The 57,671-nt window shown below is 36.7% G+C and carries 50 protein-coding genes and 1 pseudogene (1 of these 51 running past the window's edge); 41 read left to right on the top strand and 10 right to left on the bottom strand.

The genetic code is table 11. The features are described from left to right. Window positions 1-1,067, top strand: the 3' portion of a protein-coding gene (locus ACQKL0_RS02975; RefSeq protein ID WP_427686149.1) for an acetyl-CoA hydrolase/transferase family protein. It extends 226 nt beyond the left edge of the window; only the last 1,067 of its 1,293 coding nucleotides appear in the window; its start codon lies off the left edge, out of view; its stop codon occupies window positions 1,065-1,067. Between the two features lie 55 nt (window positions 1,068-1,122). Continuing rightward, window positions 1,123-1,875 (top strand): SDR family oxidoreductase, encoded by a 753-nt coding sequence (locus ACQKL0_RS02970; protein WP_427686148.1) that lies wholly within the window; start codon window positions 1,123-1,125, stop codon window positions 1,873-1,875. Window positions 1,876-2,420: 545 nt separating this feature from the next. Here the strand turns inward: ACQKL0_RS02970 and ACQKL0_RS02965 are convergent. Further along, the gene (locus ACQKL0_RS02965) at window positions 2,421-2,585 is read right to left on the bottom strand and encodes an anti-repressor SinI family protein (RefSeq protein ID WP_427686146.1); all 165 of its coding nucleotides are present in this window, start codon (window positions 2,583-2,585) and stop codon (window positions 2,421-2,423) included. Window positions 2,586-2,790: 205 nt separating this feature from the next. On the opposite strand from ACQKL0_RS02965, the gene ACQKL0_RS02960 reads away from it, so the two are divergent. Continuing rightward, window positions 2,791-3,000 carry a hypothetical protein gene (locus tag ACQKL0_RS02960; RefSeq protein ID WP_427686144.1) on the top strand — a complete coding sequence of 70 codons (210 nt, stop codon included), beginning with the start codon at window positions 2,791-2,793 and terminating at the stop codon, window positions 2,998-3,000. Window positions 3,001-3,632: 632 nt separating this feature from the next. On the opposite strand, the gene ACQKL0_RS02955 is transcribed toward ACQKL0_RS02960, so the two are convergent. Beyond that, entirely contained in the window at window positions 3,633-5,015 is a 1,383-nt protein-coding gene (locus ACQKL0_RS02955; RefSeq protein WP_427686142.1) for a reverse transcriptase domain-containing protein, read from the bottom strand. A gap of 1,230 nt (window positions 5,016-6,245) precedes the next feature. Beyond that, window positions 6,246-6,395: a hypothetical protein gene (locus ACQKL0_RS02950; protein WP_427686140.1), complete on the bottom strand. Its 150-nt coding sequence runs from the start codon at window positions 6,393-6,395 to the stop codon at window positions 6,246-6,248. Between the two features lie 611 nt (window positions 6,396-7,006). On the opposite strand from ACQKL0_RS02950, the gene ACQKL0_RS02945 reads away from it, so the two are divergent. The 7 genes from ACQKL0_RS02945 to ACQKL0_RS02915 all read left to right on the top strand — a co-directional run bounded on the left by ACQKL0_RS02945 (window position 7,007) and on the right by ACQKL0_RS02915 (window position 18,342). Further along, window positions 7,007-8,932, top strand: coding sequence for a sigma 54-interacting transcriptional regulator (locus tag ACQKL0_RS02945; RefSeq protein ID WP_427686138.1), 1,926 nt, complete (start codon window positions 7,007-7,009; stop codon window positions 8,930-8,932). Window positions 8,933-9,172: 240 nt separating this feature from the next. Continuing rightward, window positions 9,173-10,597, top strand: a complete 1,425-nt coding sequence (locus ACQKL0_RS02940) for an MmgE/PrpD family protein (RefSeq protein ID WP_427686136.1) — start codon at window positions 9,173-9,175, stop codon at window positions 10,595-10,597. A 13-nt stretch (window positions 10,598-10,610) separates the two neighbouring features. Further along, window positions 10,611-12,005 (top strand): MmgE/PrpD family protein, encoded by a 1,395-nt coding sequence (locus ACQKL0_RS02935; protein WP_427686134.1) that lies wholly within the window; start codon window positions 10,611-10,613, stop codon window positions 12,003-12,005. Next, complete coding sequence (locus tag ACQKL0_RS02930) at window positions 12,002-13,903, top strand: TRAP transporter permease (protein WP_427686132.1); 1,902 nt, start codon at window positions 12,002-12,004, stop codon at window positions 13,901-13,903. The genes ACQKL0_RS02935 and ACQKL0_RS02930 overlap by 4 nt, the downstream gene beginning before the upstream one ends. 97 nt (window positions 13,904-14,000) lie before the next feature. After that, a complete protein-coding gene (locus tag ACQKL0_RS02925; protein WP_427686130.1) occupies window positions 14,001-15,014 on the top strand; it encodes a TAXI family TRAP transporter solute-binding subunit in 1,014 nt (337 codons plus the stop codon). Window positions 15,015-15,059: 45 nt separating this feature from the next. Continuing rightward, complete coding sequence (locus ACQKL0_RS02920) at window positions 15,060-16,220, top strand: acyl-CoA dehydrogenase family protein (RefSeq protein WP_427686128.1); 1,161 nt, start codon at window positions 15,060-15,062, stop codon at window positions 16,218-16,220. A gap of 4 nt (window positions 16,221-16,224) precedes the next feature. After that, window positions 16,225-18,342, top strand: a complete 2,118-nt coding sequence (locus ACQKL0_RS02915; RefSeq protein ID WP_427686126.1) for an acetate--CoA ligase family protein — start codon at window positions 16,225-16,227, stop codon at window positions 18,340-18,342. A 592-nt stretch (window positions 18,343-18,934) separates the two neighbouring features. On the opposite strand, the gene ACQKL0_RS02910 is transcribed toward ACQKL0_RS02915, so the two are convergent. Together ACQKL0_RS02910 and ACQKL0_RS02905 are read right to left on the bottom strand one after the other, a co-directional pair. Next, complete coding sequence (locus ACQKL0_RS02910; protein ID WP_427686124.1) at window positions 18,935-19,081, bottom strand: hypothetical protein; 147 nt, start codon at window positions 19,079-19,081, stop codon at window positions 18,935-18,937. A gap of 121 nt (window positions 19,082-19,202) precedes the next feature. After that, window positions 19,203-19,805, bottom strand: coding sequence for a hypothetical protein (locus ACQKL0_RS02905; RefSeq protein WP_427686122.1), 603 nt, complete (start codon window positions 19,803-19,805; stop codon window positions 19,203-19,205). Window positions 19,806-20,093: 288 nt separating this feature from the next. On the opposite strand from ACQKL0_RS02905, the gene ACQKL0_RS02900 reads away from it, so the two are divergent. Next, window positions 20,094-21,029: an MBL fold metallo-hydrolase gene (locus ACQKL0_RS02900; RefSeq protein WP_427686120.1), complete on the top strand. Its 936-nt coding sequence runs from the start codon at window positions 20,094-20,096 to the stop codon at window positions 21,027-21,029. A 51-nt stretch (window positions 21,030-21,080) separates the two neighbouring features. Here ACQKL0_RS02900 and rpoN read toward each other — a convergent pair whose 3' ends face one another. Then, window positions 21,081-22,415, bottom strand: coding sequence for an RNA polymerase factor sigma-54 (rpoN, locus tag ACQKL0_RS02895; RefSeq protein ID WP_427686118.1), 1,335 nt, complete (start codon window positions 22,413-22,415; stop codon window positions 21,081-21,083). A gap of 159 nt (window positions 22,416-22,574) precedes the next feature. Between rpoN and ACQKL0_RS02890 the strand changes: the two genes are divergently transcribed. From ACQKL0_RS02890 to ACQKL0_RS02785, 22 genes and pseudogenes are all read left to right on the top strand, one after another. Beyond that, window positions 22,575-23,300: a riboflavin kinase gene (locus tag ACQKL0_RS02890; protein WP_427686116.1), complete on the top strand. Its 726-nt coding sequence runs from the start codon at window positions 22,575-22,577 to the stop codon at window positions 23,298-23,300. Window positions 23,301-23,359: 59 nt separating this feature from the next. Beyond that, window positions 23,360-24,136, top strand: a complete 777-nt coding sequence (locus ACQKL0_RS02885; RefSeq protein ID WP_427686114.1) for an enoyl-CoA hydratase/isomerase family protein — start codon at window positions 23,360-23,362, stop codon at window positions 24,134-24,136. Window positions 24,137-24,220: 84 nt separating this feature from the next. Continuing rightward, entirely contained in the window at window positions 24,221-25,063 is an 843-nt protein-coding gene (locus ACQKL0_RS02880; protein ID WP_427686112.1) for a 3-hydroxyacyl-CoA dehydrogenase NAD-binding domain-containing protein, read from the top strand. Window positions 25,064-25,073: 10 nt separating this feature from the next. After that, on the top strand, window positions 25,074-26,267 hold the full coding sequence (locus ACQKL0_RS02875; protein ID WP_427686110.1) for a thiolase family protein: 1,194 nt from the start codon (window positions 25,074-25,076) through the stop codon (window positions 26,265-26,267). Between the two features lie 78 nt (window positions 26,268-26,345). Next, complete coding sequence (locus ACQKL0_RS02870) at window positions 26,346-27,770, top strand: NAD-dependent succinate-semialdehyde dehydrogenase (RefSeq protein ID WP_427686108.1); 1,425 nt, start codon at window positions 26,346-26,348, stop codon at window positions 27,768-27,770. Window positions 27,771-28,153: 383 nt separating this feature from the next. Beyond that, entirely contained in the window at window positions 28,154-29,209 is a 1,056-nt protein-coding gene (locus tag ACQKL0_RS02865) for an LLM class flavin-dependent oxidoreductase (RefSeq protein WP_427686106.1), read from the top strand. Window positions 29,210-29,248: 39 nt separating this feature from the next. Beyond that, complete coding sequence (dctP, locus tag ACQKL0_RS02860) at window positions 29,249-30,322, top strand: TRAP transporter substrate-binding protein DctP (RefSeq protein ID WP_427686104.1); 1,074 nt, start codon at window positions 29,249-29,251, stop codon at window positions 30,320-30,322. 73 nt (window positions 30,323-30,395) lie between these two features. Next, entirely contained in the window at window positions 30,396-30,878 is a 483-nt protein-coding gene (locus ACQKL0_RS02855; RefSeq protein ID WP_427686102.1) for a TRAP transporter small permease, read from the top strand. A 12-nt stretch (window positions 30,879-30,890) separates the two neighbouring features. Beyond that, window positions 30,891-32,198, top strand: coding sequence for a TRAP transporter large permease (locus tag ACQKL0_RS02850; protein ID WP_427686100.1), 1,308 nt, complete (start codon window positions 30,891-30,893; stop codon window positions 32,196-32,198). 17 nt (window positions 32,199-32,215) lie between these two features. Further along, window positions 32,216-33,163 carry a phosphotriesterase family protein gene (locus ACQKL0_RS02845; RefSeq protein ID WP_427686098.1) on the top strand — a complete coding sequence of 316 codons (948 nt, stop codon included), beginning with the start codon at window positions 32,216-32,218 and terminating at the stop codon, window positions 33,161-33,163. A 129-nt stretch (window positions 33,164-33,292) separates the two neighbouring features. Continuing rightward, window positions 33,293-35,224: a sigma 54-interacting transcriptional regulator gene (locus tag ACQKL0_RS02840; RefSeq protein ID WP_427686096.1), complete on the top strand. Its 1,932-nt coding sequence runs from the start codon at window positions 33,293-33,295 to the stop codon at window positions 35,222-35,224. Window positions 35,225-35,495: 271 nt separating this feature from the next. After that, entirely contained in the window at window positions 35,496-37,601 is a 2,106-nt protein-coding gene (locus ACQKL0_RS02835) for an acetate--CoA ligase family protein (protein WP_427686094.1), read from the top strand. A gap of 20 nt (window positions 37,602-37,621) precedes the next feature. Continuing rightward, window positions 37,622-38,857 carry an acyl-CoA dehydrogenase family protein gene (locus tag ACQKL0_RS02830; RefSeq protein ID WP_427686092.1) on the top strand — a complete coding sequence of 412 codons (1,236 nt, stop codon included), beginning with the start codon at window positions 37,622-37,624 and terminating at the stop codon, window positions 38,855-38,857. A gap of 21 nt (window positions 38,858-38,878) precedes the next feature. Beyond that, the gene (locus ACQKL0_RS02825) at window positions 38,879-39,688 is read left to right on the top strand and encodes an enoyl-CoA hydratase-related protein (protein WP_427686090.1); all 810 of its coding nucleotides are present in this window, start codon (window positions 38,879-38,881) and stop codon (window positions 39,686-39,688) included. A 33-nt stretch (window positions 39,689-39,721) separates the two neighbouring features. After that, window positions 39,722-40,486: an SDR family NAD(P)-dependent oxidoreductase gene (locus ACQKL0_RS02820; protein ID WP_427686088.1), complete on the top strand. Its 765-nt coding sequence runs from the start codon at window positions 39,722-39,724 to the stop codon at window positions 40,484-40,486. A 15-nt stretch (window positions 40,487-40,501) separates the two neighbouring features. Further along, entirely contained in the window at window positions 40,502-41,056 is a 555-nt protein-coding gene (locus ACQKL0_RS02815) for an NADPH-dependent FMN reductase (protein WP_427686086.1), read from the top strand. Beyond that, window positions 41,053-41,556, top strand: coding sequence for a flavin reductase family protein (locus tag ACQKL0_RS02810; protein WP_427686084.1), 504 nt, complete (start codon window positions 41,053-41,055; stop codon window positions 41,554-41,556). Before ACQKL0_RS02815 ends, ACQKL0_RS02810 begins: the two co-directional genes overlap by 4 nt. A gap of 14 nt (window positions 41,557-41,570) precedes the next feature. Next, the gene (locus ACQKL0_RS02805) at window positions 41,571-42,308 is read left to right on the top strand and encodes a carboxymuconolactone decarboxylase family protein (protein WP_427686082.1); all 738 of its coding nucleotides are present in this window, start codon (window positions 41,571-41,573) and stop codon (window positions 42,306-42,308) included. A 5-nt stretch (window positions 42,309-42,313) separates the two neighbouring features. After that, the gene (locus ACQKL0_RS02800) at window positions 42,314-43,465 is read left to right on the top strand and encodes an acyl-CoA dehydrogenase family protein (protein ID WP_427686080.1); all 1,152 of its coding nucleotides are present in this window, start codon (window positions 42,314-42,316) and stop codon (window positions 43,463-43,465) included. 34 nt (window positions 43,466-43,499) lie between these two features. Beyond that, window positions 43,500-44,684, top strand: a complete 1,185-nt coding sequence (locus ACQKL0_RS02795; RefSeq protein WP_427686078.1) for a CaiB/BaiF CoA transferase family protein — start codon at window positions 43,500-43,502, stop codon at window positions 44,682-44,684. A gap of 90 nt (window positions 44,685-44,774) precedes the next feature. Continuing rightward, window positions 44,775-45,539: an SDR family NAD(P)-dependent oxidoreductase gene (locus tag ACQKL0_RS02790; protein WP_427686077.1), complete on the top strand. Its 765-nt coding sequence runs from the start codon at window positions 44,775-44,777 to the stop codon at window positions 45,537-45,539. Between the two features lie 257 nt (window positions 45,540-45,796). Continuing rightward, window positions 45,797-46,045: pseudogene (locus ACQKL0_RS02785) on the top strand (thiamine pyrophosphate-dependent enzyme); the annotation flags it as partial. A 307-nt stretch (window positions 46,046-46,352) separates the two neighbouring features. Here the strand turns inward: ACQKL0_RS02785 and ACQKL0_RS02780 are convergent. Both ACQKL0_RS02780 and ACQKL0_RS02775 read right to left on the bottom strand, forming a co-directional pair. Continuing rightward, window positions 46,353-47,375 carry a hypothetical protein gene (locus ACQKL0_RS02780; RefSeq protein ID WP_427686075.1) on the bottom strand — a complete coding sequence of 341 codons (1,023 nt, stop codon included), beginning with the start codon at window positions 47,373-47,375 and terminating at the stop codon, window positions 46,353-46,355. Window positions 47,376-47,518: 143 nt separating this feature from the next. Continuing rightward, a complete protein-coding gene (locus ACQKL0_RS02775; RefSeq protein WP_427651649.1) occupies window positions 47,519-48,424 on the bottom strand; it encodes a LysR family transcriptional regulator in 906 nt (301 codons plus the stop codon). 315 nt (window positions 48,425-48,739) lie between these two features. On the opposite strand from ACQKL0_RS02775, the gene ACQKL0_RS02770 reads away from it, so the two are divergent. The 7 genes from ACQKL0_RS02770 (at window position 48,740) to ACQKL0_RS02740 (ending at window position 56,326) form a co-directional block, all read left to right on the top strand. Continuing rightward, complete coding sequence (locus ACQKL0_RS02770; protein WP_427686073.1) at window positions 48,740-49,711, top strand: TAXI family TRAP transporter solute-binding subunit; 972 nt, start codon at window positions 48,740-48,742, stop codon at window positions 49,709-49,711. A gap of 61 nt (window positions 49,712-49,772) precedes the next feature. Further along, complete coding sequence (locus ACQKL0_RS02765; protein ID WP_427686071.1) at window positions 49,773-50,294, top strand: DUF1850 domain-containing protein; 522 nt, start codon at window positions 49,773-49,775, stop codon at window positions 50,292-50,294. Then, window positions 50,287-52,275: a TRAP transporter permease gene (locus ACQKL0_RS02760; RefSeq protein ID WP_427686069.1), complete on the top strand. Its 1,989-nt coding sequence runs from the start codon at window positions 50,287-50,289 to the stop codon at window positions 52,273-52,275. Before ACQKL0_RS02765 ends, ACQKL0_RS02760 begins: the two co-directional genes overlap by 8 nt. A 264-nt stretch (window positions 52,276-52,539) precedes the next feature. Continuing rightward, window positions 52,540-54,612 carry a gamma-glutamyltransferase gene (ggt, locus tag ACQKL0_RS02755; RefSeq protein WP_427686067.1) on the top strand — a complete coding sequence of 691 codons (2,073 nt, stop codon included), beginning with the start codon at window positions 52,540-52,542 and terminating at the stop codon, window positions 54,610-54,612. Window positions 54,613-54,833: 221 nt separating this feature from the next. Further along, on the top strand, window positions 54,834-54,989 hold the full coding sequence (locus ACQKL0_RS02750; protein ID WP_427591864.1) for a hypothetical protein: 156 nt from the start codon (window positions 54,834-54,836) through the stop codon (window positions 54,987-54,989). Between the two features lie 23 nt (window positions 54,990-55,012). Continuing rightward, on the top strand, window positions 55,013-55,681 hold the full coding sequence (locus tag ACQKL0_RS02745) for an SOS response-associated peptidase (protein ID WP_427686065.1): 669 nt from the start codon (window positions 55,013-55,015) through the stop codon (window positions 55,679-55,681). Between the two features lie 513 nt (window positions 55,682-56,194). Beyond that, window positions 56,195-56,326 carry a hypothetical protein gene (locus ACQKL0_RS02740; protein ID WP_427686064.1) on the top strand — a complete coding sequence of 44 codons (132 nt, stop codon included), beginning with the start codon at window positions 56,195-56,197 and terminating at the stop codon, window positions 56,324-56,326. Between the two features lie 126 nt (window positions 56,327-56,452). Here the strand turns inward: ACQKL0_RS02740 and ACQKL0_RS02735 are convergent, their stop codons facing one another. Continuing rightward, a complete protein-coding gene (locus ACQKL0_RS02735) occupies window positions 56,453-56,614 on the bottom strand; it encodes a Spo0E family sporulation regulatory protein-aspartic acid phosphatase (protein ID WP_402989809.1) in 162 nt (53 codons plus the stop codon). Window positions 56,615-56,847: 233 nt separating this feature from the next. Here ACQKL0_RS02735 and ACQKL0_RS02730 point away from each other — a divergent pair, with 233 nt between their 5' ends. After that, window positions 56,848-57,120 (top strand): HU family DNA-binding protein, encoded by a 273-nt coding sequence (locus ACQKL0_RS02730; protein ID WP_402872569.1) that lies wholly within the window; start codon window positions 56,848-56,850, stop codon window positions 57,118-57,120. Window positions 57,121-57,260: 140 nt separating this feature from the next. Here ACQKL0_RS02730 and ACQKL0_RS02725 read toward each other — a convergent pair whose 3' ends face one another. After that, entirely contained in the window at window positions 57,261-57,461 is a 201-nt protein-coding gene (locus ACQKL0_RS02725; RefSeq protein ID WP_402872572.1) for a cold-shock protein, read from the bottom strand. Window positions 57,462-57,671 lie beyond the last annotated feature (210 nt).

Genomic DNA, 57,671 nt, shown 5'->3' with positions numbered 1-57,671 from the left:
CACATTTTAAGATTCGTACATTCTTAGCTTCTCCGTTACTAAAAAACTCATATTCTCATGATGCTTGTGACTATATACCTGTAAATCTTTCCGAAATTCCACGTTGGATAAAAGAGGGGAAAATGGATGTTGCTCTTATACAACTATCTCCGCCTAATGAAAAGGGCTATTGCAACCTTGGATTGTCGGTAGATGTTGTTCCAGCACTTATTCAAAATTCGAAATATGTAATAGCAGAAGTAAATAGCGATATTCCCTTGACAAATGGAGAAACACTAGTGCATGTGTCAGACATTGATTGCTTTGTTCCATCCTCACACTCATTACTTACAGTCCCACGGGTGAAATCAACGGAAGTCGATGAGAGAATTGGAGAATATGTAGCTGAGCTTATACCGGATTATGCTACCATTCAGGTCGGTATTGGTAGTCTTTCCGATTCTATAATTCAGTCACTTCGTATGAAAAAGGGATTGGGTGTTCATTCAGGTTCAATAACCGACCCAATTATGGAATTGATGGAACTAGGTGTAATTACAAATGAAGCAAAAGAAATCAACAGAGGTAAAACAGTTTGTACAGCGATAATCGGTACGGAAAAACTATATCATTATGTGCATCAAAACCCATCCATAGAATTATACCCTGTAGAATATACCCATAACGGATCGGTCCTCTCAAACCTAAATAAGTTCCATTCTATTAACTCGGCATTAGAAGTCGATATATTTGGCCAGATTAATGCTGAACAAGTTGGGAGATATCCTGTAGCAGGCGTTGGCGGACAAATGGATTTTATGAAAGGTTCACGTCTTTCTAATGAAGGAAAGGCCATCATCGCTCTTCCCTCAACAGCAAAACAGGGAACATGTTCTCGCATTAAAAGTTTTGTGCCCTACGTAACATCTTTAAAGTCAGAGGTTGATTATGTCGTAACCGAATATGGAGTTGCTTCATTGTTTGGTAAATCGCTTAGAGAGCGTGCAAAGGAATTGATAGCTATAGCACACCCTAAATTTCGTGATGATCTTTTGTTTGAATTTGAAAATAAATCGGTCGGTGTATAAAGAGGTTGATTGATAATGGTTTCAATTTTGGTTAAGAAAAAGAGGGGGTATTTTAATGAATGTTAAAAATCGTGTTGTATTAGTAACGGGTTCTGGGGGTGGAATTGGGGAAGGCATTGCGTCTAAGCTTGCGGAAAAAGGAGCAAAAGTGATTATCAATGATATTGACCTAGCTAAAGCAGAAAAGGTGGCAAATGAATTAAATGAAAAGGGGTATGATGCTACAGGTTTGCAAGCGGATATCACCGATACTGAACAAGTAAATGAGATGGTAAGCACAATAATCAAGCAATTTGGCAGAATTGATGGTTTGGTGAATAACACAGGAGTTGTACGGGATAACCTGATTTTAAAAATGCCGGAAGAAGATTTTGATTTTGTCTTGAATGTGAACCTGAAAGGAGCATGGATTTGCTCAAAGGCCGTACTAGGACACATGAAAGAACAGGAATATGGTAGGGTTGTAAATATTTCTTCCCGGGCATGGTTAGGGCAGGCTGGTCAATCGAATTATTCGGCATCCAAGGGGGGATTGGTCAGTTTAACAAGAGCTTTAGCCATAGAGTTTGCCAAGTTTAATGTAACAGTAAACTGCATAGCCCCTGGATTAATTGATACCCCACTCATTCGAAACCTTCGTTCAGACGTCCAAGAAAGACTAATTAAAGCTCAACCTACTCCAATTATTGGTCAGCCATATGACATCGGAAATACAGTGTTGTTTTTTGCATCCGAAGAAGCTCGGTATATTACTGGACAAGTGCTGCATGTTGATGGTGGTAAGAGCTTGGGGGCGAGAAATACATAATCACAATAAGAAGGTCAATTTACACACCGCAGATTATATGAACAGAGTCATGCGATGATTGAACCGTATGGGTTTAGAATGACTACCAGAATTGGACTTTCAACCAGCTGACTCTACATCACTGTGAAAGGGTATCGACTCTCTATATAAAACGAAAACGGTAGGAATTTAGAAGTTCTATCGTTTTTGTTTTTTTATTTTTCACGATTGAATGATAAAGTTGCCATGATTTGGAGCATTTTGCTTTATCACGATGAAAACATTCATTGATCACGGGTGAGGCCCCACCTTTTCTTCAGAGCTGTTGTAACGGTAAGCGTAGTTATTCCGGATATCAAGCATATCAACGGCCCCTTTTTAGGTCGAGCAACGGAAGATAAGGTAGAGGTGACATCAGAAGAACAGGAAAATAAAAACCAGAAAAGTTGCTTGGTTTTTTGAAAAAATTCAGGAATTGCATGTCCAGGATCCATGTTATTCCACATCGCTACGTCTCTATCTAAATACCGAATTAAGAGAGTGATGGTTGGTTGATGATTTACGCTTCAGTCAGCTTCATTCAGAGAATCCTCTTCATGATCTTTATCCACACTATTAAAATCTTTTACTGTTGCTCTCAAAAACTCTTGTACTTCCCATATTTGTATGCCCAATGATTTAACTTCCACTATTAGTTCGATCCATTCTACATCAAGGTTTTTTCCTATCACCTATCTATATCCCCCCATATGTAATTCTTGATCCCTGGTTATAGAATAATTTTCATTAATCTGCTAACAAGAAAAATACAATAATTTCCTTTGGAAGGATATCATTAATTTTATTAGGAATAAAGTCCTAATGTTTTTTTTGATTATTTCAAACAATAACATTCTGCAAGTCAGCCAGGATTAATGGAAAATGATTAGATAAGTAATGAAAAAACCTGATGTATCGAGATCTAATTTGGAATTATTACTTGAAAAGGGTATATCAGGTGTCGATCACATTAAGAATACCCCTCTAACCGTTTTAGAACATTTAACCAAAAAAAATGCTGAATTTTACAAGGAATATTTAGAGGAAGAAATTATCAGTGTGGAAAATGCCGTGAAGAAAAAACGTTCTTTAGAATGCCGTGGCTAGGAATATTAATGCGATTAAGTCTCTCTTCAACTACATTACTACGGAATCTGAAGATGAAGAAACGGGTGAATGATACTTCTATCGTAATGTTTTCAGCAAAATTAAAGTACATAAAAAAGATGAAGACTCAACTAACCGACGTGCTGCAATTACTGGAACTTATGTTTTCTGTTCTGCTCACATTATCAATCGATAGCTTAAGTTGTTCTTGGTCTACTTGATATATATTTAAAATCACTTATCAAATCTATAAATTTAATAGCCAGTTTCTCATTACTAGATTATAAATACGCACAAAAAGGTTGATATACTTCGGACACTCTTGATTATTTCTAACCAGAGGACTTAATATATCAACCCTATTCTCAATGTGACGTTCTAGGAGTTTTAGTATTCGCTGGGATGTTGATTTTACTAAGGTTAAAGAATCCTGTGAAATAATACTTGTCTTTATCTCCTATTAATATGAATCTTTAAATAGTGTACTTATAACTATTGAAATATATGTATATCAAACTAGAAAGCAATACAAAAAGTTACGATCATATTTTCATTACTTTTAGTTTTTTTAATATTTTGGAAGAAATGCTTGTTTTCTGCTTAGATTAATTATTGAAAAAGAATAGTATCTATTACTTCAGTCTTTTATGGACCTTATACCAATGCCTTTTAACTTGACTACGAATTAAGCTATGGCTCGGTAATTGACTCATCTTTCTATGGGCTTTGTAAGCATAAGAAACGAAATTACCGTAACCTTGGTAGCGATGCCCTAAATGAGTATATAAATTATAAAGTTCCTTTTTAGGCCCTGGAAGGTTCGTAGCTAATGATATTCGTTTACTTGTTTTTGCTTTTCTATATGCTCTAGAATAATATTTAAATAAGCTTTTTTCTCTAATCCTAGTAATTTTTCCGTTTGTTACAAAACCTAAATAATCAAGTGTAGAAGGTTCTAGTTGCTCATTTAATACCTCACCATTTTTATAAAGACGAATTTCTGTTTTCTCATCTTGGATATTAAGCCCATCTTCTTTATAGTTATTAACTATATCTAATAACTCATCTCTTATTGAATGGAATTTATCTGTATCCTGATTTGATATTGGAATAACTAAAATGAGATCGTCACAATATCTTCTATATAAAGCGTTTTTATATTTGCTTTTTGTCCACTCCACTATTTCTTTATCAAAGTTTATAAGGTGGACATTCGAACATACTGCACTCATTCCAGATCCCTGTGGTATTCCATATTGTTTTTTATTCACATGTAAATGTTCTTTTTTAAACTCTCTAAATTCATGCGGCTCCATAATTTTAGGTAATCGCATTTTTTTCAATTTTTTTACTCCGTATTTACTTTTTAAAAAATCATCTACATCAAATTTATTAACATATGTATATTTGGTTAGGTTTCTATAAACCTTGTGCCAATCATCTGATAAGCTCTCAACATTTAGAACGCGTTTTATATTTTGTTTCAATGTTTTATGTGAGATATTATCAAAGAAGCTTGTAAAATCCATTGAAATGATAACCGCACTCTGTTGTTTCATTAAATGTTCAAATACTTCGAATGCGAAATCCATACTATTTTTACCTTTTTTATTATTTCGATATGCAATACCATTTTCATCTATTCCATTATTCTCAGCATATTTATTATATGCTTCGTTCAATAAATCTCCGTAGTACTTATAAATATAGCTATCTTTATGTGCTGCATAGAAAATTTCACGGACTTTATCTTTCTTCTTTTTCCCTTTGCTTTTCTTCCCTTGACCGTCTATTTCTGTAATAGTCACATATTTTTTGAAAACTATCTCAAAGTGAAGAGACGGCAAAAAAGCATATGAAGAAACCCATGTACTATCTTGGATTTTAGACTTCATATGTTCTATTTTTATACGTTCATCAAAATGTAGATAATTCTTTTGTTTATACTTTGACCAATCAACTTTAGAAGAGCTAGGGAGGCTATGTAATTGTTGTGGCCCCTTACACTGTTTCATAACAGTACAACCTCCTAGCATAATGTTTTGGGATTTATTCAAAATGAATAAATTGCCCGTTGACCACTTTACTTCGCTTTGTTATAAGCGAAAGTCTTTAAAACATTCAATTATAATTACATTATGGAGGTAATTACAACTGTGATAAGTTTGACTGACTTGCCAGATTTGCAACTCTTTGTACAATATCTAGAAATCATTTGGTTGCTTGGGAAGGTTCTTAACGTTAAGAAGCTTGACAAGCGTGAAACTTATCTCTCTCGTAACCATTTTTACGAGACTATTAGATTATATAATTTATACCACATTAAGTCAATTTTTCCTATTATAATCCCATTAAAATTACTAACTTTGTTGTATTAACTCATATTCTATCAATAGAATATTTCTCTTCAGACCCACGTTAAAATTTATGATTACTATCTTTAAACCAAGATACCTACGGTTAACCTATAAATATACAGCATATTGATGATTTACGGGCTATGCTCTGCTAAATATCAAAGATTTTCGCAGTGACCACTTTCTTCTTGAATGATAGCTATTCTTTTTTAGGATTAGAATATATCCTTATCATGAGCGATACACCATAATCCGCTTTGCGTTCTGCGTCACGATTAGTTATAATGCTTTCTAGCATTGTTTTGCGATCCACTTCAGTACGTTCCGCTGCTAATAACGGCGATAAGCAATCCTGCAATATAAATGCCTGAAGCCATGCTTTACCCGTCCTGCTTGTTAAATTCCCCTCCTTTTTACAAACTCTATTTACTATTTTCTTACAGAGTCTAGTTCAAGAATAATACAGTCATAAGGGAATTTCTCCTTTACTAATCGTTCCATTTCCGCTGTTAAGTAAGCAGGAATGGGCATTATGCGATATTTGAATCACTTTATGATTCCAAAATGTTACACTAATACATTGCAACCTTCCCTTAGTCTCAACCCTATATGTCTATGCAATAAAATCGCGTCACGAATGTTATTCGAAAGATAAAGGGGCATATTTATACAAACTAATTTTGTGAAAAGCTACTGTCCTCCTCAAAAGACACCTAATATCAATGAGTCCTGGAGCAGGATTCGTAAAAGACGCCGTATAACGGCATTTTCTTTGACTATATTTCGAACATACAAAAATAATAAAACCCTAAATTCGTCCGAAAATGGTCAGATTTAGGGTTACTTTTAGTACTATAATAGTTCCTCTTTATTGAGAGCGATTCGTACTTACTGATTAAGTTCCATCTCCTTTTTCAACCGGTCCACAAAATGCTCATTGATATAATCCCGTACAAATTTATCATTTTTCTCCAAATCGATGTCTTTCCTGAAAAAGCCTACCCTCTTAAGACGTTGAAGTTTGCATGCAATTTGCATGCGAAAATCATCTTTTTAATTCGTAATTAAATTGGTGTGTTTTGTAGATTAAGTAATTTATTTATTTGTTAATCAGTGTTCGTTTGATTTTAAGTAGAAAGCAGAAATAAGAGTAGATAAAAAGTAAAGATTATTAAGGTTGTTGATAATCTCATATAGGTTATTTATTATAAAACTCTTAGAATGTTGTACTATGGAAATCAGAGATAAGGGGTGGAATCGATTTCTTTTGGCAGACAGTAGCCTGGAAATTTGAGCACTTGAGCAAATAAAGTCTATGGAAAAGTTGGTCAAGGAAGAGTTTCCATTTAAAAAGAAACATCGAAAAACGGTTAAACGTTTGACGGTATAGGATGAATACTCGCGCCATGAAAAAGGGGAATTGGATTTGCTACGGTACGTGGGCTTTACTGATACCAATATAAATGCTCCGGTTGTGTCACCAATATAAACGGCTATGGAATTGAAGAGAAAAATATTACACTCTAAAAAATAAGAACTGATGGACATAGTCGAATTGAGAAAATAGGCCCCAGAAGACCTAATTGACAATTGGTATTTTTTGTAATAGTATAGGGCTAAAAAATATGAATGTTAAGAAGGGGTGTATCATGTCCTCAAAAATTCTAATTACATCACCATACTCTCAGATGACTAAAGTCATAAAAGAACTTTCTGCAGAGTTGGAAATTCCTCTTATTATTGTTGAAGGAACGATGAAAGAGGCCGCATTAAAGGTAAAGCAGATTGTTGAAGGAGATCCATCAATAGAAGTCATCATTAGCCGTGCAGGAACATTTGTGGAGATTAGTAGATTAGAGATCAATCGCCCACTAATTCATTGTGAAAATAGTGATTTTGATATTTTAGAAGCTTTATGGAATGCGAAAAAGATGGGAAGTAATATAGGGTTTTTAGGATTTCAAGACAAGCGTTTTCCATATAATTTATCTATGTTAAGCGAAATAATGGGGGTTCCAATTCAATTGTACCCATATAATAGTTGGCCTGAATTAGTGCGACAGGTTGAAAAAGCTTCTGTTTTTGGTATAGATGTATTAGTTGGTGGGGGAATAGGAGCCATGGAAATTATTAAGAAGAAAAAAATGAAAGGGCTCCATGTGACTACAAATCGTAGGACATTACAAAGAAGTATCTTTCTAGCGAAGGATATTGCAGAATACCGAACTGAAGCAAGGGAGAAAGCAAAGGAACTAAACTCGATTATAAATATATCATGGGAAGCCATTATCGTAATAAATAACTCAGCAAGGATTACATATTTTAATTCTGCTGCTGAAACCATACTTAAAACTCCCTCGATAAATGTAATAGGTATGTTAGTAAAGGATTTATCAATAAATAGTCCTTTATATCAAGTTTTACAGGAAGAATCAAAGGGAATAGTTTCGATTTTTGAACGAAAGTATTTGATTGAGAAGTTAGAAATTGAAAGTGATAACAATGTGATAGGAAAGGTGTATACATTAAAAGAAATAAACAAAATCCAACAATTGGAAAATAATATTAGAGGGGAACTCTATAAAAAAGGTCTTGTTACTAAGCATGGGTTTAAAGATATTTTGTACAAAAACGCCAAAGTAGAAAAACTGATATTAAAGGCTAAAATATATTCACAGACTGATTCAACAATTTTAATTACCGGAGAGAGTGGGACGGGTAAAGAATTATTTGCACAGGGAATTCATGATGGCAGTACACGGAGTAATGACGCGTTTGTGGCTGTGAATTGTGCCTCAATTACTGATTCGCTCCTTGAAAGTGAATTATTTGGGTATTCTGATGGGGCATTTACGGGTGCAAAAAAAGGAGGGAAGCCTGGTTTTTTTGAATTGGCACATGGTGGAACTATCTTTCTTGATGAGATAGGGGAAATTTCCATGAAGATTCAAGCAATGTTACTTCGAGTACTACAAGAAAAAGAAATAATGCGTGTCGGTGGAGATCGGTTAATCCCTATTGACGTGAGGGTTGTTGCTGCAACTAATAAAAATCTGTGGGAAAATGTCCAGAATGGATTATTTAGAGAGGATTTGTTCTTTCGACTTAATGTATTAAGGTTACAGTTACCGCCACTACGTGAAAGAAAAGACGATTTACCATTGTTAATAAATCATCTATTACAGCAAAATAAAGTAGTGGATTTAAAATGGAATAATTTTCCGTTAAGATTAAAAGAGTTTTTCCTTAATTATAGCTGGCCTGGAAATATAAGGCAACTTAAAAATGTAGTAGAACGCCTTTCCTTAAATTTAAATCCTAATTTAACTTTAAATGAACTTATTGAAGAAATTTCATACGAAAACACAATGGTTTCAACAGAAAGAGATGAAAAAGTAATTCTACGTCCGGAATATGATTCGGGTTCTATAGTGGTACCTATAGGAAGCTTAAAAGAAATGGAGAGTGAAATTATAAAAAATTTGATGCAAATGCATGGAAATAACCGTACATTAGTTGCAGAAATGTTAGGAATAAGCCGTACAACATTATGGAAAAAAGTTAAAGAATATTAGTTTGTGAAATGGTTTGTCGGTTCATTAAAAAAATTTGATTTGCAATATAAGAATGAAAAAATATTAAATGTTTAAATAGTGAATGTTTTTTGTTCACTTTTTTAACATCTATTGTTCACTTTTTGGAAATGAATTTTCGGGAAATTCTCAAACTAAAAGTAAAAACGTTAATTGTATTTATTTTTTTATCCCACTAATGCTGAACTTTTGCTTAATTTCCATCATAACTGTGGGAATTCTTTGAGTGTTGGCACAGAACATGCATATATAGTTTTAAACAGATTTAAGAAAGAAGGTGATTCCATTTTAGAGAAATGGATAGAGGAAGTAAGAACGAACGATCAATTCAGCTTTTCCGATAACACCATTCATTCAGCAAAAAGGTGTCTACTTGATACTCTGTCCTTAATCATAAAGGGATCTACTTACCCTAACATGCAACCCTTATCGAAGGTGCTTGTTGGTACACAGAGCAAACAATCATCCGGGTATGGTATTGGATTTGGAAATTTAGAGTCATCAGACGCAGCTTTGTATAATGGAACTGCTGCCCATTCCATTGAGTTGGATGATTTTTATCGGGAAGGTTCGGTACATCCTGGTGTGGTGGTTATACCAACTGCTTTAGCTTGTGGGCAAGAGATGAATACTAGTGGAGATAATCTGCTAAAAAGTATAATTATCGGCTATGAAATTATGTCAAGGGTGGGGATAGCTGCAAAGGGCACGTTATACAATAGAGGCTTTCATCCTACTTCCATATGTGGTGTGTATGGTTCTGCTGCCACTTCCTCATTTTTGTATGCGCTTTCAGAAAGTGAAACTAAAATGGCTCTTGGAATATCAGGAAATTTCTCTTTTGGACTAATGGCTTATAAGTCAAACGGTGCCTGGACGAAACGATTAAATGCAGGATGGGCCGCAAAAAGTGGTATCATGGCTTCAAAATTAGCATCGAATGGTTTTATTGGACCGGATAATATTATTGAAGGTAGGTATGGTTATCAGCAGGCTTTTTGCGAGGAGTTTGATGCTAGTCCTTTTAAAGAGAAACAAATAAAGAACTTTATAATCGATGTAATTAGTTTTAAGCCGTATTCTTCTTGTAGATTTACTCATTCCCCGATTGATGCCACGCTTTCTCTAATTGACCAACACAAGATTGAAATTCATGAGATTGAAAAAATAGAAATATTTACACATAAGACTGCCATAGAGGCAACTATGAGACCAAAGGAAAGAAAATATCGACCGTCAACTACGGTTGACGCCCAGTTCAGCATACCATACTGTTTGGGTTTAGCTATCAAGCATAAAAATGTCTTACCTGAGATGTTTGAGAGTAATAGACTTCAAGATAAAGAGATATTGAATATCGCTAATAAAGTTTTAGCATTCGAAGATAAAAAATATACAGAACTGTTTCCTCAACATAATGCTTGTAAAGTTATCATTCATGCGAAAAAAGAAATATTTGAAGTAGAAGTAACTGATTCAAGGGGAGATCCAGAATTTCCATTATCTGATGATGAAGTAATACGTAAGTTTAGGAGTTTAACAGAGAATATATTAAGTAAGGTAAATCAAGATAAAATCATAGAGTCTGTTTGGTCAATTAATGAAATAAACGACATCAATGAATTTACTAAATACTTAAAATGTTAAGGTGGTTAGGTAAATGAATAATATAGATATTACAGATGAAATGGAAATCACTAACAAAATAACAGACATTATTTTAAACTCTCAGGAAAGGGAATATAGCCCTGATGTCACCCAACAATTTAAGAGAGCTTTTATGGATTATATATGTTCGGCTATTACGGGTTCGAGCGAACCAGCAGCCCAGCAACTTTTTAATTATCTATCGAGTATTGAGAAGGGTGGAGATTGCACAGTCATTGGTCATTCGAGTAAACTATCTCCTCCAAGCGCAGCCTTTATAAATGGGACAAGTGCACACAGTTTAGATTTTGATGATGGTCATACACAAGGCTCGATTCATCTTGGCGGAGTAGTATTCCCAGCGGTTTTAGCGGTCGGGGAGCAATATGGATCTAGTCCAAAAGAGATGATTAAGGCTGTCATTACTGGATATGAAATAGGTGGACGCTTAGCCGCTGCACTTCATCCACATGTGTGGCAGAGAGGATTTCATAATACGCCTGTCATTGGAATATTTGGTGCTGTCGCTTCTGTAAGCACTTTATTAAAAAGCAATAAAACGGAAATATTAAATGCCTTAGGGCAAGCAGGTAGTTTTTCTGGAGGATTATTCGAATTTTTAGGTGAAGGGGCAGATGTTAAAAGACTCCACCCAGGTAAGGCAGCAAGGGATGCCATTATATGTGTAGAGTTAGCCCGAAGAAATATTACAGGACCGCATAAAGTATTTGAAGGAAAAAACGGATTTCTTAAGGCATTCGCTAATAACCAAATCAACATGGAGAGGTTATTCCAAGAAACTGGGTCAGAACCTGAAATCCTTAATATATATTTCAAGCCATATCCATGCTGCAGGCACCTACATGGTCCTATTGATGCTGTGAAAATTATCAAGAAACGCCATAAGATAGATTTAAACCAAATTTCTGAAATTGAAGTGAGTACGTATAAGGTTGCTTCTAAACATAGTCATTATCAAACGAAAACGTTGTTGGATGCGCAAATGAGTATTCCGTGTGCTGTTTCTTTAGCCTTGGTATATGAGGATGTCACAATCGGAACATTTCAAAAAGAAGATGTAAATGCAGCTGATGTTCAATCGATTCTAAAAAAGGTTCGAGTTCGTATTAATGAAAAGTGTGAAGAAATATATCCTAGACATCGTTCTTCCAATTTAACGATTACACTAAAGAATGGTGAAAGGATAACTGAATTTGTAGTAGACCCAATAGGGGAAAGTCATACCCCACTAAGTAATCAGGAATTAGAAAAAAAGTTTAAAAATAACAGTACTCAGTTCATCCCAGAAAAAAGGATTGAGGAAATTATTGCAGCTATTTGGAATTTTGAACATTTAAGCGATTTAGAAGCGTTTTATAACCTGTATAGAGGGGAGAATAATACTTGAAAAATATTCTGAAAATTCGGTATTATCTATCGTGGGTTGCTAGCCTGACCATATCAGTTTTCTTGTTTTATACTGCAGGATTTGGACAAATGTCTCCGATGATACAAAGGGTATTTCCTTTGCTTTTGGTATGTGTAATTACATTTTGTGCTTTTCCGCTTGTAAAGTCCAAAGAAAAAACGAAAAAGTGGCATTATATCCTGGATGCAATTTTCTTGTTCTTTAGTACCTTTTCATTACTATATGTCATGTTCAATGAAAATGAAATAGCCCTTCGAATCGGTGGTGCAACTACAAATACGGACTTTATTGTAAGTTTGATTGGAACAATCGTGGTCATTGAACTTTGTAGGAGAACGACCAGTGCACTGCTTGCGGGTCTTTCCATCTTGTTTTTGGTTTATGTTTTCTTCGGTCCTTATTTTCCAGGAATGTTTGGTCATTCCGGATTTAATCTAGAGACGACCTCCATATATATGTTCTTAGGACAGGATGGGATATTTGGGAGCGCATTAAGTTCCATGGTTACATTCATTTTCATCTTTATTCTTTTTGGTGCGGTTTTGGAAATTACTGGAGCAGGTAAATACATGATTGATCTTGCACTTGCGATAACAGGAAGGATGACCGGTGGTCCTGCCATCACCGCAATTCTCGCTAGTAGTTTATTTGGATCCATGTCTGGGAGCCCAGTAGCAAATGTATCTGGGACAGGAACCCTGACCATACCTTTAATGAAAAAAACTGGCTTTTCAGCTAATTATGCTGGTGCAGTTGAGGCTGTAGCCTCAACCGGTGGACAATTTATGCCACCTATTATGGGGTCTGCTGCCTTTTTAATGGCAGAAATGCTAGGAATGGCTTATATCGATATTGCTATAAGTGCAATTATTCCCGCCTTACTCTATTATCTATGTCTCTACTTATCTGTTTATTTGAAAGCACGTAAGAATGGTTTTGTAGGTTTACCAAAAGAGGAATTGCCCAAAATTAGGAATGTTATAAAAGAGGGAGGTCATGTACTCCTTCCAATTCTGGTTTTAGTCTATTTATTAGTCGCAGGCTTTTCACCAGGATATTCTGCATTCTATACAATTATTGCGACTGTCATATTAAGTTTAATTAAAAAATCTACTAGAAAGCCTTTTAAAGATTATGTTGAAAGCTTTGTAAGTGCAGCTAGACAATCCGTCCCTATTTTTAGTGCATTAGCCTGTGTAGGAATAATAGTTGGAAGTATATCGTTAACAGGTCTCGGAGTCAAGTTTTCAATACTTGTTGTTGCTGCTGCTGGGCAATCCCTATTATTGGCTCTGATCTTTGTAGCTTTAGCATGCATTGTATTAGGAATGGGTTTACCACCTATAGCAGGTTACCTGTTAGTCGTTGTGATCGCTGGTTCTGCGGTTGCTGAATTAGGAGCAAATCTATTTGCGGCTCATATGTTTATCTTCTTCTTTGCTTCTAGCGCAGTAATCACTCCTCCTGTTGCACTTGCTGCTTTTGTTGCTGCTGGTATATCTGGTGGAAATGCCATGAAAACAGGATTTATTGCAGTTAGACTAGGGATTGTCGCCTTCATTATCCCATTTATGTTCGTATTTTCCCCTGAGCTCTTGTTAATTGGAAACAATGCTATGGATACTGTATTAGCAGTTGTTTCAGCCGTACTAGGTGTTTCGTTATTATCAGTTTCAATGGAGGGGTTTGTTATAACAAAAGTACCAATATGGTTGAGAATTGTTGGAATGATGGGTGGACTTCTTCTGATTATACCAGGCGTTACTACAGATGTAATTGGATTGGTGCTACTACTATCGGTGTTTATTCAACAGTTAGCTTGGAGTAGGCTAAAAGATAAAGAAATTACTCCGATTTCTAAAAGTGAATATTTTTAAAGAATCGATTAAATCAACTTGATTGATTAGTACATGTAAGTGTTAATCAGAAAGAAGGAGAGTCATTCAATATATAAATTGATGAGGGGGATGGGTTTTGAATATTAAATTTCTAGCAAGATTAATGGTGCTACTATCAGCCTTTACTTTAATTTTAACAGGGTGTTCTTCGAACTCTGATCAGGCAGGCACCTCAGAAAAAAAGAACGAACGTGTATTCCTTAATGTGACAACTGGTTCTAATACTGCATCGGTATATGCATTTTCCTCAAGCATTTCAAAACTGATAGCAGAACATAATCCAGAAATTAATTTAACTGTTCAGGCTTCTGGTGGAGGGAAAGAAAACTTAAGTCGTCTTATCGAAAAAAAAGCAGACATAGGGGTTGTCTATGGGCCAGAAATTGAAACAGCAATCAACGGATTAAATGAGTATGAGGGTAAAGCAGACCAGTATAAGCAAATTAAAGGGATCTTTGCCTGGCCGTATGCTGCCGTCCAATTAATCGTGAGGGAGGACTCAGGAATAAATTCCATAGAAGATTTAATAGGAAAGAAAATTGCGATTGGTGCACCAGGTAGTACAGGAGCAACGTATGTTTGGCCATATGTTTTACCGGAATTCGGTATGACAAAAAAGAACTCAGATTGGCAGTATTTAAATCAAACAGCTGCAGCAGAAGCCTTGGGGGATGGTGCAATTGATGCAATAACTGCTTTGTCGTCTGCTAGGGTAGGAGCGATAGAAACTCTGTCTTTGACACGGAAAATAAAAATGATCGCTGTACCAGAACCACAAAGAAAAAATGTTATCAAAAACGGAATAGGACTTCTTGAAGCTGAACAAGACCCTAAATTATATGGAAAAAATCAAATAAATGACAGTGCTATTCCTACAATTGGTTTGTCTGGAACATTTGTTGTACGGGAAGATGTACCAGAAGAAGTTGTATATAACATAACGAAAACTCTTTTTGAAAATTTAGATGATTTCCACAAATCCCATTCATCTGCAAAGGACATTACATTGGAAAAAGCGCTGGATGATATGGCCGTTCCTTTACATCCCGGTGCTGAAAAATATTTTAAGGAAAAAGGATTAATCAAGTGAAAATCAATTTGTTAATCGATTCAAAAAAGAATAGGAGTGGTAAAAATGGATTTTCAATTAACTGATGAACAAAAAGAGATTCAAAAATGGTCTAAGGATTTAGCGAAAGATAAGTTTGCGGAAAAAGCGTATACATGGAATAAAACTGGTGAAGTCCCCCTCAAGAATATGGAAATTCTAGCGGAACACGGCTTGTTAGGTATGACTATATCAGAGGAAGATGGAGGGCAAGGAAGAACGTTGTTTGATGCAATGCTAGTAATGGAAGAGATTGCTAAGGTTTGCCCTCATACGGCGGATATGTTTCAGATCGGTAACTTTGGTGCAATTAAACAGGTAGCTGCGTATGGTTCTCAAGAACTAAAAGAACGGGTACTTCCTCCTGTTCTGTCTGGAAAAAAATTGATTTCCATAGGTATGACTGAACCTAATGCAGGATCGGCAACAACTGATTTACAAACCACAGCGAGAATTGATGGTGATAAAGTCATCATAAATGGATCGAAAATTTTTAATACTCATGGACCATCTAATTCATTTTATGTAGTTTGGGTGCGTTTTGGGAAAGGAGTTAAGAGTTCAGGAGCGATACTGGTGGAACGTGACGCACCAGGGTTCACAAGAGGAAAAACTGAAAGACACATGTCTGGAGAAGAGCATTGTACTCTTCACTTTGAAGATTGTGAAGTGCCGGTTGGTAATATTTTAGTTCCAGAAGATGGTTTTAGAAAGTTATTTACAATGTTCAACGTTGAACGTATTGGCAATACGACCAGATCACTGGCTTTAGCCCAATCGGCATTTGACATGGCTGTCAAACACGTTAAAGTCCGGGAGCAATTTGGCCATCCCTTAGCAGAATTTCAAGGTACACAATGGAAAATTGCAGAAATGAAAATGAAATTAGAAGCTTCAAGGTTATTATTATATCGAGCAGCCACTAATGCAGACAATGGGGCACCGGTACCAATTGAAACTTCCATTGCAAAAGCATATATAAACGTTGCTGCATTTGAAGTTGCTCATGAAGCCTTACAGTTATTTGGGGGATATGGCTATTCCACTGATTATCCACTGGAGTACATTTTCCGAAAAGTGAGGGGTTGGATGATTGCAGGCGGAACACCAGAAATGTTAAAAAATAAAATTGCTGAAGATGTACTTCAATCGAAGTTCAGTCAAAGAAAAGTTGGAGTGGGGGTTTAAACTTATGAAAAATCCAGAAATTGAGGTAAAGGATCAAGTAGGGAAAAAAGATAATTACTTTTTAATGGAATTTGAAGGCAGTCAACTTCTTGAAGAATTTGCCTTGCCTGTAGTAAAAGGAAAACTGGCATTCGATAAACAGCAGGCCATCGAGATTGCAAAAGGTTTAGGATTTCCGATTGTTCTTAAAGGTATGTCTCGGGAGATAGTCCATAAAACGGAAGCTGATATTGTTAAATTAAATATACTTGATGAAGTAGAGTTAGTTGAAAAATTCAACGAAATTGTTAAAAACATAAAAATCCATGATCAAAATGCACATCTAGAGGGCATATTGGTCCAAAAAATGGTCCCGAAAGGTTTGGAATTAATTGTTGGAATCAAAAAGGATTTAGTATTTGGACATCAACTGATTATTGGTATGGGTGGTATTTTTGTTGAAGTATTAAAAGACTTTTCCATGAAAATGATGCCTGTCAGTGATTTAGAAGTGGAAAAAATGGTGTTAAATCTAAAAGGATTTCCATTATTGAACGGCTTTCGTGGAGGAGCCAAGATAAATATGAATGCCCTGAAGTCGTTGGTCAGAGGTCTTAACAAGTTGATTATAGCAAGACCAGATATTATGGAGATGGATTTAAACCCTGTCATTTTTCATGACGAAAAAGCAACAGTCTGTGACGTTCGTGTTTTATTAGATCAATCTGAAATAAAGCAAAACAATAGTCGGAAATCTCTGGAACACATCGAAAAAATGATTAACCCTTGTTCAATTGCTGTAGTAGGGGCATCATCGAATAATAAGAAAAATGGTGGGAGACTGTTTCAATATATTGTCGAAAATGGTTATACCGGAAATTTATTTCCTATCAATATTAATACAAGTGAAATTATGGGTTATAAAGCCTATTCGAGTTTAATCGATGTACCCGACGAAATTGACTTAGCATGTATTATCGTCTCAGCTGAGATGGTTCCCGATGTTCTAGAAGAATGTTTAGTAAAGGATGTCAAGATGGCTATAATCCACTCATCAGGGTTTGCGGAAACAGGGGAGGAAGGAAGGGCACTACAAGAGCGGATAAAGGAGATTGCACATAGAGGGAATATGCGTTTGTTAGGTCCAAATTCAATGGGAATAGCAAGCCCTTCTATAAATGTATATACTGCATTTGGATCGGCATTAGAGGCAAAAAATAAACCCTTAGGAAACATTGGATTTGTATCTCAGAGCGGAGCTATGGGAAGCGCATTATTGAGCAGAGCCTGGGAACAGGGGGCAGGTTTTAGTAGATGGGTTAGTGTTGCCAATGAAGCCGATTTGAATATTTCCGAATTCATTAATATATTAGCTGAAGATGAATTAACGAAGGTGATTTCCGTTTTCATGGAAGGCATTCAAAACGCTGAAGAGTTTAAAGAAGCTGCGACCAAGGCTTTGCATAATAAAAAACCGGTACTTATCTATAAAACCGGTAAATCTCAGGTAGGTCAGAGAGCCGTTCAATCACATACAGGATCGATTGCAGGGGATGATGAGATTTATTCTGAAGCATTTAAAAAGCTTGGAGTGTTAAGAGTGGATAGCATTGAAGAATTAATCGATGTATCACGTGCTTTCGAAATTCAGCCTATTCCGGAAGGAAATAGGGTTGGTGTCATTACGGCGTCTGGAGGAGCATGTAGTGTGGTGGCTGATTTATGTGCTGAATATGGATTAAGTGTTCCAATATTAGGAGAAACATCTAATGCTATAAAACGAGTCATTCCATCCTTTGGGTCAGCGCAGAATCCAGTCGACGTTACGGCTGAAGTCCTTGCAAAACCAGAAATTTTCAAAACTGTTTTGGAGGCTCTTGTAAATGATAGAAACTTAGATGGGTTAATCGTAATGTTGACATCTAATGCAGACCCAGGAGCTATTATTATAGCCAAAGCCATTTTAGAAGTTTTTAAGAAGTACGATAAACCTGTCATAGTAGGTAGATTAGGTGCAAACTCCATAGCTCCAAATGCAATGGCCTTTTACCAAGATGAGAAGTTTCCTGTATATCCTACTCCTGAAAAAGCAGTGTCTACTATGCATTATTTGGTTAAATATAACGAATTTTTAAACACTTAAAGATAGTTATAAATTTATATCACATTGGTATGTTAAAAGTTTGCGTTATAGGCTTTTAAAAAATAAAACTCAGCAGTATGGAGGACACTTAAAGTCCCTTAAGAGCAAAAAAGGTATAATGCCTCGTAATCTGAGGGAATTATACCTTTTTTGCTGTTTATATGAATGGACTTATATTATATTTAGTTGCTTCGATGATAACCTTTTGGATGAAATAGATAAGTTAAGTTACATTTCTTACGAAATATCATATTTTGACGTTTGAAGGTTCAAAATATGGTATGCCGTTAAAATCTCGTTTCTTATTTGAGAGTTCCGATCTCTTTACCCGCTTTATTATTCAACCAACGGAGCATCTTTTCATCATTCTTATTGTCACGTCAACAGGGATCTGGCGAATGACAGAAACATTGAAATCATCAATACACCAGGACGCAACGCCCGTAGCGTTGCGGAATTTACAGTTGGCCTGCTACTATCAGAATTACGTACACTCGTTGGACGTTTCTTAAGCGGTTTTGATGCACGCATCATATTCCATGACCCGTATTATAAAGGCCAGACCGACTTCGAACAAATTGACCTGGAAACATTACTTGTGCAGTCCGATGTCGTTTTGATGCATGGACGCCTCTGTTTCTTGGCAGTCCGATGTCAGCCATGGTAAGTAATCCAGGTTTTCGAATCGCATCAATTTGTTTAGCTGTATTAATAACCATGGAGGCAGTAGCAGTATCACCGAATACTCCATTTTGGTATGATTAATCTCTGTGTTTCGTTTCCTTCAATTATAATCTCATCCTCTTGGTTAATTCCTACAGACATGGTCAAGTCCAGGCAGATTTCCTTTCCGGTAGAGGTCAAAACTCTTGATACTTGGTGTAGCCCACTAACCGCCCCTTTTTTAGAGACGTAAGTGGAACGGTTATATCTTCGGTAGCAATTGTTGGCTCAATGGTATTATTTACACGAGTAAGTTCCCAATCTAGCCCATATGCAATTAATCTAACAGATTCTTCAAGACCAACATGGCCGATTTTATCTTGTTCAGCCAGTGCCTCAAATTCTCCTTTTGTCATACCGATTCCTACTTTTCTTTGTAAGGGAAGACGGCGTTTCGAAACATCCACTTTACGATTGACAAGGACTCTGTTTACCGTTGTAACAACGGTTGAAAAACAGATCGCCATGGTATCCATGATGAAACCTGGATTAATGCCAGTCCCGATGACACTGAGCCCTTTACTCTTAGCATATATATCTATCTCCTTTGCCAGCTCAGGGTGACGCTGCCACGGGAAAGAAAGCTGTTCACAGGTAGAAACCACTGAGAACCCATGATCTAAAAGTTCCTTGATTTGTGGCCAAACTTGTTTTGCATTGGAACCAGTCGCATGAAGGGCAATTGGATGCTCTACACTGGTTTTTACTTCATGAATACTGGAGACCACATGTACATTCATCTTATTTTCATTTATGATAGCCCAATATCCTTTCCAACCTTTTGGGGATCGATATCTACAGCACCAATAATTGATTGAGGATTTGTAAGGTATGCACTACGAAGTATTTCCATTTTTCTTCACCTGTTTTTCTAGTTTTATAATTATTCATTGAAAGTAGCTAATGTAATAGAAATTTTTCTTGAGGATTATAGATTAGAAATACAAAAAATCCTTTATTTAAAGCAGGATATTCGAGAAGGATGAATAATACAAATATAGATAAATAATTTAATGGGGTGTATTAATGTGATACGTAAACTAATGGATCATATTTATGAAATAAAATTGCCTTCTGTTTATAATGCTGATGTCAACTGCTATTTAATTGAACATGAAACCTCCTATATGCTAATTGACACAGGTGAAAATAACGAGGAAACAAAAGCTTTTTGGGGAGATTTAATCCCTACACTTCATAAGCCCATTTCTCATATTTTATTAACGCACATTCATACAGACCACGCAGGCTGTTGTCACTTCTTACGGCAACATGCAGCAGTCAAGAAAATTATTGCTTCCACGAAGAGCGAAGAAAAACTCGCTACGATGAAAAACAGCCCTAAAAATGTTGGTTTAATTGAAACTGCAAAACAATATGGCTATACCTATCCTTATTCCCCTAAACACCTACTGGATGAACATGAATCTTACAATTTTGAAATTGATGAGACGTTTGACGATGACGAGATAATCCATATCGGTTCTTCCTTATTTCAAGCAATTGCAACACCTGGCCACTCAGTCGATCATTTTTGCTTTTACGAACAAAAAAGGAAAGTGTTATTTGCAGGTGATCAACTGATCCAAAATTTTAGTCCAGTTCTTATAGTTGAGAATAATCAATTCAATCCTCTTAAAAATTATTTACATTCACTCAATAAAATTAAAAATTTCTCTTGTCAATTAACTGTTTCTGGTCATGGTGATATCATCGCTAACACTACGGATTTAATCGAAAGCCTTGAAATGAGACATTTTAAGAAACTTACACAACTAAAAAATGCGCTCAAACAGCAGCCTTATTTATTTGATCAAATAATCCAGCTTTTTTATAAAAAAGATGTCACTAAACCATCCCCACAAATTATGCAAACATTAGGCTACTTAAACTATCTTTTAGAGGAAGGTAGTCTAAAAATTATAAACAATGAGACCAAGATTACAATGCAAACTATTCAATAACAAGAAGGTATGTCCATCTACTAAAAAAGTAAAGTATAAAGTAAGAAATGATTATTGATAAAGATAAATCCTTTTGGATGAATTTGGAATATTTAACTCTTCTCGGTATTTAGCAATGGTTCTTCTCGAAATTTGAATACCGTCCATTTGAATTAAGGTTGTTAAATCTTTATCAGTAAGTGGTGATTTTTTATCTTCTTTTGCGATGAGCTCGTTAATCTTGCATTTTACATCCATAACGGAATTCATTTTTCCAAGTTGATTTTTAATTCCTTTTACAAAAAGTGAACGAAATGAATGAATCCCATGAGGTGTTTTTATATATTTATTTTGTAGGCTACGGCTTATAGTTGATTCATGTAGATCCAGTGCAAGTGCCACATCTTTTAATCTAACTGGTTTTAATGCTTTGATTCCATAATCAAAAAATTCGTCTTGCATAACTAATAACAATCTTGTCACGATATACAAAGTACGATTCCTTTGTTCAATCCCTTGCGTGAGTAACATAATATCTTTTAAGCAATTTCGACAGTAAGCTTCATCCTCTTTATTTGACTTTAACATGTCTACATATTGTTGATTGATTTCAATAGATGATCGTAATTGGTCATTCATAATAATAAGCCATTCGCTATTTGATTTTTCTACCGTTACGTCAGGGACGATATGTCCTACGTATGTTGGCGATTGCTGAACGTAGGGCATAGAGTTTAAGTTTTGGATGAATTTTAAAATATTTCTTGTTTCCTTTGTAGAAATTTTATAATGTTTACTTAAAAATTTTATTGATAACTTGGCCACCTCTTCTAAATGGTTTTTTACAAATTCACTAGCTAGAGGAGGTGCAAGTAAATCGTTATTAATTTGAATTAATAAGTATTCTTTTAAATTTCTAGAACCTATTCCTATAGGTTCAAACCTTTGCAATAAATCCACTAACCCCTCCACATATTCAACATCTATATTAAAAATGTTAGATACCTCATACGGTTCAATATCTAAATAATAGTTTTCATTCAAGTTATAAATTAAATATTTCAAGATTTTTATATCTTTTTCTGAAAGATCTTGATTAAGAGGAATCTGTTCAAATAAAAAATTGAACGACGATTCTCTTTCTATTAGTAAATTATGAACTAAATCCGTTTTTTGATTATTAGAAATGAAAGAATTACTTTTTGTATGGGTAATAGACAAATCCATTAGGTAGTGCACATGATTTACTTCAGTTTCGACTACTGTCAGTAAAGGATTTTCATTTGCCTTATGATAAATATAATCTTCTAGTTCCATATTGGATAACTGGAGAATTTCTAAATGATGTAGCTGTTCGGTCGTTAACTTTTGTGTAAGTTTTTGAGAAAGTTGCATCTTAAAGGTCATTTCTATCCCCCTCGAAGGCTAGTTACTCTTTCTTGTTATTACTCTCAATTATTACATTTTTTTCGTTAAAATCCCATATTTTTTAAGGGGAATCCGCTTTGGTATGGAAATTGCTTGTAAAAAGTTGAACGAATAAGTGGATTTGGGGGGGGAGCAATCATGGTTCAAAAAGTTTTAGAAAATGTAAATTCATTTTTCCAAGGAGAGGTCGTAATGGGAAATCAGATTGGAAGCAAATTAGGAGTTCCAACTGCGAATTTAGAATTACAGTCGGACGTGAATTTCCCAATGCTCAACGGTGTATACAGTGTACTAGTTCACTACAATGGCCAGGAATTACATGGTGTGATGAACATAGGGATAAAGCCGACATTTGAAGACATTTTAAGAGAAAAAATGATTGGAGTTCATATTTTAAATTTCACTCAAGATATTTATGGAGAGATATTGAAGGTTGAAATACGTAGTTTCATTAGAAGTGAAAGAAAATTCAAGACAATAGAAGCGCTAAAAATACAATTCAATCAAGATTGTGAAGTTGCAAAAACTCAGCTTATGCAGGAAGAAACGCAACAAGACTTTCAGGATAATTATGTTCCAGAATTTCATCAGGAAATTGATTTAAAAGTTGTTCATTTACCAGATTTAGAGTTTGTGAAATTTTGTGCAGGGAAATTTGGGATAAACCGAGGAGTATATAACACGATTGATAAATGGTTTACGAAAAATCACACTGTAAACATTATTTGGAGAAGAACGACCATTTTGCGCTTTTTATATTGGGTGACGGTTTATATTCCAAGAGAAGGAAAGTTAGAGTTTGGAGCAAAAGGATTGTCAGAGCAGTTAAGTTTCTATTATGCCAACCATATTGTGAACCAATAACAATCTGTTTGGCATAGGAATTGCTTCTAGTTTTAATGAGTGCAAAAAGGAGGGGAGTTATGGAATTTAAACATATACTAGCTGAAAAAGATAGAAACATTGGATTAATCAAAATAAATCGTCCTGAGGTAAGAAATGCGTTAGATTCAACAACTTATGGAGAAATGGAACGCGCTTTAACTGCCTTTGAAAAAGATGATGAAGTGTCAGTTGTCATTTTAACAGGCGAAGGTAAGAAGAGCTTTGCTTCAGGAGCAGATATTAAACAATTACAGCAAAGAAGATTTTTAGATGCTTTAGAGCCAGGATTACAAGGTATTTGTAAGCGCTTTGAACAAAGCGGAAAAGTCATTATCGCAGCTATAAATGGCTTTGCTCTTGGCGGAGGTTGTGAGCTTGCATTAGCCTGTGACATCCGTATCGCTTCTGAATCAGCAAAGTTTGGTCTTCCAGAATTGAACCTGGCGATTATTCCTGGCGGTGGTGGTACACAGCGTTTAGGAAGAATTGTAGGAAAGGGTCGTGCCTTAGATATGATTTTAACAGGATCAATTATATCTGCTGACCGTGCAGAGCAAATCGGTCTAGTATCAAAGGTAGTGGCACCGGAATTACTACTTGAAGAGGCGAAGGAATATACGAAAGCGATTGTTTCGAAAGGGCCACTTGCCTTAAAACTTGCGAAACAAGTTGTACATCAAGGTTTTGACATGAATTTAGATACGGCCTTAATGCTTGAAAAACTTACACAAGCCATTGTGTTTGAAAGCAAAGACAAGTTAGAAGGGACAACCGCATTTCTTGAAAAAAGACCTGCTAACTTTAAAGGAGAATAAAATGTTTCAAAAAAGAAACATGATATCTCAAAATTAAGATGTTTTGAAACACAAAGGGAAAAATGATAGGGATGGGGTTGGAAAATGAAAAAAATTACAGTGATTGGGGCAGGTGTAATGGGAAGAGGTATCGCTTACACTCTTGCTATCTCAGATTTTGATGTTGTCATACAAGATATTTCTGAACAAGCACTTCAAAATGCAAAAAAGCAAATTGAAAAAGACTTAGAAAAATCGATTAGTAGAGGTTACGCAAAAGTAGAGGACAGGGAAGCTATTGCAAAAATTGTGTATTTAGAAGATTTAGAGGAAGCAGGTCGCGATGCAGATATAGTAATTGAAGCGGTGTTGGAGGACATATCACTAAAAATTGACGTGTTTAAAAAGCTAGATGCAATTTGTCAGCCACATGTAATTTTTGCTACAAACACTTCAACGATGAGTCCTACTGAAATTGGTGCACAGACGAAGCGATCATCTCAAACGATCGCGATGCACTTCTTTAATCCAGTCCCACGCATGAATTTAGTTGAAGTCGTACGTGGCTTAGATACATCCGATGAAACCTTTGAAAAAGTAAAACAAGTTGCACTTCAAATGAATAAAGAAGTGGTAGAAGTAAGTGAATTCCCAGGTTTCGTAACAAGTCGCATGAACTGCTTAATCGGAAATGAGGCAATGAACATGCTTATGGAAGGTGTTGCTTCCGCAGAAGATATTGATAAAGCGTTGAAGCTTGGTCTTAATCACCCCATGGGGCCACTTGAATTAGCTGACCTTGTTGGATTAGATTCAAGACTTCGCAACATGCAATATTTATACGAAACACTTGGTGAAAAGTATCGTCCTTGTCCACTACTTATTAAATATGTGAAGGCAGGAAGACTCGGTCGTAAATCTGGTCAAGGCTTTTATAAATACGAGTAAGGAGGAAATTATGTCAAATGCAGTCATTATTGATTCCGTCCGGACGGCCATTGGGAAATTAGGAGGAAGCTTAAAAGATATAGAAGCTGATTATATAGGGGCTGATGTACTAAATGCCATTATTGATCGAACAAATCTCGATGTCACCTTGGTAGATGAAGTGATTTTAGGGCAAGGAAAGCAAAGCGCTGATACACCAAACTTAGCTCGTGTTGCCTCGTTGCGTGCAAAATTGCCAATACATATTCCAGGCTATACGGTTCATCGTCAATGTGGGTCAGGATTACAAGCGGTGAACAATGCAGCTTTGCAGATTGAAGGTGGTTTAGCTGATTTCATCATTGCGGGAGGTGTGGAAAGCATGAGTACAGCACCATACTACATTCGTAATGCACGTTATGGCTATGGTGCTGGTAATGGATTAATTTTAGATCCGAACACAGAAAGTCAGCCGTGTTCACAACCAATTGACCAATATGGTTCTTTTACTATGGGTGAAACGGCTGAAAACTTAGCAGAAAAGTATAACATTTCTCGTGAAGAGCAAGATGAATTTGCATACCGCAGCCAGCAACTAACACATGACGCGATTACGAATGAACGCTTTAAAAAAGAGATTATTCCCATTGAAATAAAAAAAAGGAAAATGAATGTTGTTTTTGATATTGATGAACATCCACGTCTTTCTCCTGTGGAAGGCTTAGCAAAATTAAAGCCTGTATTCAAAAAAGGTGGTACTGTAACAGCTGGTAGTAGTAGTGGTCGAAATGATGGTGCATCCGCATTGCTCATTTCATCAGAAGAAGCCGCTTTAAAGCATGGATTCAAGCCAAAAGCTCGTATCATAGCACAAGCAGCAGCAGGTGTATCTCCTCGATTTATGGGGATTGGTCCTGTTCCAGCAACCGAAAAAGCTCTTAAACAAGCAGGTCTTACGCTCCAGGATATCGGATTAATTGAGCTAAACGAAGCGTTTGCTGCCCAGTCCTTAGCTGTTATTAAAGAATGGGGCATTTCACTCGATCGTATTAATGTCAACGGTGGTGCGATTGCACTTGGTCACCCAATCGGCGCTACAGGTGCAATTTTAATGACGAAACTGCTTCACGAGATGGAGCGTCGGGGGGAGAAATACGGTCTTGTAACACTTTGTATTGCAGGCGGTTTAGGTATAACAACAATTATAGAAAACTTACAAGTATAGAAGGAGTATATGCCGCTATATCAATTGTTAGAGATATATCTTAATGGATAGCTTGATATAAAAGGGAGATGAGGAAGCATGTTCATCAATGCAGAATGGATTGAAAAGGACGAAAAAATCCGGGTAGTGAACCCAGCGAATGGGGAACTAGTTCAAGAGATTAATAAAGGCACGAAAGAAGATGCGATTGCGGCAATTAAAAGTGCAAAAGGAGCGTTTTATACTTGGTCTCGAACTACAGCTCTAGAAAGATCACAAATATTAGAAAAAATTGCGCAGCGCATTTTAGAAAGAAAGGATGAGCTGGCTAATATCATTACAACAGAAATGGGGAAGCCATTAGTCAACGCCATCTATGAAGTAGAAAGTTCATCTGCCTATTTTAAATGGTTTGCAGAAGAAGCTCGCAGAATCTATGGAGAACAGATTCCAAGCAATGCGACAAATAAAAGGATGATGACAATTAAGCAACCTATTGGTGTAATCGCAGCGATTACACCCTGGAATTTCCCGTTGCAAATGTTAAGTAGAAAACTTTCACCTGCACTTGCTGCAGGGTGTACATGCTTAATTAGACCATCTAGCCAATCGCCAATTAGCGCGATTGAATTAGTCAAAATTTTTGAAGAATGTGGCGTTCCTAAAGGTGTTATAAATTTAGTGTGTGGTTCAGCAGAAGAAATCACAGATGTTTGGTTAGAAAGCCCGGATGTGAAGAAAATTTCGTTTACAGGTTCAACAGAGGTTGGTATCGAGTTAATGAAAAAAGCGGCGAATACAGTGAAAAAAGTATCGATGGAACTTGGGGGACATGCCCCGTTTATCGTATTTGAAGATGCTGATTTAGAATTAGCTGTTGAAGGGGCTATTAATATTAAATTTAATTCCTCAGGTCAGCAATGCGTATGTGCAAACCGAATGTATGTACAAGAAAGTATTTACGATGAATTTATACAAAAATACGTGGAGAAAGTAAAAGATTTGCCAGTTGGCGATGGTCGTGATTTGAAATGTCGGGTTGGGCCATTAATTAACCAAAGTGCGATTACTAAGATGAATGAGCAAGTACAGGATGCGGTATCAAAAGGTGCGGTTATATTATGTGGTGGCAAAAGAGCAGAGATAGAGCCATTAAAAAATGGTTATTTTTACGAACCCACAGTACTTGCAGATGTAAACGATTCAATGCTCATTACATCAGAAGAAACTTTTGGACCTGTTGCACCCATCATGAAATTTGTAACCGAAGAGGAAGTGTTAAAGCAAGCGAATGACACGGAATTTGGATTAGCTTCTTATTTCTACACAAATGATTTATCAAGAGCATATCGTGTATTCGAAAACTTAGAGTACGGTATTGTAGGAATTAATGATGTAGCTCCATTTGCCGTCCAAGCCCCATTTGGTGGATGGAAAACCAGTGGTCTTGGCGTAGAAGGTGCTCACGGTATTGATGAATATTTAGAAGTCAAACTTGGCTCATTTTTACTTAAAATGAATTAATGGTTAAGGCGGATATGTTGTGCATGTCACATCATATCCGTTTTTAATTTAGAAAGTACTGATGGGAAGCAAGGGCTATAATTGAGTTCCTTAACATTAAAATGTTTCATTTAAGAGACAAAGTGTTTCGTTTATAAAACAAGAAACTTCAAAATATTTATGTGAGAAGCACTGCGATTCCGAGTTTGAATATGTTCTTGAAAATTTAGATTTCCGCGCTATTAAAGTCATTGATATAAAATTTATTGTAAAAATTTCTAAATATTATAATAATTAACCTTGTTTGGTATGCAAATTGCTTTTTTATAATTAAGTTCACACTTAATGTAAATGCCGATACATCAGGTGGAACAATAATAAAAATATTAGGAGCTGATATTGATATGGCTGAATTAGGTAAAGATATGACATTTGGGTTATTTTTCTTGAACTCTGTACCTCCTACAAAAACAGATGCTCAGGAATTAAGAGATGGTTTAGAACAAATTAAACTTGCAGATGAAATAGGCTATCATTCTGTTTGGATTGCAGAGCATAATGCACGTGCATATGGCGTGGTGAGTAATACTTCGGTATATTTAGCAGCGGCAGCAGCCGTTACGAAAAATATTAAACTAGCTACGGGCGTAACGAGACTTCCTCTTCACCATCCACTTAAATTAGCAGAGGAAATGAATCTTGTGGATATTATTAGTGATGGTCGCCTTTATCTCGGTGTTGGTAAAGGTTACGATAAACTAGAATTTGATGCGTATAATATCGATTTTGATGATCGTCATGATCGTTACCTTGAGTCATTAGATATTCTAAAAGCAGCTTTACAGTCTCCGCGTGTTACATATTCTGGACAATTCTACAATATTGAGAATGTTCCGGTATATCCACGTCCGGTACAAAAAGATGGTCCACCAATTTTTGTGATGGTATCAGGAAACGATGCATCAATGATTAATGCTGCGAAACAAGGACACTCATTCATGCTTGGTGGCATTAGCAATGAAGATACAAAGCATAAAATCAAATTGTATCGTGAGGAAGCACTTACTTCAGGCTTAACTGAGGATTATGTTGAAAGCGTTATCAAACGTTCTGGTAAACTTCTATTCTGCTATGTGGCAGAAACAACAGAACAAGCACAGGAGGAGTATCGTGAAGGCCTTGAATGGTATATGAGTGAACGTGACAATCGTCCTACATTCGGTGTTATTGATCGTGAGCGGAATATAGATTATGATCGTTTCTTACAATCAGAAAATACCCTAGTAGGTTCACCTGAAAAAGTAATTGAAGATATTAAACGTTATAAAGAAGAAACAGGTCTAAATAACATCCTTTTATGGATGAACATTGGTGGTCAACCTCAAGATAAAGTACAAAAATCTATGAGTCTGTTTGCTGAAAAAGTAATGCCACATTTTGAAAGTGTAAAGGTCAAATAGATGAGATATAAGCTTTTTTAGAAAAGGGGGATGCGAGAAATGAAACAATATAAAGTCGGTTTGCTTTTATTAGTGGGAGTCTTTTGCTTGGTGTTAGTTGCTTGTGGTAAATCAGGCGGCTCAGTCAATTCATCTAAAGAAGGCGAATCTTATGAATTAAACTTAAACTTCTCAGCGTCTGCATCCAGTGACTTCGCAAAAAAAGTAGTGGAGCCTTGGGTACAATATGTTGAAGAAAAATCAGAAGGTCGCATAATAGTTAATGCATATTCAGGGGCAGCTTTAGGTAATTTAAACTCAGGTTATTCAGATATTGAAGGTGGGGTGTACGAGGCTGGTTTCATTATTCCAGGTTTACATGCTGATACAGATATGTTCCCATTAACAATCAGTGACATTCCTTTTTTATTACAGTCTCCTGAAATTGTTCCTAAAGTTCTAAAACCTTATATAGGTAAATACGGAACTGGAATATCTGAAGATGTGACCTACTTAGGTGTAACTTCTACGGATGCTTATCAAATTTTTGGTCAAAAACCAATTAAGTCAGTAGCAGATTTAAAAAATAAAAAGATTTCAGATAGTGTAGCAGGTCGTATAGAATTATTAAAATCATTAAAAGGGACTCCAGTATCGATGGCAAACGCAGAGCTTTATGAATCTTTAGAACGTGGTATTACAGACTATGCAATTTATACAGGTGTCGGTGCAATTGGTTATAAATTTGATGAAGTGACAAAATGGATGACGAAAATAGATATGGGTGTCAGTGTAATGCCTTTCTATATTAATTCGGATTTCTTAAAGTCCCTTCCTGAAGATTTACAAGAACTAATGCTTAATGATCTTGGTCCTGAATTTAATGAATTATGTACAAACATGTATTCAGAAACAGCTGGAGTAAATATTGGAAAGTATGAAGAGAATGTTTCTGCAGATGGAGGCGGCGTATATGTGCCAACTGAAACGGAAATTGATGAATGGAGAACTCCAATAAAAAAACAAATGGAAGATTGGGTAACTGAAGCGAATAAACGCGGTTATGATGGTCAAGCGATGATGGATTATTATGTAGAATTACTAACAGCCGAGGGAGTACCGGTCCCTCAATAATACTCAAAATGGCAAAAGTATAGCTCCTAGGTATCTATACTTTTGCCATTACTCTTTATAAGGGGGAATTAAAGTGGCTTTATTTGATAAAATTGCAAAAGGCTTCACGATTGGAATTTCATATATAGCCTATGCAGTCCTAGTGCTGATGATGATTTTCACAGGCGCAGCTGCAGTTGCACGCGCGTTTCACCGCCCAATCATTGGAGATGTCGAAATTGTACAGATTGGCATGGCGATTTTAGTAGCCTGTTCAATGGCTTATACGGAGTACCGAAATGGTCATGTAGAAGTTGGGATTTTGGTAGATAGATTTCCTAGTAAACTACAAAAAATTCTAGATATCTTTTCGCTTTGTTTAACAGTAATATTTTGCGTTATCGTTGCCTACGCATTCTATGCTAAATTCGACATGCAACATACTTCTGTTCTGTTAGGATATAAATTTTATCCGTTTAAAGCGTTGTTAATCATAGGTTTTATTGCATGGGCTTTAATGGCTATTCAAAAGATTATTGTTTTATTAAGAATGAAGGAATATAAAAAATTTGAATAGGGGGATGAATGGATGAGTATAGAAACAGTTGGTATTATAGTCATTATAGCTGTATTCATTTTGATGTTTTTACGGGTGCCTATCGTACTTTCCATGGCACTTCCGGCCTTTGTGGGAATTATGTATTTGAGAAACGAAAATGTCCTCTTTACAGCAATCGATAGTGTTATTTGGGAAAGAAGCTCCAACTATACGTTAAGTACAATTCCGCTTTTCGTATTAATGGGACAACTACTTTTTGCTGCAGGATTTACAGATGATTTATTTGATACGTTCAGAAAATTTTTCGGGCGCGTTCGCGGTGGTTTAGGGATGGCAACAATTGCTGCATCAGCGGTATTCGCTTCTTCATCCGGTTCTAGCTTAGCAACAACAAGTACAATGGGGTTAGTTGCTTCGAAGGAAATGTTGAAATCAAATTATTCAAAAGTATTAACTGGTGGTTCCATTGTTGCAGGAGGTACGCTTGGGATTTTAATTCCACCGAGTACGATGTTCATCATCTATGGGATGATTACTGAGCAATCTATCGGTAAATTATTAATAGCTGGGATCGTACCAGGGATTTTGTTAACTTTATTGTTCATGTTAGTGATTTATATTTGCGTAAAAATCAAACCTAGTATGGGTGGAGAACAAATAGTAGAAACTGTTAGTTGGAAAGAGAAGCTCGCATCTCTTAAAGTTAATATTTGGATTATTTGTTTGTTTATAGTGGTGATGGGTGGTATTTATTTAGGATTCTTCACTGCAACAGAAGCAGCTGGTATTGGTGCATTAGGAGCATTCATTATTGCCCTTTTGCGTCGTAAGTTAACATGGAAAGTATTTTCAGAGGCTATATTCGGAACGCTTAAGACAACGGGATTCATCTTTGTTATCGTAATGGGAGCGTTCCTACTTAATTACGTGCTAACGATAACGCGTGTTCCTAACTTATTAGCAGAATTTTTCATCGATGCAAATCTATCCCCTTTGATGTTTTTTATTTTAATGGTTATTATGTACTTAATTCTAGGTGCAATAATGGATACATTAGCCATGGTAGTAGTAACCATCCCAATATTATTGCCAACTTTAATTTCTTATGATTTCAATTTAATATGGTTTGGGGTTATTATCGTGTTATTAGTCGAAGTAGCGTTAATTACACCACCTGTTGGAATGAATTGTTTCGTATTACGCGGTGTAGTAAAAGAGCTAGATTTAGGAAGCATCTTCAAAGGGGCAGTGATTTTCGTTATTCCAATTATCTCGCTTATTTTCCTATTATATGCTTTCCCAGATGTTGTAACATTCCTACCCAATTTGATTAAGTAGCATAGGAGGTCGTTTGTTTGAAAGTCAATTCAGTTACAGGATCTTTACATATTAATGATCTGAGCTACACGTTAATACACGAACATATGCGAACACGATCTGAGGCTGTCGCTGTTCAATTCCCTCATTTATATGATGAACAAGAAGAGTTCGCATTAGCAAAAGTTCAAGTTCTTAAAACGAAGGAATATGGTGTAAAAACAATTTTTGACCCGACAGTAATGGGACTTGACCGAGATGTGAGATTGATGGAGAAAATTTCAAAAGAAACAGGGATTCAAATCATCGCTGCAACAGGGGTATACACATTTAATGTTTTACCCACTCGATTTGCTGTCAATGATATAGATTTTTTAGCAGAACAATTTGTACGTGATACTGAAGTAGGAATACAAAACACGTCAATTAAAGCTGGATTTTTAAAGTGTGCAACTGATATCCAAGGGGTAACGACAGATGTTGAGAAAGTGTTAAGAGCTGTTGCACGGGCACACATAAAGACAGGTTTACCTATTATGACCCACTCACATCCTGGAACAGAAACGGGATTAAGACAAATTGAAATTTTTGAGCAAGAGGGCGTTGACCTTTCGAAGGTTTTAATCGGACATTGTGGAGATACAGATGATATGGACTATATTGAAAGAGTGCTAGATTATGGTGTATTTATCGGGATGGACAGATACGGATTATCGAAACTACTACCTACAGAGAAACGAAATGAAATTGTTCTCAAATTGCTGAACAAAGGTTACGCGAACCGAATGTTTTTATCACAAGATTATTGCTGTACAACTGATATGTATAAACCCAATCATTTGAAGAAACATGTTCACCCAGATTGGTCGATGACATATCTATTAAAAACAGTCATTCCTCTCTTAAAACAGCATGGTGTAACGGAAAATCAACTTAATACAATGATGATTGATAATGTAAAAAGATGGTTTGGATTTTTAAAATAACAAAGACTAGAGAGGGAACGTAAATGTTTCCTCTTGTTTTTTTATCTTGAATACTTTAATTGTGTTAAACAATAGGGAATTTATAAAAAAATAGACTTATAATATATTATAAGGAAGGTGGGGTATCTAATGTTAAAACTGTTGGTTTCTGGTTCACACCCTTTGATTGAATATGTGAAAATAGAGATAGAGAAGCGAAGAGAAAGTATACAAAAGTTAACAGTTCAAGAAATCGACTCAAAGCATATATTGAATCATCCTAATTACATGAATAATAATGATATTTTAATCTGTGGTGTCGTGTTAGCGGAAAGATTAAGGAAATTAAATGTTAGGGGACAATTAGTTCCGTTAAGAGTTCAAACGCAAGACTTTATTAAAGCATTAGTGAAAGCATCAAAATATTCTAAGCAAATATGCATTGTAAACTATTATAAGGAATTTATAACTGAGGATACATATTTTAATGCAGAGGGATTGAAGGGTCTATTAGGATTTAATATTCAACAGTATGTATACACTTCTACAGAAAATGCCGAAGAAGTTGTTAAAATGTTAAGTGAAGATACCAAGAATGTTATTATTGGATCAGGATTAATTGTGAGTCTAGCTAAGAAGCAGGGCTTACATGGCGTTTTATGGTATGGACAAGAAACAATTCAGCTTTCAGTCAACATTGCTTTTGATATTTTAAAGGCAAGAGTGCTAGAGCGAAGCAATCAAAAGCGACAAAGTATCGTCATGGAAAATTTTAACGAGGGCGTTATAAATTTAAATCGTATGAATCGGATAATGAATATTAATCAAGCTGCTATCGATTTATTAGGATTGGACAAAGACAAGAACTACGAATCACTATTTATTTCAGATGTTTTAGACAATAGTGAGTTGTTAAATGAAACTTTGTCTCCAAAAAAATTAACGGATCGTATTTTGAAATATCAAAACAAGACGCTTATTGTTGATAAGCATTTAATTTATGTAAATAAGCAGATTGACGGTAATGTCATTATATTTTCCGATGTTGAAACCTTACAACAGAAGGAAAACAAGGTAAGAAGAAAATTAAATAAAAAGTTTGAAGGTGCTAAATATACGTTTGATGACATCATAGGTCAAAGCAATCAAATGATTAAGGCAAAATTAAAGGCTGAAAAATTTGCAAAGGCTGATGCACATGTGCTAATTTTAGGCGAATCTGGCACGGGTAAAGAACTATTTGCTCAAAGTATACATAATGCAAGCAGGCGTGCTAACCATCCGTTTGTCGCGGTAAATTGTGCAGCCATTCCAGAGAACTTGTTAGAAAGTGAGTTTTTTGGTTATAGTGACGGAGCATTTACAGGTGCATTAAAGGGGGGCAAGCCAGGATTGTTTGAAGTAGCACATAATGGGACGATTTTTTTAGACGAAATTGGTGAATTGCCATTAAGTATGCAGGCGAAGTTACTACGGGTGCTACAAGAAAAAGACGTAAGAAGAGTGGGAAGTGCAGCCCCGATTCCGATTGATGTTCGTGTTATTTCAGCGACTAACGTAAATTTAATGGCAGGTGTTAAGTCTGGTGAGTTTCGAATGGACTTGTACTATCGAATCGCCGTATTAAACTTATTTTTACCGAATTTAAATCAGCGGAAAAATGATATCGGCTTGTTGTTAAAGAGATTTACAGTGAATAATTACCCGAATCTTTATCCAATAATAGAAAGACATTTTGCTGATTTATTACAACTTTTAGATAGTCATAAATGGGAAGGGAACGTCCGAGAATTTGAAAATACGATTGAAAGACTATTTGCTTATATAGGAACGGATTTAGACATTGAAAAAGAGTTAATTGTAGAATATTTAGAGGAATCGATAAATGAAAATTACTATTTATTGAACAAAGCAGACTCGGTTAATGAGACATTCCAGGAACAGATTAAAGAAGTAGAATTTTTAAAGATTCAAGAAGCATTGGAAAGAACGAATGGCAATAAACAAGAAGCTGCTAAAATTTTAGGAATTAGTAGAAGTACACTTTGGAGAAAATTTAATGAAGCTAACTCAACTAAATAAAATAATACTAAGCTCCTCTCAGGTTTTTATTTGACCTGAGGGGAGTTTTTTTATGAAACATTCATGTTTCATATTTAAGACATAGAGAAAAAATGAGGACAAAGAAAGGCTCATAATCTATTGAATTTGAACAAAAAAGAAAAAGAAAAACGTGAACAATCAAATAATATAGGATTTTCATAAAGAGAAATGAAAGTTTGGCACACGATTTGCTTCTATTTAAGATGAAGAACAGATAGAAGTATTTTAGGAAAAGAAAGGGGTGTAGTCAATGAGTAATCTTGATTCATTATTTAATCCTTCGAGCGTTGCTATTATCGGGGCATCACCTGATGAGAGAAAAATTGGGGGGCGTCCTTTAAGTTATATTCAACGTTATGGCTTTGAAGGAGAAATTTATCCGGTCAATCCAAAATATAAGGAAATTGGCGATTTAAAATGCTATGGCGATATCCTACAAATTGAAAAAGATGTAGATATAGCAATTATTGCTTTACCAAGTGCAGCTGTTATCGAAAATTTTAAAAAATGTGCACAAAAAGGAATTAAATCGGTTGTTATTTTTAGTGCGGGATTCAGTGAATTTGGTGAAGAAGGAAAGCAACTTCAAGATGAAATTGTCTATATTGCAAAGCAACATGGAATCCGTGTATTAGGACCTAACTGTTTAGGATTATTTAATGTAAGAACAGGATTTTACGGTACGTTCTCGACTATTATCGAAGATGAAAAACCAATTAAAAGCAAAATTGGTTTTGTGAGTCAAAGCGGTGCATTTGGTTCCCATGTTTTTACTCTAGCCAGACAGCAAAACATTGGTTTCAGTTATTTTGTTGCAACAGGTAATGAAGCAGATATTGATGTAGCAGATTGTGTAGAATATCTTGCTACAGATCCGGACACCAATGTTATTGCATGCTATATAGAAGGGGTGAAGGATGGGGGGAAATTACTCAATGCGTTTAAACTAGCACGAGATAATAATAAGCCCGTTATCGTTATAAAAGTAGGGTGCTCAGATGTGGGTATGAAGGCGGCAATGTCACATACAGGATCCATCGTTGGAGCAGATAAAGTATTTGATACTGTATTTAAACAAAGCGGTGTATATCGTGCAAAAACAATTGATGAATTTTTAGATGTTACATATGCAGCTTCTCAACTTCCTCCATTAAAGGGTGGCCGTGTTGCTGTATTTACAATCTCTGGTGGTGTCGGTATTTTACTAGCGGATCAACTAGCAGAGAACGGCTTTACTTTACCTGAGACACCAGCCGATGTACAAGAGAAATTGAAGGGGATTTTACCGATAGCTGGGACACATAATCCAATTGACACCACAGCACAAATTTCATATATTCCTACGCTTTTAGAAGATTTCATGGATGCTGTTTTATCCAGCGGTGCTTATGATGCAGCCATTATTTTCTTAGGCTTTGCCGGCTTAAAGCATAATTCAATTGCAGAACGTATTGAGACACTTCGCAAAATGAAAGATAAATTCCAGAATATCCCACAAATTGCAGTGACAATTAACAGTCCTGAATCTAGTCTAGCATTTAGAGATGAGGGAGTTTCTGTATTGCAAGATCCTACTCGTGCAGTCATCGCATTAAAAGCAATGAAAGATTTTGAACAATTTAAATACCGAAGTCTTACACAGGATTTCAAACGTTTCCAAATAGATTTATCTGATATAGATGACAATTTAACAGAGTATGGAAGCAAAAAATTTTTACAGCAATTTTATCTTCCAATTACGAATGAAAAGCTTGCTTTGACAGAAGCAGAGGCAGTTCAGTTTGCTAAAGAAATAACTTACCCCCTTGTTTTAAAAGGGATGTCACCTCAAATATTACATAAGACAGATAAAGGTCTTGTGAGTTTGGACATTCAAAAGGAAGAACAGGTTTATAAAGAATTTAGAAGATTGAAAGGGATTATTGACAACTTGCCTGGTGCCAAGTTCGAGGGAGTACTCATTCAAGAAATGTTAAAAGATGACTTTATTGAAATGTTTGTTGGTTCTAAATACGATCCAATCTTCGGGCAAATGATTATCGTTGGGTTTGGTGGTATTTATATCGAAGTACTGAATGATATTTCGATGCGAAAAGCACCTGTATCCGAAAAAGAAGCCGAAGAGATGATTTTAGAGTTAAAAGCAAGCAAAATTTTACAAGGATATCGAGGTAAAGAAGCAAGTGATATAGCAGCACTTAGCCAAGTTATATCAAAGTTTAGTGAAGTTATTGCAAGCCTAGATGAGGACTTATCAGAAGTAGACTTAAACCCGATTATGGTTTTTTGTGAAGGCCATGGTGTAAAAATTGCTGACGGCATAATTACATTTAATAAGCAACTCGCTAAGATTTAAATAAAAAGGAGAGATTTATAATGGATTTCCGTATACCAGAAGAAACACAAGAGATTATTAACGCCTTAAAACAGTTTGTAGAAAAAGTAGTCATTCCTTTAGAAGAAGAAAATCGCACTCTTTTATATAACGAGCGCAACTACTATTTAGAAGATGGTCGTCGACATCAGAAAGTAGAAGAGCTTCGCAAAATTGTTCGTATGGAATCAGCAAAAGGAGGATTCTACACAATGTTCGGTGACAAGGAACTTGGAGGGGAGCAGCTAGGACCTATCACCTCGCTCTTAGTGGCAGAAGCCTTGAATAAACATTATCCGAACCGTAAATTAATTGATCAGGTTATTATTCCGTCTCCATTTACAAATGGGTTAACGCCAATATTAAAAGGCTTACAACCTTCCTTGAAAGAAAAATACTTACCGGGAATTTCAAGTGCCGAAGAAACCCTTTGCTTCGGTTTAACAGAACCTGATGCAGGTTCTGATGTATGGGGAATCAAAACGCGAGCGGTACAAGATGGAGATGAGTGGGTAATTAACGGTACTAAACAGTGGATTTCAAACGCAGCTTATGCAAACTACTGTATGTTATTTGCGGTCACAAATCCAGAGCTTGTTGCACAACGTAAGGGTGGAATTTCATGTTTCTTCGTGGATACGTCATGGGAAGGATTCAACGTAGATTCCATTATTCCAGTCATGGGTTCATTAGGTGGCGATGCAGCAATCATCAGCATTGACAACTTACGCGTTCCACATGATCATGTAATCGGAAAAGTAGATGATGGATTTACAAAAGCGATTCACGGTATTAACAATGGGCGTCTTGGTATGAGTGGAAAATGTATCGGTTCTGCACAATGGGCATTAAAGAAAGCCGTTGAATATTCAAACATTCGTGAAACATTTGGTAAGAAAATTGGGGAACACCAAATGATTCAGCAAATGCTTGCGGAATGTGCAATGGACATTTACGCAGCTCGTAACATGGCTTTACATTGCGCTTGGAAAATTGAAAATTCTGATAAAACCCCAGCGAAAGAAATTTCAATGGTTAAAGCTTATTGTACAGAAATGATGGGTCGTGTATATGACAAAGCTATCCAAATCCATGGTGGTATGGGTGTATCAAATGAACTAGAACTTGAAGAAGGCTTCCGTTTAGCAAGAACGCTTCGAATTCCAGATGGTACATCTGAAATTCACCGGCGGACAGTTGCTCGTAGACTTTTAAAAGGGGATTTAAACTTTAACTAATTTAAAAATGGAGGTATGTATATGTCAAATAATATAGCGTCTGAAAAAGCAGTTTTGATTGAACGAAAAGGCAAAATTGCTTATATCATTCTAAACCGGCCAGAAAAATTAAATGCATTAAATGCGGCTCTTTTCCGTGATTTAGATTTGGCATTAGATGAACTTGAGCATGACGATAGAGTGAGCGTGGTAATTATCAAAGGAAATGGTCGAGCATTTTGTGTAGGATATGACGTGGAAAAGTATAAGTCACCTTCAGTAATAGAAGATAAAAATAATCTGGAAGGGTATACACGTCGTTGGCTTCGTGTTTGGGAATATCCTAAGCCAATTATTGCACAAGTGCACGGATATGCTTTAGCTGGCGGAACGCAATTAGTGGCTTGCTGTGACATTGTTATAACTGACGAGGATGCAAAATTCGGATTCCCATCTTTACCGTTAGGCGGTGGTTTCGTCGGTATTTACTGGGGATGGCATATCGGTCATCAACGCGCCAAAATGTTAGATTTAACGGCTGGTAGTCGTATTACAGGTCGTGAAGCTGAACAATACGGCATTGCAGCAAAATGTGTAAAGGCAAATGAATTAGAAGAAGAAACGTTAAGTATTGCGCGGGGTATTGCGAAGACACCTTTAGATATTTTAAAGCTAAAAAAGCAAGCACATAACCGCATTATGGATTTGCAAGGTTTCCGCACAGGGATTATGTTCGGTCCGGATCAAGATGCAATCATTCATACCGCGGATGGGATAAAGCTTGTTCAACAAAAAATTGCAGAGAACGGCTTAAAAGGCGCTATCCAATGGTTTAATGAGCAAGACGTATAATGATATTCTAAATTATCAAAGAAGGTGACTTACATGCGCTTTAAGCAAAAAGTAGCAATTGTTACGGGTGGAGCTCGAGGTATTGGAGCAGAAACGGCTCGGTTACTTGCTATAGAGGGGGCACATGTTGCGCTATTTGATTTAAACGAGCCACAATTGAAGGAAACAGCAGACAGCTTGCGTATATACGGCAATGAAGTGTTAACGTTTATCGTTAATATTAAGGATCGAGCGCAAGTCCAACAAGCTGTCCAACAAGTAGTGGCTCACTTTAAAAAGGTAGATGTTTTAGTCAACTGTGCAGGGGTTTTAAAAGACAATTTGCTTCCGAATATGACGGAAGAGGAATGGGACTGTGTTATCGATATCAATTTAAAAGGCTCTTATATATTAGCACAAGCAGTTGAACCTTATATGGTGCAAAAAAGAAGTGGGAAGATTGTCTTAATCTCTTCACAGGCTGCATTAGGAGCAAAAGGGAGAGTCAATTATGCTGCTTCAAAGGCTGGTGTACAAGGCATTACGCGTACACTTGCTATTGAACTAGGACCAAGTGGGATTAACGTCAATTCAGTAGCCCCTGGTTTTATTGATACTGAGATGAGTGCTGTGTCCGAAAAGTTTTCTAACAAACGAGGCATTAAAAACTTCCAAAAAGTGAAACAAGAGATGATAAATAGCAACCCGATTCGTAGAACAGGGAAGCCAGAAGATATCGCTTACACAATTTTATTCTTAGCCTCAGAGCAGGCGAGCTATATTACGGGGCAAACGATTTATGTAACCGGAGCTCCTTAAAGAGGAGGGAACGTGATGAAAGTTTTAGGTATTTGCGGCACATTAGTAGGGTCTAAAACGAGTATTTTAGTTGATAGTTTGCTAAAGCAATTGCAACAAATGCTCCCAGAGGTAGAAGTGGATCTGCTTGATTTGAAAAACTATCAATTAGACTTTTGTGATGGTAGACCAACAATGGAATACAGTAATGAAACGCAAATTGTAATTGAAAAAATCACCGAGGCAGATGCTTTCATTATAGGTACAACGATCTTACATGGCTCTATGCCGGGCGTATTAAAAAATTTATTCGAGCTTGTACCCATCCCAGCCTTCACTAATAAATGTGTTGTTTTTGCTGCCAATGGAGGAAATCACCTGCATTACTTAGCGATTGAGAACTATGTAAAGCCCATTGCAAACTATTTAAAAATGTTTGTGCTACCAGAATATGTTTTTGCCCTATCTTCAGATTTCAATGAGCTAAATGTGCTAAAAGAAGAAAAGGTAAGGGAAACAAGTCAAATTATCGAAAGTTATGCGAGTTATTTGAAAAAGTTAGCGAATAGATCAGGGGAGGTAACAAAATGACAAATCTGCAAGCTACGTCTGTACAATTATTTAAGGAAGTAATGGGGAGCTATCCTACTGGTGTAACCGTTATCACAACTGTAGATGCAAACAATCAACCAGTTGGGCTAACAGCAAACTCCTTTACATCCGTATCGATTGACCCGTTACTCATTTTGTGGAGTATTGATAAAAAGGCGGGAAGCTATGCGGCATTTAACCATTCAAATTATTTTGTAGTGAACATTTTAGCCGCAAACCAACAGGATATTTGTTGGGCGTTCGCCAGTAAAACAGAGCCAGACCGTTTCAGCAAATGCGAATGGCAAATGTCTGAAAATAACGTACCAGTCATTAAGCAAACATACGCAAATTTAGCGTGTAAAAAGCATCAAGTTGTAGATGCTGGTGACCACTATATTTTTATTGGTCAGGTTGTGAACATTGAGAAAAATGATCAAGAGCCAATGCTATATTTCAGACGTAATGTTGGTCCAGTTCCTGCCGCTTTTGGCAGCTAAGGGGTGAGCTGAAAATGAGTCAACAAAATGCTGATAATCATCAATATTGGTACGGGAAAGTTGAACATTATTTGAAAGATGATCCACAATTTTTAGAAATATATAAAAGCTTTACAGAAGCTCCTTGGAGAAGTGGTCATTTAGATGCTAAAACAAAAGAGCTATTGAATATTGCATTAAGTGCTTCCCCCACACATTTAAATATGGCAACGACGCAGGACCATATTCGTAAGGCGTTAAATCTTGGGGCAACAAAAGATGAAATTGCGGAAGTATTAAAGATTGTCAGTATTTTAGGTGTTCATACATGTTCAGTAGGAATTCCGCTTATGATGGAGTATTACGGGAGCGAAGAGGCGTTAGATGATTCAGGTTATACGGAGGAACAAAGCGCATTAAAGCAAAAATTCATCGATACTATGGGGTATTGGAATCAGTTTCGAGATGATCTGATCCGAATGGATACAAAGTTTTTTGATTCCTACTATGAATTTTTAACAATTCCCACGAGAAGAAAAATATTGGAACCGAAAGTAATTGAGTTTATTTATATCGCAATTGATTCCTCGACAACGCACTTGTTTGAAAAAGGCATTAAAGTCCATTTGAAAAATGCGATTAAATATGGTGCGACACAAGCTGAGTTGTTAGAAGTATTTCAATTAACATCAGCGATTGGCTTTCATACCTTATTTGAAACGTTACCAATTCTTGAAAGTGAAGTAGCTAAACAAATAAAACTTAAAGGGTGAAAATCATGACAACTATTTTCCACGAAGAGTTATTAGACATGAAGAGTATCATCCGAGACTTCATTGATAATGAAGTTGAAGTACTTGCAGACCAAATCGAACGAGAAGATAAAATTCCAGAGAGAATTATTAAAATGAGCCAAGAAATGGGGTTATTTGGTCTTAGTATTCCGGAAAAATATGGTGGATTAGGGCTAAATATGGTTGGAAAATGTGGTATTTATGAGGAATTAGGCCGTACAATTAATGGCTATACGACTTTCATCGGGGCACATACCGGGATTGGCAGTGTCGGGATTGTTGACCTCGGAAATGAACAACAAAGGAAAAAATATTTACCTAAAATGGCGAGTGGTGAATATATTGGTGCTTTTGCTTTAACAGAACCAAGCGCAGGTTCTGATGCAACAGCACTTCAAACGACAGCTGTTCGAAAAGGTGATAAATATATTATTAACGGCTCGAAACATTACATTACTAATGCACCAGAAGCATCTGTATTTACAGTGATGGCTGTAACAGACAAACAAAAAGGTGCAAAAGGAATCACTTCATTTATTGTAGAAAAGGATTTTCTAGGTTTAGTAATTGGAAAACACGAGGAGAAAATGGGATTACGCGGTTCACATTCAGCAGAAGTGTTTTTCGAGGATTGTGAAGTGCCAGCAGAAAATGTGCTTGGTGAAGAAGGCTATGGTTATGTGAATGCACTAAAAATTTTAGCAAATGGTCGAGCTGGACTTGCAGCTCGTAACCTTGGTTCTAGTCAAAAGTTACTTGAAATGTCCGTAAAATATGCAAGCGAACGTGTTCAATTCGGCAAGCCGATTATCCAGCAACAAATTATTCAACATTATTTAGCTGAAATGGCGCTTGATGTCGAATCATTACGTGCTCTTACTTACCACGTGGCAGGTCTTGTTGATACAAATCAAAAGATTATTAAAGAGGCTGCAATGGTAAAGTTACATGGTTCTGAAGTTTACAATAGAATAGCTGATAAAGCTGTACAAATTCATGGTGGAATTGGCTATATTCGTGAATATCCAATTGAGCGCTACTATCGTGATGCTCGCATTACAAAAATTTATGAAGGTACATCGGAAATCCAAAAAAATATAATTGCTGCACAATTAATCAAAGAATATATCAAATAAAGTCCAACTCATAGATTTTATAAGGAGCGATAGGATGATACTACCTTTAGAAGGTTATAAAGTACTAGATTTATCTCGTACTTTAGCGGGACCTTATGCGACGATGATGCTTTCTGATATGGGAGCAGAAGTAATTAAAGTAGAGGAACCGAAATCCGGTGATGAATCTAGGCGATTTGTGCCGCCTCACTGGAATGGGGAGAGTTGTTATTTTCTGTCAGCTAACCGTAATAAAAAAGGAATCACGGTCAACCTAAAATCACCTGAGGGGATTGAATTCATTAAAAAACTAGTACATAAAGCCGATGTGGTAGTAGAAAATTTTCGCACTGGCACGATGGAGAAGCTAGGAATAGGCTATGATGTCCTTAAAGAAATCAACCCTAAAATTGTTTTTTGCTCCATTTCCGGGTTTGGTCGTACAGGACCTGAGAAAGATAAAGCGGGTTATGATGTATTATTGCAAGCATATGGTGGATTAATGAGTATTACAGGTACAGAAGATATACCTGTAAAAGCTGGCATGTCGATTGCAGACTTGTCAGCTGGCATGTTTGCCGCATTTTCAATTGTGAGCGCTTTAATGGGCGTTCAAAAAAATGGTGTAGGTCAATATTTAGATGTAAGTTTACTTGATTGCCAAGTGGCGCTATTAAACCATATGGCGACTGGCTATATGGCAAATGGTCTTTATCCGAAAAGAATGGGTACAGCTCATGGAACACTCGTACCATATGGTGGATTTAAAACGAAAGATTCTGATGTCGTTGTAGCAGTAGGAAACGATGGTTTATGGAACAAATTTTGTGAAGCTTTAGAATGGTCTGATTTACTTGCAGACAAACGTTTTACATATAATAAAGATCGAGTTGCCAATCGTGAGGTTTTAGAAAAAATACTAAGTGATCGTCTCCTTGAAATGGAAACGAATGTAATTATCAGTAAGTTAGATGTATATGGTGTGCCATGTGGACTAATTCAAAATATTGAGCAAGTCATGACAAGTCCCCAAGTGAGAGCTCGTAATATGATGGTGGAGATTAAACACCCGAATATACCAAATTTAAAAGTACCAGCTTTTCCAGTGAAGTTCTCAGGAACACCGATTGTTGTTAAGTCTCCGCCCCCCCTTTTAGGACAACATACAAATGAATTACTAACAGAGCTAGGTTATACGGAGGCCATGATAAAAAATTTAAGAGAACAAGAAGTCATCTAATGAATGTAATATGACCCAAATCGTCCTATAGATATGCCCTTTAGAAGTAGGTTTCCAAAAGGGAAATGATTCATAGAGGAGTGAAGTAAAGTGGGTAGATTAGAAGGAAAAGTTGCCATTATTACAGGTGGTGCACGTGGACAAGGTGCCACACACGCCCGAGTGTTTATCAATGAAGGGGCAATGGTAGCTATCACAGATATATTAATAGAAGAAGGAAAGAAACTGGCGGAAGAACTTGGACCCAATGCAAAATTTTATCCGCATGATGTAACAAAATTAATAGAATGGCAAACCATTATCTCTGATGTAGAGGAAACTTTTGGTCATGTAAATATATTAGTGAATAATGCTGGTATTGGGTTTAAAAAGTCTATTTTGGATATGACAGAGAAAGAGTATCGTAAAGTTATTGATGTGAATCAAGTGAGCGTTTTTTTAGGAATGAAGACCGTGTTACCTTCCATGCTAAAAACAACCAATGGTTCTATCGTTAACGTCTCCTCTATCGCTGGACTTCTAGGTAGCAAGGATGGGTCGGTCGCGTATGATGCATCAAAATTCGCTGTGCGTGGCATGACAAAATCAATTGCACTTGAATTGGCACATAAAGGTGTTCGGGTGAACTCTGTTCATCCAGGTATTATTTTTACGCCTATGACCTTGACAAATGATGAAAAACCCCATGTTGTGGAATCCATAGGTAAGCTATTAACTCACGTTCCTATGCAACGTGGTGCAACACCGGATGAAGTAACAAAACTTGTGTTATTTTTAGCAAGCGATGACTCAAGCTATTCAACTGGATCAGAATTTGTTATTGACGGTGGTTTAACAGCGAATCGTTACGGATGATAATATTTTGAACACATACCTTTATTGAAACACAATAAAATCCATTTTATTTTAACTAGGGTGTTGAATTTTAGTAAAATGATAGAATCAATGATTTATAAAAACTTAAATTAAAAACCTGTAGAATAAATTTTTTCACAGGTTTTTTGCGTATTCACCAATAAATGAATAAATCAAACGCGATATAAAAAGTATTCCTTCTCTTGCAACTAGATTTAATGTCTAACTCCCCGTAGAATCATCATCTACAAGTAGGGATTAGTGATGAACAAGTTTTAGAGATATATGAAGTGCTGCTGCTAGCTAGACGTATTGATGAAAGGATGTGGTTATTGAATCGCTCAGGAAAAATCCATTTGTGGTTTCATGTCAAGGGCAGGAGGCTCACAAGTAGGGGCTGCATTAATTAACATTGGATCGTGAAAAAGGATTGCGTGCTTCCCTATTATCGGGGCCTGGTAGTGGTACTAGCAGCCGCTAAAATGGAAGGGAAAAAACTTGTATTATTTGTTACTTTTGGAGAAGAGTCTTAATCAAGCAAATAAACGAAGAACGGATGGATATGGTAAACAGTGACCGATTAGGCAGAACAAGCCCATTATGCAGAAGGACACGCGGCCATGAAGTTCATTTACGCAGATTCATCCGTGATCAAATGAAAGGGCCGGCTTATTTCCATACAGAACCCCCGAATGGACAGACAGAAAAGTCTTCGATTCGGGGGTTAATCTATCTTTAGGTTTGAATATTTAAAGAATAGCAGAGACATTCATATAGCAGTTACTTATAATTGGATATGTCGTTTGTTTAGACTCATATGGGTACAAATTCAGATTGCTGACTGTTTCTTGGCAGGCCGATGTCAGCCATGGTAAGTAACCCTGGTTTTCGAATCGCATCAATTTGTTTAGCTGTATTAATAACCATGGAGGCAGTAGCAGTATCACCGAATACTCCATTTGGTATGATTAATCTTTGTGTTTCGTTTCCTTCAATTATAATCTCATCCTCTTGGTTAATTCCTACAGACATGTTCAAGTCCAAGCAGATTTCCTTTCCGGTAGAGGTCAAAGCTCTTGATACTTGGTGTAGCCCACTAACCGCCCCTTTTTTTAGAGACGTAAGTGGAACGGTTATATCTTCGGTGGCAATTGTTGGCTCAATGGTATTATTTATACTGGTAAGTTCCCAATCTAGCCCATATGCAATTAATCTAACAGATTCTTCAAGCCCAACATGCCCGATCTTATCCTGTTCAGCCAGTGCCTCAAATTCTCCTTTTGTCATACCGATTCCAACTTTTCTTTGTAAGGGGAGGCGGCGTTTCGAAACATCCACTTTACGATTGACAAGGACTCTGTTTACCGTTGTGACAACGGTTGAAAAACAGATCGCCATGGTATCCATGATGAAACCTGGATTAATGCCAGTCCCGATGACACTGAGCCCTTTGCTCTTTGCATATACATCTATCTCCTTTGCCAGCTCAGGATAGCGCTGCCACGGGAAAGAAAGCTGTTCACAGGTAGAAACCACTGAGAACCCATGATCTAAAAGTTCCTTGATTTGTGGCCAAACGTGGTTTGCATTGGAACCGGTCGCATGAAGGGCAATTGGATGCACTACACTGGTTTTTACTTCATTAATACTGGAGACCACATGTACATTCATTTTATTTTCATTTATGATCAGCCCAATATCCTTTCCAACCTTTTGGGGATCAATATCTACAGCACCAATAATCGATTGAGGATTTGTAAGATATGCACTACGCAGAATTTCCATGCCGATAGGACCCAAGCCAAATACGGAAAATTTCGAAATACCACTTACCATTTATTTATCATCCTTTCAAATGTTGTATAACCAAATGCTAACATTGAAGGGAACATAACAAAAATAGTAAATTTTTATATACATATAAACCTTGATTATAAAAGGGACAAGTTGTACTTACTTTAGTTCTTTATCCTTATAACTCACAACGAAGCGTTGGATTGGAGGGTATGTATGATTTGATTTATCAAGAAAGGTGTATGTTCGCTACTTTTCCAAACAGCTGATATTGAGCTAGACAGATTCATATTTTCGATGTTTAAGGCCTTTACCTTTTTAGTTCCTAACAAATCAATCATATCTTTGGGCATGAGGGCAACACCTAAATTATTTGAAACTAGGTTTGCAATCGTTAATAGCTCAGATCCTTCACATAATTTTTTTGGAGAAAACCCAGCAATCGAACATGCCTTTTCCAAAAGAAATTGAAGAGAGTGGGCTTGTACTGCATGATAATGAATAAAGGGTTCATTCTTTGCCTCAGTTAAATGTATGGATTCTTTTTGAGCTAACCGGTGTTCAAAAGAAACGACTAATTGCAATGGAGATTTGTTGAATTCAATCATATTTAGCCCTTCATTTGTCAGTATATTGGCATGTATGGGTGTTCGGATAAAACCAATTTGATATTTTTGCTGTTTGACTAGCTTGACTGCTCTTGCGGAGGTTGTCTCTTGAAGATCCACTTCTACTTCAGGAAATTCAATACGTATCTTTTTCAATAAGTTTGGTATATAAATACTTGCTGCTGATGGTATTGTGGCAATTTTTATTTTTGGTTTGGGGACAATTTTGTTTTCAACGATATTGCTAACTGTTTTTTCGATGTCATCGAAGGAAGGAGCGAGCTTCTTGTAGATATATTCCCCTTCTTCAGTCAATGTGATTTTTCTTGTTGTGCGATTTAGAAGCTTAAAACCTAATTGTTTTTCAAGTGATGAGATTTGTTGGCTTAAGCCAGGTTGGGAGATATGAAGGATCTTGGAGGCTTTGCTGAAACTAAGGTGGTTTGAAACCTCAATAAAATAACGTAGGGATAGGAAATTGATAAAATCACTCCTTTTGTTTAAGTGGTATCAGAATAACTGGATACAGCCAATAAGAAGGTATTTTATAATCAATAGTTATAAGTTTATAACAATAATATATTTCTCAAATGCAAGAGTCAATATTATCTTTAAAGAAGGATATAAAAAACTGAAAATTTAGTCAAATATAAAGTTGGTCAAAAAAACGCGCGTTTATGACTGTGAGGATATGGGTTAAATTCCCATATGTAAAATGAAGGAAATTAGAGTTGATCACAGAATACTATTAATATCGTCGCATTTAAAGATGATGAAATTGAAAAAGGAGGGATTTTTGTGAAGGGATGTAAAAGCCTTTTTTTATTCGGAATGATCATGTCCTTACTACTTATTACTGCTTGCAGTAAGGGGAATGAAGGGGCCTCTGGAGACGAAAGACAAAATTTAAGTCTATTAACAGGTGGGACTGGTGGTACATATTACCCACTCGGTGGTCAGATCGGTAATATCATCACGGATAATACCAATGCGAATATTACACCACAAACCTCCGGGGCTTCTGCAGAAAACATGGAAACCTTAAGAGCTGGAGAAGCTGAGATAGCTTTCTCGCAAACGGATATTGCTGCATATGCAGTTGAGGCCAAAGAAATGTTCAAGGGGAACCCAATTGATAATATCCAGGCAATTAGCTCTTTATATCCAGAAACTGTACAGCTTGTAACAACAGCTAAAAGTGGGATTAAATCAGTGGAAGATTTAAAAGGAAAGAAAGTATCGGTCGGTGCCCCTGGATCAGGTGCATACATTAATGCCATGCAAATTCTAGCACTTCATGGGTTATCAGCTAAAGATATAAAAGCCCAAAACCTCTCCTTCGACGAGTCAACGGACGGAATACAAGCTGGGAATATTGATGCAGCATTTATAACAGCAGGTACTCCAACTGGTGCAGTAGAGGCACTTTCTGTTCAAAATGATATTGTTGTCCTACCAATTGCGGATGAAAAGATTAAAGAGTTGGTTAAGAAATATCCATATTATGCGGAAGATACCATTCCGAGCGGCACGTATAAGATTAAATCAGATGTAAAGACCGTTGCCGTGAAAGCCATGTTGGTTGTAAGAAAAGACATGGATAAAGACTTGGTGTACGAAATGACTAAGGCTATTTATGACAATACAGACAAAATCACGCATGCAAAAGGAAAATTAATTACGGCAGAGACGGCACTTGAAGGATTAGGGGAAATGGAGTTGCATCCTGGTGCAGCTAAATATTTCGAAGAAAAGGGAATTGCCAAATAAATGCTACGATAATCGATAGTTCGCTATCGATTTCGTTGTTTCTTGAAGTTTGGAGGTTTCGATGAGCAACAATTTTTTAAAGAGATTCGTGTTTTTTATTATCCCTCTCTTTCTGTTCAGTGCTTTACTTGGTTTCATACCATATAAACAAGTCCTTGCGTTTTCCTATCAAGATCAAGGCGAGTTGTTGGCTTATTTACCTTTGAAAAGAGAAAAGACGTTTCAAATAGAGTATACACATTCTATTCACCTCTCGGACGTTCTTGAAACCTATCAGCTATCAAGGGACTCCATTAAGCAAACCGAGCTGGCTTATGAAGACTTTGCTGTAGGCATGCCTTCTAATGCAGAGGGAGAGGAAGTGTTTGAAGAAAAAGACGGTGTATATCATATCAAAAATATGAATCGAACATTTGAATATATTGACTTAAGAATAGGGCAGGTTGGAGCCAATCATCGCTTAATCTATAGAAAACAAACTGTATTATTATCACGATTTATTAAGCCGGGAACATGGATCAGAATTTCAACGAAAAAAATTTCCTTTTGGGAACAATTGGATGGGGTGAATATCAATGGATGATGATAAAGGAAAAGCGCAGTACTTAACGGAGGAAGAACAGCAGAAACTTTTAGCGAAATACGATCCTGAAGCAGGGACCAGGAAATTAAAAGGCATATTGGGGTATATTGCTTTTTTCGGTCTCTTAGCATTTTCTTTATTCCAATTGTATACAGCCATCTTTGGGGTTTTTACAGCACAAATTCAACGGACGATTCATTTAGGTTTCGCGCTATCTTTAATCTTTTTATTATTTCCTGCAAATCGGAAGAAACGCCAAAAAGGCAAGCTTCAAATAGCATGGTACGATATGATTCTAGCAGTATTAAGTATAGGAGTCGGAGCTTATTGGCCCTTGTTTTTCGACGATTTGGTCATGAATGTCGGTCGTTTAGGTACGTTGGATTTTACGGTTGGTTTACTGGCCATTTTACTGGTGTTAGAGGCAACGAGGCGTGCAGTAGGAATCCCTATAACGACAATAGCGGTTCTATTCATTTTATATGGTCTATTTGGTCAATATATGCCTGGTTTCCTTTCGCATCGCGGTCTAACTTTCGAGCGGATGGTCCAAACGATGTTTTTCTCTACAGAGGGAATTTTAGGAACACCGCTGGCGATTTCATCCACCTTTATTTTCCTATTTTTACTATTTGGTGCCTTCCTTATACGAACCGGGGTTGGCCAATATTTCAATGATCTCTCAACTGCGATTGCAGGTAGAAGAGTCGGCGGACCTGCGAAGGTTGCCATTTTTTCAAGTGCATTACAAGGAACAATCAGCGGCAGCTCGGTAGCGAATGTTGTCACTTCAGGGTCATTTACGATTCCCATGATGAAAAATCTGGGTTACAAAAAGGAATTTGCTGGGGCAGTAGAGGCATCTGCTTCAACAGGTGGACAATTGATGCCACCGATAATGGGAGCGGCAGCGTTTCTAATGGTCGAGTTTATTGGGAATGGCATCACGTATTGGGATATAGCAAAAGCAGCCACCATTCCAGCCATTCTTTACTTTACAGGGATTTGGATCATGACCCATTTTGAAGCAAAAAGGCTTGGATTAAGGGGATTGACGAAAGAAGAAATGCCGAACAAGAGAGAAGTGATAAGAAAAGTTTATTTATTGATACCAATCGTTGCTATCGTTCTCCTACTGATGTCGAATATAACAGTTACACATGCCGCATTGTATTCCATTCTTATCTCGATTATTGTAGGGTTCATTAACCAAGATGTACGGATGAAATTTAGTGATATCATTCATGCCCTAGTAGATGGGGCTCGAACGGCATTGGCAGTAGCGGCTGCAACGGCTAGTGCAGGTATTATCGTAGGGATTGTCACAAAGACAGGGCTAGGTCTAAAGCTGGCGAATGGATTAATCGATTTGGCTGGTGGCTACTTAATACCAACACTTATGCTTACAATGGTCGCGGCCTTAGTATTGGGAATGGGGTCACCGACAACTGCTAACTATGTAATTACCTCTACCATTGCGGCACCCGCCATCATTTTACTGGGTGTACCAGATTTATCCGCACATCTATTCGTTTTCTACTTTGGCATTATTGCGGATATAACACCACCAGTGGCACTAGCCGCTTTCGCAGCAGCCGGGGTTTCTGGTGGAGATCCCTTAAAGACAGGGATCCAATCGTCTAAATTAGCGATAGCGGCCTTTATTATTCCTTACATTTTCGTACTATCCCCACAAATGCTGATGATTGATTCAACTTGGATGGAAGTGGTATGGGTCGTTTTTACGGCAATGACTGGAATGATTGCTATCGGGGCCGGGGTCATCGGTTATTGGATACGCGGAATGCATTGGTTAGAAAGATTCCCAGCCATTATTATCGGCTTGCTATTAATCTATCCTGAAACCATTACGGATATCATTGGATTAGCTTCCTTTGCCGTCTTGCTTGCTTTCCAATATTTCAAGAAGCAAGACAAAAGGAACATGCCGACCATTTTGGATAATAATCATAATATTTAGGTAATGGACTGAAAGACACTAGACGGTGGCTTTTACCCAACTACATCATTTATCAGTTAGGAGGTGAGTGTGTAATATAAGGTGGAGCCACCGTCTTTAATTTATATAGTTTATAATTTTGTTGTTTAATAAGGCTGAACTCTACTAGAGTTATCTCCATGATACACATAGGAACTGTCTCCAACTTTAGAATCTTAACCAGAAGAAAGGTATAGGTTTTTCTAAGTGAACAGGATTAATATCCGTTTTGAAAGGGGACTTTATATGACCTATTTTAAGAGTTTAATTATAGCTGTTTTCAGTATCTTTTTAGTTGTCTCTACCGTTATTGCAAGTGTGCCCGGAGTAGATAAATCAATGAAGCAAGGAACAAAAAAGGGAATCGTTTCGGTTTCCCATCCCATAGCAGCTGAAGCCGGTAGGAAGATTTTAGAGCAAGGCGGAAATGCTGTTGATGCAGCAGCAGCCATTCAGCTGTCATTAAATGTAGTGGAACCGATGATGTCGGGAATTGGCGGCGGGAGTTTCATCATGATTTATAGTAAAGAGGAAGATAAAATTACGATGATTGATAGCCGTGAAACAGCTCCAAAAAACGTTACACCTAAACTTTTCCTGGATAAAAACGGAAAAGTTATACCTTTCAGTAAACGTCATATTACAGGAAAGGCGGTAGGGGTCCCTGGAACCTTAAAGGGAATGGAAATGGCTCTTGAGAACTATGGTACGATGAGTTTATCAGAAGTAATAAATCCTGCGATCAAACAAGCGGAAAAAGGAGTGAAAGTAAATTGGTCCGCCGCTCAATATATTGATGAAAATAAAGCGAAGCTTCTAAATAATCCTGCAGCTGCCAAAGTGTTCATTCCCGGGGGAGAACCATTAAAAGAAGGGGATAAGCTCATCCAACCGGATCTTGCCAAGACATTCAAAATTATTAAGAAACAAGGGCCGGATGCACTTTATTCAGGGGAAATCGGTGAAGCGCTTGTCAAGGAAGTTAAAAAACGAGAAGGCGTCATGACCACGGATGATTTGAAAAGGTATGAGGCGAAAGAAAGGGAACCGATTCGATCGAATTATAGGGGATTTGAAGTCGTTGGTGCCGCTTCGCCGAGTTCAGGTAGTTTGACGGTCCAACAAATTTTAGAATTGATGGAAGGGTATGATGTGAAGAAGATGGGAATTAATTCCCCTGAATATCTTCATTATTTAACGGAAGCCATGCATTTGGCATTTGCCGACCGTGCAGCATACATGGCTGATGAAGATTTTTATGAAGTTCCTAAAAAGGGGCTTTTAGATGAGGAATATATAAAGGAAAGAAGAAAACTAATTAATCCTAATAGATCGACTGCAGAAGTAAAAGAAGGAGATCCATGGGAATATGAAGGAAAAGAACCTTCTTCCATGCCAACTGTGGTGGAGAATCATCCTGAAGGTCAAACCACCCATTTCTCGGTGATGGATAAGTGGGGGAATATGGTGTCATATACGACAACGATTGAACAAGTGTTCGGTACTGGCATAATGGTACCGGAATACGGTTTCATGCTAAATAATGAAATGACAGATTTCGATGCTACACCGGGAGGCGTTAATCAGGTAGAAGCAGGAAAACGCCCTAGAAGCAGTATGTCACCAACTTTTGTCTTAAAAGATGGAAAACCTTTTCTTGCCTTGGGCTCTCCTGGGGGAGCTACCATTATTGCATCCGTGTCTGAGACCATCATGAATGTAATCGATCATGGGCTACCAATCCAAGAAGCCATCCTATCACCTCGTATATACTCTGCGAACTATCCCACTGTTCGATGGGAGCCGGGAATTGAACAAAATACAAAATTGGAGCTAATGGCAAAAGGTCATGTCTATGAAGAAAAACCTCAACATATTGGAAATGTGCAGGCCGTCGTATTCGATTATGAAACGGGAAAAATGTATGGTGGGGCGGATAATACGAGAGAAGGAACAGTTCTTGGAGTAGATAAGGGATACTATAAGTCGAAAAAAGCTCCAGAAATTAAAGAAGAGAAGCCAGGTCCGTTCACATTAAAAGTAAATGGTGTACCTTTTCCGTATACAGCTAAACAAATGAAGATAATAGATGGTAAGCCTTATATTCAATCGGATAAATTGCTACTTGGTTTAGGCGTAATAGGCACAAAAGATTTAAAGACCTATAAACCAGATCAAAAATCATTCCTACCCGTTTTAAGGGTCGGAAAAGTAACAGGATTTAAAGTGGAGTGGAACGAAGAAGATAAAGTAGTATTATTGGAAAAGGATCCAACTGATTACGAGGATATAGACGATGATGGGTCCATCACAAACTAAGTTGATTAAAAACCCTCCATTAAAGCCAGCCATGCTTTTATGGGGGGCTTTTTTATGCCCAATGATAAGGAATGGGTCCGGGAAACATGATCATATTTGTCCAATTTGAAAAGGAACAAGGAGCAATGAAACAAGGGGGACGATCACTAATTCGTTTTGTTTTTACCTTTGGTGGATAATGTATATAATACGGGTAACAACCAATTGAAGGGAGACTTATTATGAATGAATATAAAGTGACAGTGAAGAATGGTAGTATGGTAATTCTTACGGATGTTATTAAAGCTGAAGATGAAAGGGAAGTTCTGGGTACACTATTGATTAACAGTGAATTGTTCAATCAACCATTTACAGATATTAAGATTCTAGAGCGTTAACAAATAATACAGTAGGTGATAGTATGTGTGGACGGTTTACCCTTTTTACGGGCATTGAAGAAATCATTGATCGCTTTGATATACAAGCTGCTTTTAATGAAGAGTACCAGGCTAGCTATAATGTAGCTCCGACGCATTCCGTTCTATCTGTCATTAATGATGGTACTAAGAACCGGTTAGGGTATCTCCGATGGGGATTGATTCCGTCCTGGGCTAAAGATGAAAAAATTGGCTACAAGATGATAAATGCCAGGGCCGAGACAATTGCCGAGAAAGTAAGTTTCAAGAATGCTTATAAAAAGAAACGGTGCTTGATTCTTGCCGACTCCTTTTATGAGTGGAAGAAGGATCCTGAACGTAAAATACCAATGCGGATTAAACTTAAGAATAATGATCCATTTGGAATGGCAGGTCTATGGGAATCATGGAAATCACCGAAAGGTACGGTTTATTCTTGTTCAGTTATCACCACGACGTCAAATGAATTGATGACAAGCATTCATGATCGTATGCCTGTCATTCTTAATCCTGAAGATGAGAAGGTTTGGCTGGACCCGACCATTCAGGATACGAACTATCTCCAACAATTCCTAAAGTCTTTTGACGCCGAACAAATGGAAGCGTTTGAGGTATCATCGGATGTGAATTCTCCTAAAAACAATTCTTCCAACCTAATAGAACGGATTTGTTGAGAACTTTTATTATGTAAAACAATATACGGCATATTTTGATAGAAATCGGTCCATAACAATTCTAGCCTATTGAATTTCTGAAAAGTTGTTATATGAAATAGTTGACAGAAAAAAATTATCTATGTGACAATCCGGTTTAAACCGGTAGTGTTTTCTGTTTCAATAAGATAAATGGGAGTGTAGATCATTACTACATTCATCATTCATATCTAGTTAATTCAACCTTAACTCTTGCAGTTAGGGTTTTGTTTTTGCCTATGTAGTAAAATTCAAATCAAGGATGTTCACTATTATTTAGATACCACACACATATTGAAATGAGTTGTATATGGGACAAGCCTTTAAAATACACTTAGGGAGAACCTCATTAGAATCTTCAAGTGTAACTCCTTTACTTTTGTTAGAGGATGGAAGAGGAGACGGGGCTATTTCCAGTGCACCTATCTTCATGGCATCTTTCATAATCGTCTGTTTACTAGGTCTTTATTCAATCAAATTCGTCGGGAAAAAGGGTTGGATGAAGTAAAGGATAATGTGCAAAGTGATTCAGAGCGACGAGAGGAAGCGTATGACCTCTTGGCTGCCCTTTTGGAAGAAGATATTGATATGGATACAATCTATCAATGGCTGCAAATCGAAAATTAAAGATGACACCTGGAAATATAGATGGTTACATACTCTAGCAGAAGAGAGTCTAGAGTATGTAATTTTGTAATGGAAAGAGCCCTGTTGCCTATACATAGATATAAAACGTTTTATTTTACTGATAGCTTATTGGTTCTTGGTTATGTAAAGGTTATGTAAAAGTAAGTTATGCAGCTTATCAAGTTCTTGGCTTATATGTAAAGTTTTTGGAGCGGTGAATCCATGGTTAAAAGCTGTATAGATTAATTCCTTCCTCAAAATTTCTATTTTTGTATGTAGTAGTTCCATACTTTCCAATGAAAATCCCTCAAGTTCTTATACTTTTTTGTCATGTATCTATTATTACATAAATTAGGATGACTTGCCGGTATTTTGCTTCAAATTGATTTCTACCATCAAAATGCATAAGATAAGGATTAAATTTCCTTTTTTCGGCCATATTAAGTGACAGACCTTTAGTTAATATGGTATGGTGTGTTTTCTACATACTTTATAGAATTAAAAGGATGAGGTGTTTTAATATGAATAAAACAGAATTAGTCACAACTGTAGCAGCACAAGCAGAATTAACAAAAGACGACGCTAAAAAAGTAGTGGATGCATTGTTTGAGACAATCACGACTACGCTAGCTAAAGAAGAAAAAATTCAATTAGTTGGATTTGGTACATTTGAAGTACGCGATCGTGCAGCACGTACTGGTAGAAATCCGCAAACAGGTGAAGAAATACAAATTGCAGCTAGCAAAGTTCCTGCATTCAAAGCGGGTAAAGAATTAAAAGAAGCCGTAAAATAAGGGGTTCCCTTTATTTTCAAATCTCTGGAGTTAGTTAGTCTCCAGAGATTTTTTTGTTTTTTAATTGCTACATAAGTGGATTTTATTGATTTAGAGCATAAAAACAGGCCCTGATTTTCAGGGCCTGTTTATTAGTTTAATTAAAGTTTGTTTACGTTTGTTGCTTGAGGCCCACGTTGACCTGATTCTACTTCAAATTCAACTTCCTGGCCTTCTTCAAGAGATTTATACCCTTCCCCTTGAATAGCTGAGAAATGAACGAATACGTCGTCTCCATTTTCACGCTCGATAAATCCAAATCCTTTGTCACTATTAAACCATTTTACTTTTCCACGTTCCATTTAAGTACCTCCTAGCATGGTAAAACCTGCATTATTATCTTACATCATTATAATATCCATTTTAAAAGCATTTAAACTTAAAAAATAAAATTCACTGCCATTAATGGCAGTGAATTTCAGTTTGTAGACAAAAGGGGTTCGGAATGGTTTCATTCCGAATCCCTTTTGATATTTTCTTGGAATTTTGCTCAAGATTAAGAGCTTGGGTCT

It is taken from the genome of Peribacillus sp. NPDC097264 (assembly GCF_050277925.1).
Classification (GTDB): Bacteria; Bacillota; Bacilli; order Bacillales; family DSM-1321; genus Peribacillus.
This window is presented reverse-complemented; position numbering and strand designations above follow the sequence as displayed.

What these genes read in the sequence shown, in the direction of transcription:
- ACQKL0_RS02760 (WP_427686069.1), top strand. Translation starts at nt 50,287, where the DNA reads ATGGATGATGATAAAGGAAAAGCGCAGTACTTAACGGAGGAAGAACAG.
- ACQKL0_RS02840 (WP_427686096.1), top strand. Translation starts at nt 33,293, where the DNA reads ATGTTAAAACTGTTGGTTTCTGGTTCACACCCTTTGATTGAATATGTG.
- ACQKL0_RS02820 (WP_427686088.1), top strand. Translation starts at nt 39,722, where the DNA reads ATGCGCTTTAAGCAAAAAGTAGCAATTGTTACGGGTGGAGCTCGAGGT.
- ACQKL0_RS02880 (WP_427686112.1), top strand. Translation starts at nt 24,221, where the DNA reads ATGAAAAAAATTACAGTGATTGGGGCAGGTGTAATGGGAAGAGGTATC.
- ACQKL0_RS02960 (WP_427686144.1), top strand. Translation starts at nt 2,791, where the DNA reads ATGAAAAAACCTGATGTATCGAGATCTAATTTGGAATTATTACTTGAA.
- ACQKL0_RS02805 (WP_427686082.1), top strand. Translation starts at nt 41,571, where the DNA reads ATGAGTCAACAAAATGCTGATAATCATCAATATTGGTACGGGAAAGTT.
- ACQKL0_RS02815 (WP_427686086.1), top strand. Translation starts at nt 40,502, where the DNA reads ATGAAAGTTTTAGGTATTTGCGGCACATTAGTAGGGTCTAAAACGAGT.
- ACQKL0_RS02830 (WP_427686092.1), top strand. Translation starts at nt 37,622, where the DNA reads ATGGATTTCCGTATACCAGAAGAAACACAAGAGATTATTAACGCCTTA.
- ACQKL0_RS02750 (WP_427591864.1), top strand. Translation starts at nt 54,834, where the DNA reads ATGAATGAATATAAAGTGACAGTGAAGAATGGTAGTATGGTAATTCTT.
- ACQKL0_RS02780 (WP_427686075.1), bottom strand. Translation starts at nt 47,375, where the DNA reads ATGGTAAGTGGTATTTCGAAATTTTCCGTATTTGGCTTGGGTCCTATC.
- ACQKL0_RS02950 (WP_427686140.1), bottom strand. Translation starts at nt 6,395, where the DNA reads ATGCAAATTGCATGCAAACTTCAACGTCTTAAGAGGGTAGGCTTTTTC.
- ACQKL0_RS02935 (WP_427686134.1), top strand. Translation starts at nt 10,611, where the DNA reads ATGAATAATATAGATATTACAGATGAAATGGAAATCACTAACAAAATA.
- ACQKL0_RS02920 (WP_427686128.1), top strand. Translation starts at nt 15,060, where the DNA reads ATGGATTTTCAATTAACTGATGAACAAAAAGAGATTCAAAAATGGTCT.
- ACQKL0_RS02810 (WP_427686084.1), top strand. Translation starts at nt 41,053, where the DNA reads ATGACAAATCTGCAAGCTACGTCTGTACAATTATTTAAGGAAGTAATG.
- ACQKL0_RS02890 (WP_427686116.1), top strand. Translation starts at nt 22,575, where the DNA reads ATGGTTCAAAAAGTTTTAGAAAATGTAAATTCATTTTTCCAAGGAGAG.
- ACQKL0_RS02735 (WP_402989809.1), bottom strand. Translation starts at nt 56,614, where the DNA reads ATGGAACTACTACATACAAAAATAGAAATTTTGAGGAAGGAATTAATC.
- rpoN (WP_427686118.1), bottom strand. Translation starts at nt 22,415, where the DNA reads ATGACCTTTAAGATGCAACTTTCTCAAAAACTTACACAAAAGTTAACG.
- ACQKL0_RS02835 (WP_427686094.1), top strand. Translation starts at nt 35,496, where the DNA reads ATGAGTAATCTTGATTCATTATTTAATCCTTCGAGCGTTGCTATTATC.
- ACQKL0_RS02915 (WP_427686126.1), top strand. Translation starts at nt 16,225, where the DNA reads ATGAAAAATCCAGAAATTGAGGTAAAGGATCAAGTAGGGAAAAAAGAT.
- ACQKL0_RS02885 (WP_427686114.1), top strand. Translation starts at nt 23,360, where the DNA reads ATGGAATTTAAACATATACTAGCTGAAAAAGATAGAAACATTGGATTA.
- ACQKL0_RS02850 (WP_427686100.1), top strand. Translation starts at nt 30,891, where the DNA reads ATGAGTATAGAAACAGTTGGTATTATAGTCATTATAGCTGTATTCATT.
- ACQKL0_RS02800 (WP_427686080.1), top strand. Translation starts at nt 42,314, where the DNA reads ATGACAACTATTTTCCACGAAGAGTTATTAGACATGAAGAGTATCATC.
- ACQKL0_RS02970 (WP_427686148.1), top strand. Translation starts at nt 1,123, where the DNA reads ATGAATGTTAAAAATCGTGTTGTATTAGTAACGGGTTCTGGGGGTGGA.
- ACQKL0_RS02905 (WP_427686122.1), bottom strand. Translation starts at nt 19,805, where the DNA reads ATGAATGTACATGTGGTCTCCAGTATTCATGAAGTAAAAACCAGTGTA.
- ACQKL0_RS02875 (WP_427686110.1), top strand. Translation starts at nt 25,074, where the DNA reads ATGTCAAATGCAGTCATTATTGATTCCGTCCGGACGGCCATTGGGAAA.
- ACQKL0_RS02745 (WP_427686065.1), top strand. Translation starts at nt 55,013, where the DNA reads ATGTGTGGACGGTTTACCCTTTTTACGGGCATTGAAGAAATCATTGAT.
- ACQKL0_RS02945 (WP_427686138.1), top strand. Translation starts at nt 7,007, where the DNA reads ATGTCCTCAAAAATTCTAATTACATCACCATACTCTCAGATGACTAAA.
- ACQKL0_RS02865 (WP_427686106.1), top strand. Translation starts at nt 28,154, where the DNA reads ATGGCTGAATTAGGTAAAGATATGACATTTGGGTTATTTTTCTTGAAC.
- dctP (WP_427686104.1), top strand. Translation starts at nt 29,249, where the DNA reads ATGAAACAATATAAAGTCGGTTTGCTTTTATTAGTGGGAGTCTTTTGC.
- ggt (WP_427686067.1), top strand. Translation starts at nt 52,540, where the DNA reads ATGACCTATTTTAAGAGTTTAATTATAGCTGTTTTCAGTATCTTTTTA.
- ACQKL0_RS02825 (WP_427686090.1), top strand. Translation starts at nt 38,879, where the DNA reads ATGTCAAATAATATAGCGTCTGAAAAAGCAGTTTTGATTGAACGAAAA.
- ACQKL0_RS02870 (WP_427686108.1), top strand. Translation starts at nt 26,346, where the DNA reads ATGTTCATCAATGCAGAATGGATTGAAAAGGACGAAAAAATCCGGGTA.
- ACQKL0_RS02795 (WP_427686078.1), top strand. Translation starts at nt 43,500, where the DNA reads ATGATACTACCTTTAGAAGGTTATAAAGTACTAGATTTATCTCGTACT.
- ACQKL0_RS02725 (WP_402872572.1), bottom strand. Translation starts at nt 57,461, where the DNA reads ATGGAACGTGGAAAAGTAAAATGGTTTAATAGTGACAAAGGATTTGGA.
- ACQKL0_RS02730 (WP_402872569.1), top strand. Translation starts at nt 56,848, where the DNA reads ATGAATAAAACAGAATTAGTCACAACTGTAGCAGCACAAGCAGAATTA.
- ACQKL0_RS02955 (WP_427686142.1), bottom strand. Translation starts at nt 5,015, where the DNA reads ATGAAACAGTGTAAGGGGCCACAACAATTACATAGCCTCCCTAGCTCT.
- ACQKL0_RS02765 (WP_427686071.1), top strand. Translation starts at nt 49,773, where the DNA reads ATGAGCAACAATTTTTTAAAGAGATTCGTGTTTTTTATTATCCCTCTC.